General features: G+C 67.2%; 54 protein-coding genes (1 of these 54 only partly in view). 32 read left to right on the top strand and 22 right to left on the bottom strand.

What is annotated here, in order from left to right:
* A protein-coding gene (locus tag ACI766_RS18525) for a LysR family transcriptional regulator (RefSeq protein WP_003082689.1) crosses the window boundary here: on the bottom strand, positions 1-125 show its 5' portion. The gene continues 787 nt to the left of window position 1, outside the view; the window shows 125 of its 912 coding nt (coding positions 1-125); its start codon is at positions 123-125; the stop codon falls past the left edge of the window.
* A gap of 107 nt (positions 126-232) precedes the next feature.
* On the opposite strand from ACI766_RS18525, the gene ACI766_RS18520 reads away from it, so the two are divergent.
* Together ACI766_RS18520 and ACI766_RS18515 are read left to right on the top strand one after the other, a co-directional pair.
* Positions 233-1,591, top strand: a complete 1,359-nt coding sequence (locus ACI766_RS18520; RefSeq protein WP_023122212.1) for an MDR family MFS transporter — start codon at positions 233-235, stop codon at positions 1,589-1,591.
* A 13-nt stretch (positions 1,592-1,604) separates the two neighbouring features.
* Positions 1,605-1,991, top strand: a complete 387-nt coding sequence (locus ACI766_RS18515; protein WP_003082694.1) for a DUF4440 domain-containing protein — start codon at positions 1,605-1,607, stop codon at positions 1,989-1,991.
* A gap of 7 nt (positions 1,992-1,998) precedes the next feature.
* On the opposite strand, the gene ACI766_RS18510 is transcribed toward ACI766_RS18515, so the two are convergent.
* On the bottom strand, positions 1,999-2,613 hold the full coding sequence (locus ACI766_RS18510) for a TetR/AcrR family transcriptional regulator (protein ID WP_003082696.1): 615 nt from the start codon (positions 2,611-2,613) through the stop codon (positions 1,999-2,001).
* A 157-nt stretch (positions 2,614-2,770) separates the two neighbouring features.
* Here ACI766_RS18510 and ACI766_RS18505 point away from each other — a divergent pair, with 157 nt between their 5' ends.
* From ACI766_RS18505 to ACI766_RS18450, 12 genes are all read left to right on the top strand, one after another.
* Complete coding sequence (locus tag ACI766_RS18505; RefSeq protein ID WP_015648437.1) at positions 2,771-4,312, top strand: MFS transporter; 1,542 nt, start codon at positions 2,771-2,773, stop codon at positions 4,310-4,312.
* 626 nt (positions 4,313-4,938) lie between these two features.
* Positions 4,939-5,934, top strand: a complete 996-nt coding sequence (gene cyoA, locus ACI766_RS18500) for a ubiquinol oxidase subunit II (protein WP_003082702.1) — start codon at positions 4,939-4,941, stop codon at positions 5,932-5,934.
* Positions 5,935-5,940: 6 nt separating this feature from the next.
* A complete protein-coding gene (gene cyoB, locus ACI766_RS18495) occupies positions 5,941-7,917 on the top strand; it encodes a cytochrome o ubiquinol oxidase subunit I (protein ID WP_003082705.1) in 1,977 nt (658 codons plus the stop codon).
* 3 nt (positions 7,918-7,920) lie between these two features.
* The gene (cyoC, locus tag ACI766_RS18490) at positions 7,921-8,550 is read left to right on the top strand and encodes a cytochrome o ubiquinol oxidase subunit III (RefSeq protein WP_003086858.1); all 630 of its coding nucleotides are present in this window, start codon (positions 7,921-7,923) and stop codon (positions 8,548-8,550) included.
* Complete coding sequence (gene cyoD, locus ACI766_RS18485) at positions 8,550-8,885, top strand: cytochrome o ubiquinol oxidase subunit IV (protein ID WP_003109258.1); 336 nt, start codon at positions 8,550-8,552, stop codon at positions 8,883-8,885. Before cyoC ends, cyoD begins: the two co-directional genes overlap by 1 nt.
* Positions 8,886-8,895: 10 nt before the next feature.
* On the top strand, positions 8,896-9,786 hold the full coding sequence (cyoE, locus tag ACI766_RS18480) for a heme o synthase (protein WP_003082726.1): 891 nt from the start codon (positions 8,896-8,898) through the stop codon (positions 9,784-9,786).
* A 238-nt stretch (positions 9,787-10,024) separates the two neighbouring features.
* Positions 10,025-12,223, top strand: a complete 2,199-nt coding sequence (locus ACI766_RS18475; protein ID WP_087823862.1) for a TonB-dependent receptor — start codon at positions 10,025-10,027, stop codon at positions 12,221-12,223.
* 128 nt (positions 12,224-12,351) lie between these two features.
* The gene (locus tag ACI766_RS18470) at positions 12,352-12,684 is read left to right on the top strand and encodes a DUF883 family protein (RefSeq protein ID WP_003082731.1); all 333 of its coding nucleotides are present in this window, start codon (positions 12,352-12,354) and stop codon (positions 12,682-12,684) included.
* Between the two features lie 59 nt (positions 12,685-12,743).
* The gene (locus tag ACI766_RS18465) at positions 12,744-13,256 is read left to right on the top strand and encodes a prealbumin-like fold domain-containing protein (protein WP_003082734.1); all 513 of its coding nucleotides are present in this window, start codon (positions 12,744-12,746) and stop codon (positions 13,254-13,256) included.
* 265 nt (positions 13,257-13,521) lie between these two features.
* A complete protein-coding gene (locus ACI766_RS18460) occupies positions 13,522-13,929 on the top strand; it encodes a YybH family protein (RefSeq protein WP_003133421.1) in 408 nt (135 codons plus the stop codon).
* Complete coding sequence (gene ilvA, locus ACI766_RS18455) at positions 13,926-15,473, top strand: threonine ammonia-lyase, biosynthetic (RefSeq protein WP_003082739.1); 1,548 nt, start codon at positions 13,926-13,928, stop codon at positions 15,471-15,473. The genes ACI766_RS18460 and ilvA overlap by 4 nt, the downstream gene beginning before the upstream one ends.
* Before the next feature lie 91 nt (positions 15,474-15,564).
* The gene (locus tag ACI766_RS18450; protein WP_003159877.1) at positions 15,565-17,493 is read left to right on the top strand and encodes a DNA/RNA non-specific endonuclease; all 1,929 of its coding nucleotides are present in this window, start codon (positions 15,565-15,567) and stop codon (positions 17,491-17,493) included.
* Between the two features lie 3 nt (positions 17,494-17,496).
* Here the strand turns inward: ACI766_RS18450 and ACI766_RS18445 are convergent, their stop codons facing one another.
* Complete coding sequence (locus ACI766_RS18445) at positions 17,497-18,405, bottom strand: LysR family transcriptional regulator (protein ID WP_003109254.1); 909 nt, start codon at positions 18,403-18,405, stop codon at positions 17,497-17,499.
* An 84-nt stretch (positions 18,406-18,489) separates the two neighbouring features.
* On the opposite strand from ACI766_RS18445, the gene ACI766_RS18440 reads away from it, so the two are divergent.
* Positions 18,490-18,921: a GlcG/HbpS family heme-binding protein gene (locus ACI766_RS18440; RefSeq protein WP_004348825.1), complete on the top strand. Its 432-nt coding sequence runs from the start codon at positions 18,490-18,492 to the stop codon at positions 18,919-18,921.
* Between the two features lie 5 nt (positions 18,922-18,926).
* Positions 18,927-19,706 (top strand): SDR family oxidoreductase, encoded by a 780-nt coding sequence (locus ACI766_RS18435; RefSeq protein WP_003112376.1) that lies wholly within the window; start codon positions 18,927-18,929, stop codon positions 19,704-19,706.
* A 55-nt stretch (positions 19,707-19,761) separates the two neighbouring features.
* On the opposite strand, the gene ACI766_RS18430 is transcribed toward ACI766_RS18435, so the two are convergent.
* On the bottom strand, positions 19,762-21,309 hold the full coding sequence (locus ACI766_RS18430) for a TerC family protein (RefSeq protein ID WP_003082751.1): 1,548 nt from the start codon (positions 21,307-21,309) through the stop codon (positions 19,762-19,764).
* Between the two features lie 325 nt (positions 21,310-21,634).
* Between ACI766_RS18430 and ACI766_RS18425 the strand changes: the two genes are divergently transcribed.
* Positions 21,635-22,258: a class I SAM-dependent DNA methyltransferase gene (locus ACI766_RS18425; RefSeq protein WP_003449511.1), complete on the top strand. Its 624-nt coding sequence runs from the start codon at positions 21,635-21,637 to the stop codon at positions 22,256-22,258.
* A gap of 5 nt (positions 22,259-22,263) precedes the next feature.
* Here the strand turns inward: ACI766_RS18425 and ACI766_RS18420 are convergent, their stop codons facing one another.
* From ACI766_RS18420 to ACI766_RS18375, 10 genes are all read right to left on the bottom strand, one after another.
* The gene (locus ACI766_RS18420; RefSeq protein WP_003086874.1) at positions 22,264-22,470 is read right to left on the bottom strand and encodes a hypothetical protein; all 207 of its coding nucleotides are present in this window, start codon (positions 22,468-22,470) and stop codon (positions 22,264-22,266) included.
* Positions 22,471-22,664: 194 nt separating this feature from the next.
* On the bottom strand, positions 22,665-23,777 hold the full coding sequence (locus ACI766_RS18415; RefSeq protein WP_003449515.1) for an alkene reductase: 1,113 nt from the start codon (positions 23,775-23,777) through the stop codon (positions 22,665-22,667).
* Positions 23,778-24,105: 328 nt separating this feature from the next.
* Positions 24,106-25,383: a sigma-54-dependent transcriptional regulator gene (locus tag ACI766_RS18410; RefSeq protein ID WP_003082756.1), complete on the bottom strand. Its 1,278-nt coding sequence runs from the start codon at positions 25,381-25,383 to the stop codon at positions 24,106-24,108.
* Between the two features lie 44 nt (positions 25,384-25,427).
* Positions 25,428-27,329 (bottom strand): sensor histidine kinase, encoded by a 1,902-nt coding sequence (locus ACI766_RS18405; RefSeq protein WP_003115580.1) that lies wholly within the window; start codon positions 27,327-27,329, stop codon positions 25,428-25,430.
* Positions 27,330-27,424: 95 nt separating this feature from the next.
* Complete coding sequence (locus ACI766_RS18400) at positions 27,425-28,513, bottom strand: asparaginase (RefSeq protein ID WP_003104093.1); 1,089 nt, start codon at positions 28,511-28,513, stop codon at positions 27,425-27,427.
* A gap of 85 nt (positions 28,514-28,598) precedes the next feature.
* Entirely contained in the window at positions 28,599-30,272 is a 1,674-nt protein-coding gene (gene ggt / locus ACI766_RS18395; RefSeq protein ID WP_003086881.1) for a gamma-glutamyltransferase, read from the bottom strand.
* Between the two features lie 77 nt (positions 30,273-30,349).
* The gene (locus ACI766_RS18390; protein WP_003082761.1) at positions 30,350-31,084 is read right to left on the bottom strand and encodes an amino acid ABC transporter ATP-binding protein; all 735 of its coding nucleotides are present in this window, start codon (positions 31,082-31,084) and stop codon (positions 30,350-30,352) included.
* Positions 31,081-31,749 carry an amino acid ABC transporter permease gene (locus ACI766_RS18385; RefSeq protein ID WP_003082765.1) on the bottom strand — a complete coding sequence of 223 codons (669 nt, stop codon included), beginning with the start codon at positions 31,747-31,749 and terminating at the stop codon, positions 31,081-31,083. The genes ACI766_RS18390 and ACI766_RS18385 overlap by 4 nt, the downstream gene beginning before the upstream one ends.
* A complete protein-coding gene (locus tag ACI766_RS18380; protein ID WP_003082767.1) occupies positions 31,746-32,492 on the bottom strand; it encodes an amino acid ABC transporter permease in 747 nt (248 codons plus the stop codon). The genes ACI766_RS18385 and ACI766_RS18380 overlap by 4 nt, the downstream gene beginning before the upstream one ends.
* 202 nt (positions 32,493-32,694) lie before the next feature.
* Complete coding sequence (locus tag ACI766_RS18375) at positions 32,695-33,603, bottom strand: glutamate/aspartate ABC transporter substrate-binding protein (protein ID WP_003082770.1); 909 nt, start codon at positions 33,601-33,603, stop codon at positions 32,695-32,697.
* Positions 33,604-34,054: 451 nt separating this feature from the next.
* Between ACI766_RS18375 and pagP the strand changes: the two genes are divergently transcribed.
* The 3 genes from pagP (at position 34,055) to ACI766_RS18360 (ending at position 37,176) form a co-directional block, all read left to right on the top strand.
* Positions 34,055-34,513: a palmitoyltransferase PagP gene (gene pagP / locus ACI766_RS18370; RefSeq protein WP_003082771.1), complete on the top strand. Its 459-nt coding sequence runs from the start codon at positions 34,055-34,057 to the stop codon at positions 34,511-34,513.
* Between the two features lie 95 nt (positions 34,514-34,608).
* Positions 34,609-35,403 (top strand): SDR family NAD(P)-dependent oxidoreductase, encoded by a 795-nt coding sequence (locus ACI766_RS18365; protein WP_010793963.1) that lies wholly within the window; start codon positions 34,609-34,611, stop codon positions 35,401-35,403.
* Between the two features lie 183 nt (positions 35,404-35,586).
* Positions 35,587-37,176 (top strand): RimK family protein, encoded by a 1,590-nt coding sequence (locus ACI766_RS18360; RefSeq protein WP_016263738.1) that lies wholly within the window; start codon positions 35,587-35,589, stop codon positions 37,174-37,176.
* A 10-nt stretch (positions 37,177-37,186) separates the two neighbouring features.
* Here ACI766_RS18360 and ACI766_RS18355 read toward each other — a convergent pair whose 3' ends face one another.
* Both ACI766_RS18355 and ACI766_RS18350 read right to left on the bottom strand, forming a co-directional pair.
* Positions 37,187-38,752, bottom strand: a complete 1,566-nt coding sequence (locus ACI766_RS18355) for an Orn/Lys/Arg decarboxylase N-terminal domain-containing protein (protein ID WP_016561700.1) — start codon at positions 38,750-38,752, stop codon at positions 37,187-37,189.
* Positions 38,753-38,817: 65 nt separating this feature from the next.
* Positions 38,818-39,510 (bottom strand): helix-turn-helix transcriptional regulator, encoded by a 693-nt coding sequence (locus tag ACI766_RS18350; protein WP_003082787.1) that lies wholly within the window; start codon positions 39,508-39,510, stop codon positions 38,818-38,820.
* A gap of 434 nt (positions 39,511-39,944) precedes the next feature.
* On the opposite strand from ACI766_RS18350, the gene ACI766_RS18345 reads away from it, so the two are divergent.
* The 4 genes from ACI766_RS18345 to ACI766_RS18330 all read left to right on the top strand — a co-directional run bounded on the left by ACI766_RS18345 (position 39,945) and on the right by ACI766_RS18330 (position 42,981).
* Positions 39,945-40,283: a hypothetical protein gene (locus tag ACI766_RS18345; protein ID WP_010792046.1), complete on the top strand. Its 339-nt coding sequence runs from the start codon at positions 39,945-39,947 to the stop codon at positions 40,281-40,283.
* A gap of 182 nt (positions 40,284-40,465) precedes the next feature.
* The gene (locus ACI766_RS18340) at positions 40,466-40,816 is read left to right on the top strand and encodes a YciI family protein (protein ID WP_003082795.1); all 351 of its coding nucleotides are present in this window, start codon (positions 40,466-40,468) and stop codon (positions 40,814-40,816) included.
* A gap of 174 nt (positions 40,817-40,990) precedes the next feature.
* Complete coding sequence (locus tag ACI766_RS18335) at positions 40,991-41,740, top strand: DUF899 domain-containing protein (RefSeq protein ID WP_003120476.1); 750 nt, start codon at positions 40,991-40,993, stop codon at positions 41,738-41,740.
* Positions 41,741-41,757: 17 nt separating this feature from the next.
* Complete coding sequence (locus ACI766_RS18330; RefSeq protein ID WP_003082803.1) at positions 41,758-42,981, top strand: RNA polymerase sigma factor; 1,224 nt, start codon at positions 41,758-41,760, stop codon at positions 42,979-42,981.
* A 7-nt stretch (positions 42,982-42,988) separates the two neighbouring features.
* Here ACI766_RS18330 and ACI766_RS18325 read toward each other — a convergent pair whose 3' ends face one another.
* From ACI766_RS18325 to ACI766_RS18315, 3 genes are all read right to left on the bottom strand, one after another.
* Positions 42,989-44,200, bottom strand: coding sequence for an MFS transporter (locus ACI766_RS18325; protein ID WP_003082806.1), 1,212 nt, complete (start codon positions 44,198-44,200; stop codon positions 42,989-42,991).
* A gap of 169 nt (positions 44,201-44,369) precedes the next feature.
* Entirely contained in the window at positions 44,370-44,783 is a 414-nt protein-coding gene (locus ACI766_RS18320; protein WP_003082839.1) for a VOC family protein, read from the bottom strand.
* Positions 44,784-44,819: 36 nt separating this feature from the next.
* Positions 44,820-45,245, bottom strand: a complete 426-nt coding sequence (locus ACI766_RS18315) for a YciI family protein (protein ID WP_003086910.1) — start codon at positions 45,243-45,245, stop codon at positions 44,820-44,822.
* Between the two features lie 257 nt (positions 45,246-45,502).
* Here ACI766_RS18315 and ACI766_RS18310 point away from each other — a divergent pair, with 257 nt between their 5' ends.
* The 3 genes from ACI766_RS18310 (at position 45,503) to ACI766_RS18300 (ending at position 47,444) form a co-directional block, all read left to right on the top strand.
* Positions 45,503-45,772 carry a MoaD/ThiS family protein gene (locus ACI766_RS18310; RefSeq protein ID WP_003086912.1) on the top strand — a complete coding sequence of 90 codons (270 nt, stop codon included), beginning with the start codon at positions 45,503-45,505 and terminating at the stop codon, positions 45,770-45,772.
* A gap of 20 nt (positions 45,773-45,792) precedes the next feature.
* Complete coding sequence (locus ACI766_RS18305) at positions 45,793-46,899, top strand: WD40/YVTN/BNR-like repeat-containing protein (protein ID WP_003120473.1); 1,107 nt, start codon at positions 45,793-45,795, stop codon at positions 46,897-46,899.
* Positions 46,900-46,967: 68 nt separating this feature from the next.
* Positions 46,968-47,444: a YbaK/EbsC family protein gene (locus ACI766_RS18300; protein WP_003086914.1), complete on the top strand. Its 477-nt coding sequence runs from the start codon at positions 46,968-46,970 to the stop codon at positions 47,442-47,444.
* Between the two features lie 15 nt (positions 47,445-47,459).
* On the opposite strand, the gene ACI766_RS18295 is transcribed toward ACI766_RS18300, so the two are convergent.
* Both ACI766_RS18295 and ACI766_RS18290 read right to left on the bottom strand, forming a co-directional pair.
* Complete coding sequence (locus ACI766_RS18295; RefSeq protein WP_017148866.1) at positions 47,460-47,858, bottom strand: VOC family protein; 399 nt, start codon at positions 47,856-47,858, stop codon at positions 47,460-47,462.
* 37 nt (positions 47,859-47,895) lie between these two features.
* Positions 47,896-48,552 carry a helix-turn-helix domain-containing protein gene (locus tag ACI766_RS18290; protein WP_025324842.1) on the bottom strand — a complete coding sequence of 219 codons (657 nt, stop codon included), beginning with the start codon at positions 48,550-48,552 and terminating at the stop codon, positions 47,896-47,898.
* Between ACI766_RS18290 and rhtA the strand changes: the two genes are divergently transcribed.
* Positions 48,551-49,444 carry a threonine/homoserine exporter RhtA gene (gene rhtA, locus ACI766_RS18285; RefSeq protein WP_003086919.1) on the top strand — a complete coding sequence of 298 codons (894 nt, stop codon included), beginning with the start codon at positions 48,551-48,553 and terminating at the stop codon, positions 49,442-49,444. The genes ACI766_RS18290 and rhtA overlap by 2 nt on opposite strands.
* Here the strand turns inward: rhtA and pmpM are convergent.
* Complete coding sequence (gene pmpM, locus ACI766_RS18280) at positions 49,427-50,860, bottom strand: proton-coupled multidrug efflux MATE transporter PmpM (RefSeq protein ID WP_003112388.1); 1,434 nt, start codon at positions 50,858-50,860, stop codon at positions 49,427-49,429. The two genes, rhtA and pmpM, sit on opposite strands and share 18 nt — an antisense overlap.
* Before the next feature lie 410 nt (positions 50,861-51,270).
* Here pmpM and ACI766_RS18275 point away from each other — a divergent pair, with 410 nt between their 5' ends.
* From ACI766_RS18275 to ACI766_RS18260, 4 genes are all read left to right on the top strand, one after another.
* On the top strand, positions 51,271-51,594 hold the full coding sequence (locus ACI766_RS18275) for a hypothetical protein (protein ID WP_003082848.1): 324 nt from the start codon (positions 51,271-51,273) through the stop codon (positions 51,592-51,594).
* A gap of 228 nt (positions 51,595-51,822) precedes the next feature.
* Positions 51,823-52,347, top strand: coding sequence for an RNA polymerase sigma factor (locus ACI766_RS18270; protein ID WP_003086922.1), 525 nt, complete (start codon positions 51,823-51,825; stop codon positions 52,345-52,347).
* Positions 52,344-53,186 (top strand): FecR family protein, encoded by an 843-nt coding sequence (locus tag ACI766_RS18265; protein WP_003101998.1) that lies wholly within the window; start codon positions 52,344-52,346, stop codon positions 53,184-53,186. The genes ACI766_RS18270 and ACI766_RS18265 overlap by 4 nt, the downstream gene beginning before the upstream one ends.
* Before the next feature lie 77 nt (positions 53,187-53,263).
* A complete protein-coding gene (locus ACI766_RS18260) occupies positions 53,264-55,705 on the top strand; it encodes a TonB-dependent siderophore receptor (protein ID WP_412828462.1) in 2,442 nt (813 codons plus the stop codon).
* The last annotated feature ends 82 nt before the right edge of the window (positions 55,706-55,787 follow it).

Here is a 55,787-nt window from a genome sequence, read left to right as displayed (position 1 = left end):
GCCTCCAGCCGCTTGAGGTTGAAGCTGACTACCGCACGCGTCTGGCCGAGGGTGTCGGCGGCGGCGCTGAGGGAACCGCAGTCGACCACGGCGCGAAAGGTTTCGAAGCGGTCGAGGCTGACCATGGAAGGCGACCCTATTGTCAAATTCGATTTGACAGTCTATGCGCGATTAGCCTCTCCAGATAGCGCGAGCGCCTCGCTATGCTCCCCGGCAAACCTCCGGAGCGCCCATGAATCAACCGTCCCGCCTGGCCACTTTGTACCTGCTGGGGTTCGCCCTGGACCTGGTGAACATCTTCATCGCCAGCGTCGCCTACCCGGACATCGGGCGTTCCCTTGGCGCTTCGGTGGCGACCCTGGCGTGGATCGGCAACACCTACCTGCTCGGCTTGACCCTGGTGATTCCGTTGAGCGTCTGGCTCGCTTCGCGCCTGGGAGAACGGCGACTGATGCTGCTGGCACTGGCCGGTTTCGCCAGTGCTTCGCTGGGTTGCGGCCTGGCTGGATCGGCGGCGACGTTGATCGTCTGGCGCCTGTGCCAGGGGTTGGCCGGCGGGTTACTGATCCCCCTCGGCCAGGCCATGGCCTATCGGAATGTCCCGGCGTCGGCACGGGCCGGCCTGACCGCACGGGTGATGCTGGTGGCGCTGATCGTTCCCGCCGTGGCGCCTGCCCTCGGCGGCTGGCTGGTGGACAGCCTGTCCTGGCGTGGGATCTTCTTCGCCAGCGTGGCGCCGGCGCTGCTGGTGCTGGCCCTGGCGATGCGCTGGCTGCCCAGGCACAAGCATGCGGCGCAGCGCCTGGACCTGCGCGGCCTGCTGCTCGGCTCGGCGGCGCTGGCCACGCTGCTGGTGGCGCTCGCCTGGCTGGGATCGCCCGGCGGCGGCGGGCGTGGCCTGCTCCTGGCGCTGCTGGCCTGCGTGCTGGGCTGCTGCTACTGGCGTGACGGGCGCGCTCGTACCGACGCGCTGCTCGACCTTGGCTTGCTGGAGGCGCCATTGCTGCGTACGGCGATGCTGGTCTATCTCTGCGTGCCGGGAGCCTTCATGGGCGCCAACCTGGTCGCCATGCTCTATCTGCAAGGCCCCCTCGGCCTCAGCGCGAGCCGTGCCGGTGCGCTGATGCTGCCCTGGGCGCTGGCGGCCGGCCTGGCCATCGGCCTGACCCGGCGACGCTTCAATCGCTGGGGGCCGAAATCCTTGCTGCTGGTGGGCATGGCGATACAGGCCGGCGGCCTGCTGTGGCTGGCTCGAAGCGGGGAGGGGAGCGGCTTCTGGCAACTGGCGGGGGCCTACGCGACCATGGGATTCGGCGGCAGCCTGTGTAGCAGCGCGGCACAGGGCATGGCCTTGCTCGACGTCCCGGCGGCGCGCATGGGCCATGCCAGCGCCTTGTGGAACATCAATCGGCAACTGGCGTTCTGCCTGGGCATGGCCGTGCTCGGTGGGTTGCTCAACCTGTTGCAGGCGCGGGCCGACCCCGCGGCCTTCGTCCACTGCTTCCTGTTCGCCGCCGCTTTCACGCTATTGCCTCTGCCGTGGGTGAGGCGTATCGATTCCGCCGGGGTTCGCGCCCTGGTCCAGACCTGAAAGGAGCTACACCATGACTTGTGCCTACCGCCGGGAAATCCACCATGCCCACGTGGCGATCCGCGACTGGCTGGCCGGCGACTCACGGGCTGACGCGCTGGATGCGTTGATGGCGCGTTTCGCCGAGGACTTCTCGATGGTCACGCCGCATGGCGTGGTCCTGGACAAGACTGCTCTGGGCGAGCTGTTCCGCAGCAAGGGCGGCACCCGTCCTGGGCTGCGCATCGAGATCGACGGCGAGAGTCTGCTGGCTTCAGGCGTGGATGGCGCGACCCTGGCCTATCGGGAAATCCAGTCCGACGCGGCGGGTCGCAGCGAGCGCCTGTCCACCGTAGTCCTGCACCGTGACGACGAAGGGCGGCTGTACTGGCGCCACCTGCAGGAAACCTTCTGCGGCTGAGCCTGCCTCAGTCGCTGGCACCGAGCAGGCGCAGGAAGGCATCGGCGAGTTCGCCGGCCAGCGGCTGGGTATCCAGGCGGCCGCCGGCGATGGCGTCGTCGGCGGCGCCATGCAGCCCGGAGTAGAGCAGCAGGGCGTTCAGCCGTGGGTTGCGCAGCGGCCAGGCGCCGGCCGCCGCGCCGTTCTCCAGTAGCTCCGCCAATTGCTCCAGCACGCGGTCGCGCTCCTGGTTGCCGCGCTGGTGGTGATGGTGCTCGCTGTAGACCACATCGTGCAGCCGGTAGCCCTCCAGGTAGCCCGCCAGGCCGCTCTCGGTCCAGGCGCGCAGGCGGCCGGGATGGTCGTTCGCCGGACAGGCCTCGACGGCATTCGCGATGCGCTGCTGGAAAGCCTGGGTGAAGCGCTCGCGCAGGGCCAGGAGGATGTCGGTCTTGGCTTGGAAGTAGTGATAGAAGGTACCCTTGGCGACCCCCGCGGCAGCGACGATGTCGCTGATGGTGGTGGCGTCCACACCCTTGTCTAGGAACAGTTGCTGCGCCGCCGCCATCAGTTCCTCGAGACGAACCTCCGCAGGCTTGGTGCGCGGTTGGCGGGCAGGCTGTTCGGCGTGGCGATCGGGCATGGAGCGCGGATCCGGTGGTTGGGTTGGCCGCAGTGTAAAAGAGCGTGGAGGGGAAGACGAGGCATGACAGGAAGATGAGAATGTTTCGCGATATTTATTGACTGACCGTCGGTCAATGGATTATTCCTGGGCCAGCGCCCTCTCATCGGAGTACTCCATGAACCCTTCGCGTCGTGTCGCCCTGGTCGCCGCCATTTACCTGGGAACCTTCATCGCCTCGCTCGACATCAGCATCGTCAACCTCGCCCTGCCGACGCTGCAGTACGCCCTGGATACCGACCTGGCCGGCCTGCAGTGGGTGGTCGACGCCTATGCGCTGTGCCTGAGCGCCTTCATGCTGTCTTCCGGACCGCTGAGCGACCGCTACGGTCGCAAGCTGACCTGGCTGCTCGGGGTCGGCCTGTTCAGCTTCGGTTCGCTGCTCTGCGCGCTGGCCACCTCGCTGCCGCTGCTGCTGTTCGGACGCGCGGTCCAGGGCATCGCCGGGGCGCTGTTGATACCCGGCGCGCTGTCGATCCTTACCCAGGCTTTCCACGATCCCGGCCAGCGCGCCCAGGTGATCGGCGGCTGGACCTCCTTCAGCGCGCTGTCGCTGATCCTCGGCCCGCTGCTCGGCGGCCTGCTGGTGGAGCACGCCGGCTGGCAGAGCATCTTCCTGATCAACCTGCCGCTCGGCCTGCTGGCGCTCGCCCTGGGCCTGTGGGGCATCGAGGAAACCGCGCACCCCGAGCACGCCGCCTTCGATCCCCTGGGGCAGTTGCTCAGCGTGGTCTGGCTGGGAGCGTTGACCTACGCCCTGATCGCCGCGGGAGAGGGCGGCTGGTTGTCTCCCACGGCCTGGCCGGCGCTGCTCCTGGCCGGGGTCGGCCTGCTTGGCTTCCTCTTCGTCGAGCGGCGGACCGCCCGACCGCTGCTGCCCCTGGGGTTGTTCCGCCAGGCCGGGTTCGCCGTCTGCAACCTGGCCTCGTTCGTCCTCGGTTTTTCCGGCTACGCCAGCCTGTTCTTCCTCTCCCTGTTCTTCCAGCAGGTGCAGGGTGCCTCGGCGCAGCAGGCCGGCTTCTACCTGGCGCCGCAGTTCCTCGCCATGGGCGCACTGTCCATGCTGTTCGGCCGGTTGCAGCGGCACGTACCGCTGCGACGCCTGCTGGTGCTGGGCTACCTGGTGATCGGCCTGGCCATGCTGGCGCTGGCCGCTTGCGGTACGGGAACCGCGTATCCCTGGGTCGGCCTGTTGCTGGTGGCGCTCGGCCTGGGCATGGGCCTGGCCGTTCCCGGCACCGGTCTGGCGGTCATGGCGAGCGTGGCCCGCGAGCGTTCCGGGATGGCCTCGGCGACCATGAATACCCTGCGCCAGGCCGGCATGGCCGTCGGCATCGCGTTGCTGGGAGCGCTGCTGAGCGGGCGGGCGATCGTCGTCCTGGGCGATCGGCTGGAGGGGCTGGGGATTGCCGATGCGCAACGGCTCGCCACCCAGGCGGTCACGTCCCATCGCTTGCCTGGTTCCCTGGCGGGGCTCGACGCCGAGCTGCCGGCCGCGCTGGCCGAGGGCTTCCGTCTGGCTATGCTGGTGGCCGGAGCCAGCGCCCTGCTGGCCGCCGCGCTGCTCTGGCGCCTGCGCGTTAGCGCCGGCCCGGCGGCGGATACAGTTGGCGCATCTGGACGAACGGCAGGGGTACAGTTGCAGGCCGATAGACGCTGACTCTCGGGTCACGATGCTGGTGCGGGGGCGATTTCCTTGCGTTATGCTGCTCGAAGCGAAGAATATTCGCGTATTCCAACTGTTGTGCTAGGGTATGGCCTGCGACAACCTGTCGCAGGCAGGTAAAAGCCCTACTTTATCTATGTTTGAGAAAGTCTATTGCAAGATGTGTCATAGGCTCCTCAGCTGAAATGAATTGTAATAACTGACGCTCAGTTTCGGTCCAACGAGCGTCGCGCGAGTCTCTGCTCCGCATCGCGATAAATGGGTTCCTGCCTTGCCTGTTGCACAACAAATAGCCGACCGATAACTGCGACCTGATCACCCGGCGGGAAGGGCAATCCTTCTCGCCCAGGCATGCACGTGCCTTGGCCGCCCTTGGCCTCTTCCGGCACAGCTTCGAAAACGCTGTTCATCAAGGAACGACTCAGCGCGTGGAACGAGTCCGCCACCGGAATCGGGAAAGGTATCCGCTTGCCTTCTCCCGTGGCCGGGCAATGGCCGTTCCGTACCCCGGCGGCGACTGCATGTCTGGAACTGGCTGAAGCCAGCGGTCTCCGCCACAAGCCTTGCAAGGAGACATCCATGAGCGACCACTCGCTCCTTCCATCGATTAAGGCCGGAAGATGACCAAAGCAAACCCGTTTGCCGCATTGAAATGGCTTTCCCTGGCGCCCGCGCTGCTGCTCGGCGGCTGCGACATGACCCTGTTCAACCCGAAAGGGCAGGTGGGCATGGACGAGCGCACCCTGATCATTACCGCGACCCTGCTGATGCTGATCGTGGTCATCCCGGTGATCGTGATGACCCTGGCGTTCGCCTGGAAGTACCGCGCCTCGAATACCCAGGCCGAGTACAAGCCGGACTGGCACCACTCCAACCGCATCGAGGCGGTGGTCTGGCTGGTGCCCTGCGTGATCATCGCGATCCTCGGCTGGATCACCTGGGAAAGCACCCACAAGCTCGACCCGTACCGTCCGCTGGACTCCGAGGTCAAGCCGGTCACCATCCAGGCCGTTTCGCTGGACTGGAAGTGGTTGTTCATCTACCCGGAGCAGGGTATCGCCACGGTCAACGAGATCGCCTTCCCGAAAGACACCCCGGTGAATTTCCAGATCACCTCGGATTCGGTGATGAACTCGTTCTTCATCCCGCAGCTGGGCAGCCAGATCTACTCGATGGCCGGGATGATGACCAAGCTGCACCTGATCGCCAACGAAGAAGGCGTATTCGACGGTATCTCCGCGAACTACAGCGGCGGCGGTTTCTCCGGCATGCGCTTCAAGGCCATCGCCACCTCCGAGCAGGGCTTCCAGGACTGGGTCGCCAAGGTCAAGGCGGCACCGGCCAGCCTGTCGATCGGCACCTATCCGGAACTGGTCAAGCCGAGCGAGAACGTTCCGCCGACCTACTTCTCTTCGGTCAGCCCGGAACTGTTCGGCCACATCCTCACCAAGTACGAGCACCACGGCGACGCCAAGGGTGCCGCGCACGGCGAGCACGCCGGGGCTGAGCACGAAGCCGCCATGACCGGTCACGACATGCAGGACATGGACATGCAAGCCATGCAGGGCATGAAAGACATGAAGGACATGCACATGCAACCGAGTACCCAGGAGTAAGCGCAGATGTTCGGGAAACTGACACTCTCGGCCGTGCCTTACCACGAGCCCATCGTCATGGTCACACTGGCCGTCGTCGCCCTGCTGGGCCTCGGCGTGGTCGGTGCGATCACCTACTACCGCAAGTGGACCTACCTGTGGACCGAGTGGCTGACCTCGGTCGACCACAAGAAGATCGGCGTGATGTACATCGTCGTCGCCCTGGTCATGCTGGTCCGCGGCTTCGCCGACGCGATCATGATGCGCGGCCAGTTGGCCCTGGCCGAAGGCGCCAACCACGGCTACCTGCCGCCGGAGCACTACGACCAGATCTTCACCGCGCATGGCGTGATCATGATCATCTTCATGGCCATGCCGTTCATGACCGGCCTGATGAACCTGGCCGTGCCGCTGCAGATCGGCGCGCGCGACGTGGCGTTCCCCTTCCTCAACTCGCTGAGCTTCTGGCTGCTCGTGGTCAGCGCCATGCTGGTCAACGTGTCGCTGGGCCTGGGCGAATTCGCCCGTACCGGCTGGGTGGCCTATCCGCCGCTGTCGGAGCTGGCCTATAGCCCCGGGGTAGGGGTGGACTACTACATCTGGGCGCTACAGATATCCGGGATGGGCACGTTGCTCACGGGGATCAACTTCCTGGTCACCGTGTTCAAGATGCGTGCCCCGGGCATGAAGCTGATGCAGATGCCGATCTTCACCTGGACCTGCACCTTCGCCAACATCCTGATCGTCGCCTCGTTCCCGATCCTCACTGCTGCGCTGGGCCTGCTGTCGCTCGACCGCTACCTGGACATGCACTTCTTCACCAACGAGCTCGGCGGCAACGCCATGATGTACATCAACCTCTTCTGGGCCTGGGGCCATCCCGAGGTGTACATCCTGATCCTGCCGGCCTTCGGTATCTTCTCCGAGGTCACCGCGACCTTCGCCGGCAAGCGCATGTTCGGCTACAAGTCGATGGTCTGGGCCAGCGCCGCGATCACCTTCCTCGGCTTCACCGTGTGGCTGCACCACTTCTTCACCATGGGTTCGGGCGGTGACGTCAACGGCTTCTTCGGCGTGGCCACCATGCTGATCTCGATCCCCACCGGGGTGAAGCTGTTCAACTGGCTGTTCACCATCTACAAGGGCCGCCTGCGCTTCAGCACGCCGATCCTGTGGACCCTGGGCTTCATGGTGACCTTCACCATCGGCGGCATGACCGGCGTCCTGCTGGCCATCCCGGGCGCGGACTTCCTGCTGCACAACAGCCTGTTCCTGATCGCCCACTTCCACAACACCATCATCGGCGGCGCGGTATTCGGCTACCTGGCCGGCTTCGCCTTCTGGTTCCCGAAAGCGTTCGGCTTCACCCTCGACGAGAAGTGGGGCAAGCGTTCCTTCTGGTGCTGGCTGGTGGGCTTCTACATGGCCTTCATGCCGCTCTACATCCTCGGCTTCATGGGCATGACCCGTCGCCTGAACCACTACGACAACCCGCTGTGGAAGCCCTACCTGGTGGTCGCGTTCTTCGGCGCCGTGCTGATCTTCTGCGGCATCGCCTGCCAACTGATCCAGCTGTTCGTCTCGGTCCGCAACCGCAAGCAACTGGCCGACGTCAATGGCGACCCGTGGGAAGGCCGCACCCTGGAATGGGCCACTTCCTCGCCGCCGCCGTTCTACAACTTCGCCGAGCTGCCGAAGGTACAGGACGTGGATGCCTTCCACGACATGAAGAAGGCCGGCACCGCCTACCGCAAGCTGCCGGCCTACCAGCCGATCCACATGCCGAAGAACACCGCCGCGGGCTTCTCCATCGCCGTGTTCGCCTTCGTCTTCGGCTTCGCCGCCATCTGGCATATCTGGTGGCTCATGGCGGTCGGCTTCGTCGGCATGATCGGCTCCTTCATCGTGCGCAGCTACAACCAGGACGTCGACTACTACGTCCAGCCCGAAGAGATCGAGAAGATCGAAAGCGCCCGTTTCCAGCAACTCGCCAAGCAGGTCTGAACCATGTCGACGGCAGTATTGAACAAGCATCTGGCCGACGCCCACGAAGTGGGCCACGACCACGATCATGCACACGATAGCGGCGGCAACACCGTATTCGGTTTCTGGCTCTACCTGATGACCGACTGCGTGCTGTTCGCCAGCGTCTTCGCCACCTACGCGGTGCTGGTTCACCACACCGCCGGCGGCCCCAGCGGCAAGGACATCTTCGAGCTGCCCTACGTGCTGGTGGAAACCGCCATCCTGCTGGTTTCCAGCTGCACCTACGGCCTGGCCATGCTCTCTGCGCACAAGGGCGCCAAGGGCCAGGCGATCGCCTGGCTCGGGGTCACCTTCCTGCTCGGCGCCGCGTTCATCGGGATGGAGATCAACGAGTTCCACCACCTGATCGCCGAAGGTTTCGGCCCGAGCCGAAGCGCCTTCCTGTCGTCCTTCTTCACCCTGGTCGGCATGCACGGCCTGCACGTCAGCGCCGGTCTGCTGTGGATGCTGGTGCTGATGGCGCAGATCTGGACCCGCGGCCTCACCGCGCAGAACAACACCCGGATGATGTGCCTGAGCCTGTTCTGGCACTTCCTCGACATCGTCTGGATCTGCGTCTTCACCGTCGTCTACCTGATGGGGGCCCTGTAATGAGCAGCGCTGCACACGACAACCACGGCGCCGGCCACGGCAGCCTGGGTTCCTACGCGATCGGCTTCGTGCTCTCGGTGATCCTCACCGCGATCCCGTTCTACATGGTCATGGACGGCGGCTTCTCGCGCCACGCGACCATCCTCACCATGGTCGTCCTCGGCCTGGTGCAGGTGGTGGTGCACCTGATCTGCTTCCTGCACATGAACATGTCGTCGGAAGGGCGCTGGAACGTGATGGCGTTCATCTTCACGGTGATCGTCATCCTGCTGGTGGTCGGTCTCTCGCTGTGGATCATCTTCAGCGCCGACATGCTGATGATGCCGATGCCCTGAGGGCCATGACGTGAAGCTGAAACGCTATCTCCTGGTGGCCAAGCCGGGAATCATCTTCGGCAACCTGATCGCGGTGGCGGGGGGATACTTCCTCGCCGCCCGCGGCAGCGTCGAGCCGATGCTGTTGCTGGCCACGGTCATCGGCCTGTCGCTGGTGGTCGCCAGTGGGTGCGTGCTGAACAACTGCATCGACCGCGACATCGACCGGCACATGGAGCGGACCCGCGGGCGAGTCACCGTGACCGGGCAGATCTCGCTGAAGGCTGCCCTGGCCCACGGCCTGGTCCTCGGGGTCGCCGGCTTCGGCCTGCTGTGGTGGCGGACCAACCCGCTGACCACCGCGCTGGCCGGCTTCGGCTACTTCGTCTACGTCGGCCTGTACAGCCTGTGGTTCAAGCGTCGTTCGCAGTACGGCACGCTGGTCGGCAGCCTCTCCGGGGCGATGCCGCCGGTGGTCGGCTACTGCGCGGTGAGCGGCCAGTTCGACGCCGGCGCCGCCTCGCTGCTGGCGATCTTCTGCCTGTGGCAGATGCCGCACTCCTATGCCATCGCCATCTTCCGCCTGAAGGACTACGAGGCGGCTGGCATCCCGGTACTGCCGGTGGCGCGCGGCATCGCGGTGACCAAGATCCACATCGTGCTCTACATCCTCGCCTTCATGGCGGCGACCCTCGCCTTGTGCCTGGGCGGCTACGCCGGCTACGGCTACCTGCTGGTGGCGGTGGCGGTGAGCCTGTGGTGGCTGGCCATCGCCCTGACCGGCTACTGGACCGCCGACGACCGGGTCTGGGCGCGCAAGCTGTTCGCCTTCTCCATCGTCGCCATCACCGCGCTGAGCGTGATGATGTCCATCGACTTCCAGGTGGCGCCCGCCACCCATCTGGTCGCCTCGCTGTTCTGAGGCGACACGCTTTAGGGAAAGCCCCGCCGGTCGATTGGCGGGGCTTTTTTTTGTCTGCGCGATGGCAGGGATGCGGACGCCGCCTGGCAGAAGGGCCGCGCGGCGAGCCCTCTGTTCCGGGACTCTGCCGTTGGTTATCAGATTTTTCCGGGAGCTTTTTCGGAGCTGTCCGGCTTGTGAAAAAAACCCTCCATCAATCAAATGCCAATGATTCTCAATAACCAAGATGGAGTACTTCATGGATCGTCGCAACGAGCCGTCCCCCTTGCCCACCAAACGCCCGCTGGCGCCGCTGATGCTGTTGATGGCCGCCTGCTCCTCGCCGGCCCTGGCCGAGGACGCGGCGCGCAAGGACGATCCCCTGGAACTGGGAGCCGACACGGTCACCGGCGAGCAGGCGTCGTCCAGGGTCGAACGCTCGGCCTCGGCCAAGTACGCCGTGCCGCTGCTGGATACCCCGCAGACCGTCACGGTGGTGCCGCAAAAGGTGATCCAGGAGCAGAACGCCCTGAGCCTGCGCCAGGTGCTGTCCAACGTCTCCGGCATCACCTTCAACGCCGGCGAGGGCGGCGGCGGTTCCGGCGACAGCATCAACATCCGCGGCTTCAGCGCCAACGCCAACATGCAGGTGGACGGGCTGCGCGACAGCGCCCAGACCAGCCGCAGCGACCTGTTCAACCTGGAGGCGGTGGAAGTGATCAAGGGACCGAACTCGGTGTTCGGCGGCGCCGGCACCAGCGGCGGCAGCATCAACATGGTCAGCAAGCAGCCCAAGGCCGAAGCCTTCACCCACCTGGGCGCCGGGCTGGGCACGGACCGCTACCGGCGCCTGACCCTGGACACCAACCAGCCGCTGGAAGGGCTTGGCGAATCGACCGCCTTCCGCCTCAACCTCATGGCCCACCACAACGACGTCGCCGGGCGCGAACAGATCGACAAGCAGCGCTGGGGCATCGCGCCATCCCTGACCTTCGGCCTGGACACCCCGACCCGCCTGACCCTGAGCTACTTCCACCAGCGCGACGAGAACCTTCCCGACTATGGCGTGCCGGCGCTGAACGGGCGCAAGCTGGACGGCGTCAGCCGCCACGATTATTTCGGCTGGCGCAACCTGGACGAGGAACGGATCGACAACGACGTCGCCACCCTCAAGCTCGAACACGATTTCAGCGACGACTTCCAGTTGCAGAACCTCATCCGCTATTCCCACCTGCATCGGGACACGGTGATCTCCGCCTCCCACGTCAACCAGAAGGGCCTGCCGCCGGGTCGCTACCTGCCGGCGGGACCGCAAGCCTACGGGCGCGATTCGAAGACGCGGATGTGGATCAACCAGACCAACCTCACCGGCCGCTTCGATACCTTCGGCCTGGCGCATACGCTGATCGGCGGCTTCGAGCTGTCCCGCGAGACCTACGACCGCACCACCTACTCCTACAACCTGGGCAAGTTCTACCCGGCCAACGGCTTCGACCTGCACAACCCGCCGGGCTACTGGAACGGCCCCACCGACAAGCGCGACAGCGCGCGCAACCGGACCGAACTGGAGGTCAAGGCGCTGTACGCCTTCGACACCATCGCCCTGGACGAGCGCTGGGACCTCAGCCTGGGCCTGCGCTACGACTGGATCGACGGCACCTCGCGGAGCACGCCCTCAGGCAAGCCGACGGTGCGCGCCGACAGTTCCGACGGCAAGCTGAGCACACGGGCGGGGCTGGTATTCAAGCCGCTGGAGAACGGGCGGGTGTACTTCTCCTACGGCACCTCCTTCAACCCCTCGGCGGAACACCTGGTCACTACCGGCTCGGGCGTGACCGAGGCGACCGGAGGCCTGGCGCCGGAGAAGAACAGTACCTACGAGCTGGGCACCAAGTGGGAGTTCCTCGGACGGCGCCTGGAGCTGGACGCGGCGCTGTTCCAGGTGAAGAAGGAGGACGCTCGCGAACGCCTGGCCGACGGCAGCTACGTGCTTGCCGGCGAACAGCGCGTGCGTGGCCTGGAGCTGAGCGCCAGCGGCAAGCTGAACGAGCACTGGGACCTCTTCGCCACCTACACCTACCTCGACAGCGAAACCCTGAAATCCAGCAACCCGCAGCGTGAGGGACAGGCCCTGGGCAATACCCCGCCGCGCTCGTTGAGCCTCTGGAGCACCTACGAACTGCCCGAGGGCGTGACCCTGGGCTATGGCGCACGCTACGTCAGCCAGCGCAACGTCACCTCGGTGGACAACGGCAAGCTGGATGCCTACTGGGTGCACAACATGATGCTCGGCTACCAGGCGACGCGCGACCTGAAACTGCAACTCAACCTCGACAACCTGTTCGACAAGGCCTACGTCGAGCGGGTGCGCCAGGTGTACGGCAACCAGTCGCGCTCCTCGGCCATCGAGTATGGCGACGGTCGCACGGCGATTCTTTCGGCGATCTACGCGTTCTGACGGCAGGCAGGCCATGGAAGCCGGCGCCCACTGCCTGGGCGCCGGTTCTTCCCGGCGATTTCCTCTGAACTTTTTCACTGCGGCGCCTATCAACTCCTTTGCAAGTCATTTTTCAGGGAGCCTCTTCGATGGCACGCAAGAACGCAGTGAAAGACAACCTCGAGCAGATCCAGCACCAGAGCTACAGCGAGCTGCAGGAACTGCTCTCCGAAGCCAACAGCATGCTCGCCGACAGCGCCGCTTTCGCCGGCGACAAGGCCGACAGCGCCCGTGCGCGGATCGGCGCGCTGCTGGAGAAGGCCAACGATGCCCTCGGCAAGGGCGGTAGCGCCGTGGCCGAACGCAGCCGCCACGCGGTGGATGCGACGGAAAGCTATATCGGCGCCAATCCCTGGCAGACCGTGGCCATCACCACCGCGGTGGGCCTGCTCGCCGGCTTCCTGCTCGGGCGTCGCTCCTGAGCACGCGGTCGGTGCCGCACAACGGACTCGTTACCTTCGCTTGAAAAAAGGAATTGCCCATGCTTTCGATCAAGAAGAACCTCGGCCTCCTGGCCATGACCGTGGCCCTGGCGGCCTGCGCCTCCAATCCCAACGACCTGCCGGATTTCCCGGAGCATGAATACGCGGCGACCCAGCAGGTGGGCGAGGGCGTGATCAACGGCGACCTGTACCTGACCAGTGCGTCGGGTGCGATCCAGAAGGGGACCAACACCAAGGTCACCCTGGAGCCTGCGACCAGCTACATGAAGGCCTACTACGCGAAGTTCGGCAACCTCGATGCCGCCAAGCGCGATCCCGACGTGCAACCGCCGGTGCTCGACCCGCGACGCGCCACCTACGTGCGCGAGGCGACCACCGACCAGAACGGTCGCTTCGACTTCGACCACATCCCCAACGGCACCTACTACATTTCCAGCGAGCTGACCTGGAGCGCCCAGAGCGATGGCAAGACCATCACCGAGGGCGGCACCGTCACCAAGCTGGTCACCGTGAGCGGCTCGCAGCCGCAGAAGGTGCTGCTGACCCGCTGACCTCCGGCGGTGTTCGGCCAAAACGGCAAGCCCCTGCCATCGCGGCAGGGGCTTTTTCCTGCCGGCGCGGCCGGACCGCTTGACAGCCAACGGGCCTGCGCCGTAGTTTCGATACCCATGACCTTCGCGACCCTGCTTACCCGCCGCAGCATTATTACCGCCATTCCAGCTATGGCGGGTTAGCCAGCGTCCACTCCGAACCCGCCCTCGAGGCGGGTTCTTCGTTCTGTCTCCTGGGCCAAAACCACCGAACCGGGAGAACAGCATGCAGCACCAGACCCTCCAGAACCTCGTTGGCCGGGCCGACGCCCTGATCAATGCCGGGCAGTTCGATGCCCTGATGGATTTCTACTGCGACGACGCCACCCTGGTGGTCAAGCCGGGCCTCAACGCCTGCGGCAAGGCGCAGATCCGCCAGGCGTTCGACGCCATCGCCCGGCACTTCGAGCACAGCCTGCGAGTGCGCCAGCACGACCTGCGGGTGATCGAGGCGGGAGATACTGCGCTGGTCATGGCCGAGGCGCTGATCGAGTCGAAGGCCGGACGCCTGCAACGTCGGGCCACGTACGTGTTCCGCCAGGAGGCCGATGGCCAGTGGCGCTGCGCGGTGGACAACTCCTACGGCACCGACCTGCTGGCCTCGGTGGCGGCGAGCGCGGAGGCCAGCCGATGAGCGCCTCGACCCTCAGCGCAAGCAAACCCCTGCTGGCCGGCTACGTGGAAAGCATCCTGGCCGCGCCGGTGTACGACGTCGCCGTGGAAACCCCCTTGCAGGTCGCGCCGCAGTTGTCCCAGCGCCTGGGCAACCGGGTGCTGCTCAAGCGCGAGGACCTGCAGCCGGTGTTCTCCTTCAAGATCCGCGGCGCCTACACCCGTGTCGCGCGCCTGAGCGACGAGCAGAAGGCCCGCGGGGTGATCACCGCCTCCGCCGGCAACCATGCCCAGGGCCTGGCCCTGGCGGCGCAGCGCCTGGGCGTGCGGGCGGTGATCGTGATGCCGCGCACCACTCCCGAACTCAAGGTCAAGGGCGTGCTGGCGCGCGGCGGCGAGGCGTTGCTGCACGGCGACGCCTTCCCCGATGCGCTGGCCCATGCCCTGCAACTGGCCGAGCGCGAAGGCATGACCTTCGTCCCACCCTACGACGATCCGGACGTGATCGCCGGACAGGGCACGGTGGCGATGGAGATCCTCCGCCAGCATAGCGGCCGCCTCGACGCGATCTTCGTGCCGGTCGGCGGCGGCAGCCTGATCGCCGGGATCGCCGCCTACGTCAAGCACCTGCGTCCGGATATTCGCGTGATCGGCGTCGAGCCGGAGGATTCCAACTGCCTGCAGGCGGCGCTGGCCGCCGGCGAACGGGTGGTGCTGGGCCAGGTCGGGCTGTTCGCCGACGGGGTGGCGGTGGCGCAGATCGGCGCTTGCAACTTCGAGGTCTGCAAGGACCATGTCGACGAGGTGATCACCGTCGGCAGCGACGAAATCTGCGCGGCGATCAAGGACATCTACGACGACACCCGTTCGATCACCGAGCCGGCCGGCGCCCTGGCCGTAGCGGGGATCAAGAAGTACGTGGCCCGCGAACGCACCGAGGGGCAGACCCTGGTGGCCATCGACTCCGGTGCCAACATCAACTTCGACCGCCTGCGCCACGTTGCCGAGCGCGCCGAACTGGGCGAACAGCGCGAAGCGATCATCGCCGTCACCGTGGCCGAGCGGCCGGGCAGCTTCAAGGCCTTCTGCGCGGCGCTGGGCCGGCGCCAGATCACCGAGTTCAACTACCGCTACCACAGCGACCGCCAGGCCCACCTGTTCGTCGGCGTGCAGACCCATCCGCTCACCGACAGCCGCGCCGACCTGCTCGCCGGCCTGCGCGAGCAGGGCTTCCCGGTACTCGACCTGACCGACAACGAGATGGCCAAGCTGCACATCCGCCACATGGTCGGCGGCCACGGTACCGAGGTGCGCCGCGAGCGGCTGTTCCGCTTCGAGTTTCCCGAACGCCCCGGGGCCTTGCTGAACTTCCTCGACAAGCTCGGCTCGCGCTGGAACATCAGCCTGTTCCACTACCGCAACCACGGCGCCGCCGACGGTCGGGTGCTGGCCGGATTGCAGGTGCCGGACGAGGAGCGCGGCGAGCTGGAGGCGGCGTTGCAAGCCATCGGCTATCCGTACTGGGAGGAAACCCACAACCCGGCCTACCGGCTGTTCGCCGGTTGAGCTGCGCGGCGGTGCGCCAGCGGGACATGGCCCTGTCATGTCCCTCGGCTAGACTCCTGCCAGGGATATCCGCCCAGCGAGGGACATGGCCATGCGCAAGCGCAACCCCCGGCGGGCCACGCCGGAAGAACTGCGGGTCTGCTCGGTACTGAAGGAAAAGGGCACCCGCGAGGAACTCGCCCACCTCGCCGCCCGCGGTGAGTGGAGCAACGTGCCGGCGTACAACGCCAGCCGCGAGCAGATCGCCGACCACCTGGGCAAGAGCGTGTCGCCGGAATCCGACGCCTCGTTCTTCGACTCGCGGCGCTTCAGCGAGGCGATCGTCCTGCTCAAGAGCCGGCCGGTGCTGCTGGTGAAGAACGGTATCTTCGACGAAGCGCCGCTGGCCGGCCTGGAGCAGCGCCTGAAGAAGCATCGCGCCGCGCTGGCCACGCCGATCCGCTCGGTCGGTCGGCTGGAATTGATCGACCACGACAGCATGGACTGGTGCGGTACCGGCTGGCGCATCGAGGACGACCTGATCGTCACCAACCGGCATGTCGCCAGCCTGTTCGCCGAACGCCAGGGCAGCCTGTTCCGCTTCCGTCTCAACCAGGCCGGCAAGCAGGTGCGCACCCGCGTGGACTTCCGCGAGGAATACCGCCAGCCGGAAAGCGACGAGCATGTGATCGCGCGGGTCCTGTGGATTGCCCCGGACGTCTCCGAGGCGCCGGACATGGCGATCCTCCAGGTAGTGAAGGGCGACCTGCTGCCGCCGCCGCTGGTCCTCGCGCGCCAGGATGCCGAGCCGCGCCAGGCGGTGGCGGTGGTCGGCTATCCGGCGCGCGACAGCCGCAACGACGCCGGGGCGATGGAAGATATCTTCGGCAACATCTACGACGTCAAGCGCTTCGCTCCCGGCGAAGTCGTGGGATTGCCCCATGACGCCTGGTACCTGACCCACGACTGCTCGACCCTGGGCGGCAATTCCGGCTCGGCGGTGCTTTCGATCGACGGCGGCGAGGTGGTCGGCCTGCACTTCGGCGGCCAGTTCCGCAAGACCAACTATGCGGTGAAGGCCAGCGTGATCCGCAGCCTGCTGGCGCGTCGCGCCTGGGTGCCGGTGGCCGGGGCGGAGCTGAAGCGCGGCGTGCCGCGCTTCCAGGAAAAGCAGCGCAGTGTCGCCGACCTGGCCGAGCGCAAGGGTTTCGACGAGGCCTTCCTCGGGCCGAAGGCGGCCTTGCCCAAGCCGGGCAAGAGCCACCAGGTGCTGCCGGTGGGCAAGGGCATGCGCCTGGACTACCTGCATTTCTCGGTGGTGATGAGCGCCAGCCGGCGCTTGCCGATCCTCACCGCGGTGAATATCGACGGCGCGCTCAAGCGTTCGCTCAAGCGCAAGGATTCCTGGGGCTTCGACCCGCGCATCGAGGCGGCCGCGCAGGTCGGACACAAGGACTTCTACGGCCCGGCTTCGTTCGACAAGGGCCACATGGTGCGTCGCGAGGATCCCGGCTGGGGCGACAGCGATGCCGTCGCCCGGCAGGCTGAGGACGACACCTTCGTCTACACCAACGCGGTGCCCCAGGTGGCGCAGCTCAACCAGCGCAGCTGGCTGTCGCTGGAGGACTACGTGCTGCAGAACGCCAGGAGCGAGGGCTTCCGCATCTCGGTGTTCACCGGTCCGGTGTTCCGCGACGACGATCCGCTCTACCAGGGCGTGCAGGTGCCGCTGGAGTTCTGGAAGGTGGTGGCGATGATCGACGCCGACAGCGGCGAACTGGGAGTGTCCGCCTACCTGCTGGGGCAGGAAGGGATGATGCCCAGCGAAGGCTTCCGCTACGGTGCGTTCAAGACCTACCAGGTGCCGTTGGCGAAGGTCGAGGCCAGCGCCGACCTGCGTTTCTCCAGCGCCCTGCGCAAGGCCGACGTGCTCGCCGGCACGCCGCTGGAGGAGGCGCTGGAAAGCGGTCGCTTCATCGAGATCGACGGACCGGACGACCTCCTGCTGAGCCGGCCGGGGCCGGCCGGCAAGGGCCGCTGAGGTTCAGGCCGGCTGCCGCCACTCGCGTAGCAGTTCGATGAAGGCGCGCAGCTTGGCCGGTACGTGGCGGCGGTTCAGGTAATACAGCCACATCGGCGGCAGCGGCAGGCAACTGCCAGGCAGCACTTCCACCAGGCGCCCGGCGGCGAGGTCCGCGGCGACCCGCTCGCGGATGAATGCCTGGGCGATCCCTGCGCCGGCGCGGGCCGCCTCGATGATTGCCTCGGTGTCGGTGCTGACGAAGCGTGCCGGCAGGTCCACTTCCAGTTCCCGCCCGTCTTCCCGCAAGCGCCACTTGTGCAGGCGGCCGCTGCGCGGGAAACGGAAGCGCACGGCGGCATGCCCATCGAGGTCGGCGACGCTGGCCGGCGTACCGTGCTCTGCGAGGTAGGCCGGAGTGGCCACCAGCAGGCACGCCAGCGGCGCTGTCAGTTGCACCCCGACCATGCCCGGCTGCAGGGCGTCGGCCAGGCGGATGCCGGCATCCAGTCGTTCCCTGACGATATCCACCAACTGGTCCTCGTAGCGGATCTCCAGTTGTACCTTCGGGTAGCGTCGCACGAACTCGTTGAGCATCGGTGCGATCACCAGGTTCTTCGCCAGGTGCAGGGCGCTGATGCGCAGCTGCCCGGAGGGTTCCGCGAGGCTTTCGCCGAGCGCTTCGCGGGCGCGCACCAGGTCGCGGTAGGGCTGTTCGGTCTGTTCGTGGTAGCGCTGCCCGGCCTCGCTCAGGCTGACCCCGCGGGTGGTGCGGTGGAACAGCTTGAGACGCAGCTCGGCTTCCAGTTGGTTGATCGCCTGGCTCACCGCTGCCGGCGTCACCCCGAGCAGGGCGGCGGCGCGGGTGAAGCTGCCGGTGTCGGCGACCTGCCTGAAGACGTGCAGGCCGGCGAGGGGATCGCGTCGATTCATTGTTAGAAAAACTTGAAAGTCTACGTAGGAGAAGGCCGGTTCTGTTAAAGCTTCGACCTTTCTAGACTGGCCCGCAAGCACTCGATGAGGACGCCGGCCATGTCTACCCACCTGTCTCTGCAACATGCCCAACGCTGCATCGCGGCGGCCATTGCCGAAGCGCAGCGGCAGCGCCTGGCGGTCTGCGTCGCGGTGGTTGACGCCCACGCCAACCTGCTGGCGTTCGTACGGATGGACGACAGCGTTCCCGGCGCCATCGACCTGGCCCAGCGCAAGGCGCGCAGCGCCGCGCTGTTCCGCCTGCCCAGCGGCGAGCTGGGCCGACTCGCCGGGCCGGGCCAGCCGTTGTGGAGCATCGAGCAGAGCAACGGCGGGCTGGCCTGCTTCGCCGGCGGCATGCCGCTGGGCGATGCCGGCGTTTCCTGCCTGGGTGGCGTCGGCGTCTCCGGCGCCAGCGCGGCCCAGGACCAATCCATCGCCGAGGCCGCCGTGGCCATGGCAACAATCCAGAGGTAATCGAGATGAAACAGAAGCGAATCCTGGTGACCGGGGCCGGCAGCGGCTTCGGTCGGGAAGTGGCGTTGCGCCTGGCCGCCCGCGGCCATCGGACGATCGCCGGCGTGCGCGGCGCCGGGCAGGCCGCCGACCTGCGCGAAGAGGCCGGGCGGCGTGGCGTCCCGCTGCGGGTGGAAACCCTCGACATCACCGTCGCCGCCGATCGCGAACGCGCCTGGGAATGGGATATCGACGTGCTGCTGAACAACGCCGGCAGCGCCGAGGCCGGGGCAAGCGCGGAGATCCCGCTGGAACTGGTGCGCGCGCTGTTCGAGACCAACGTGTTCGCCAACCTGGAACTGACCCAGGGTTTCGTCCGGCGCATGGTCGAGCAGAAGCGTGGCGGCAAGGTGCTCTTCGTGTCGTCCATCGCCGGCCTGATCACCGGACCCTATACCGGCCCCTACTGCGCCTCCAAGCATGCCCTGGAGGCCTTCGCCGAGGCCCTGCATGCCGAACTGAAGCCGTTCGGCATCCAGGTTGGCACCATCAATCCCGGCCCGTACCAGACCGGCTTCAACGATCGCATGATGGAAACCTGGAAACGCTGGTACGACCCGCAGCGCCACTTCACCGACCACAGCGGCGTGCGCTTTCCCTTCGAGCAGTACGATCCGGAGGAAATGATCGCGCGGATGGTCGAGCTGGCCGAGGCTGACGAAGGCCCGTTCCGCACCCTGTTGCCGCAAGCTTTCGTCGAGGTGGTGAAGGACGAGCAGGCGCAGGCCTGGCAGCGCCGCCTGTAGCGGTCTGCCGCTGCGCCGGGGAGGACGGCGGCCGGATCGGCGGCCGCCGCTTCGCTCAGCCCCTGCGCAGCAGGACCCGGGTCACCCGGCGTTCTTCCACTTCCACCACCCGCAGTTCCCAGTCCTGCCACTGCAGGCGGTCGCCGATCACCGGCAGGCGGTCGAGCAGGCTCATCACCAGCCCGGCGAGGGTCTGGTAGTCCTCCGTGGCGCGCGCGTCGAACCCCACGCGTCGACGCACCTGGCTGAGGTTCATGGCACCGCTGACCAGATAGCCGTCGTTCTCCTCGACCACGTCCGGACCGTCGATCTCACTGGCGTCGGGCAGCTCGCCGGCGATGGATTCGAGAATGTCGGTCAGGGTCAGCAGGCCGATGAACTCGCCGAACTCGTTGACCACGAAGGCCACGTGGGTCGAGGCCTCGCGCATCTGCTCCAGGGCGTTGAGGATCGAGCAGTCCTGCAACAGGTTGAGCGGCTGGCGGGCCAGGCTTTCCAGGTCCGGCTGGGCGCCGGCGAGCAGCTCCTTGAGCAGTTCCTTCTTGTGCACGTAGCCCAGCGGCTCCTCGACGCGCCCGTCGCGCACCAGCGGCAGGCGCGAGTAGGACGATTCGAGCAGCGCCGCGCGGATCGCCTCGCGGCCGCTGTCGAGGTCGATGCAGTCGACCTCGGCGCGTACCGTCATCAGGCTGCGGATGGGCTTCTCGGCCAATTGCAGCACGCCGCTGATCATCACCCGCTCGCGGCGGTCGAAGACCACCTGGTCGTCGCCCTCCTCGAACAGGTCGGCGACTTCCTCGCCGACCTCGTCGGCCTCCAGGCGCTGGCCGCCGAGCAGGCGCAGCACCGCATGGGCGGTACGCGCGCGCAGCGGGCGGTGGCCCTGCAGGCTCTTCTTGCGGCGCTTGCGGGCGACCTGGTTGAACACCTCGATGAGGATCGAGAAGCCGATGGCCGCGTACAGGTAGCCTTTCGGGATATGGAAGCCCAGGCCCTCGGCGGTCAGGCTGAAGCCGATCATCATCAGGAAGCCCAGGCACAGCATGATCACCGTCGGGTGACGATTGACGAAGCGGGTCAGCGGCTTGCTGGCGACGATCATCAGGCCGATGGAGACGATCACCGCGATCATCATCACTTCCAGGTGCTCGACCATGCCCACCGCGGTGATCACCGCGTCGAGCGAGAACACCGCGTCGAGCACCACGATCTGCGCGACGATCGGCCAGAACAGCGCGTAGGTCTTGTTGCCGGCGTGCTGGGCGACATGGCCTTCGAGGCGTTCGTGCAGCTCCATGGTGGCCTTGAACAGCAGGAACACGCCACCGAACAGCATGATCAGGTCGCGGCCGGAGAAGCTCTTGCCGAATACCTCGAACAGCGGCTCGGTGAGGGTCACCATCCACGAGATGCTCGCCAGCAGGCCCAGGCGCATCAGCAGCGCCAGCGACAGGCCGAGGACCCTGGCGCGGTCGCGCAGGTGCGGCGGCAGCTTGTCGGCGAGGATCGCGATGAACACCAGGTTGTCGATGCCGAGGACGATCTCCAGCACGATCAGGGTCGCCAGGCCGAGCCAGGCAGTCGGGTCAGCTATCCATTCCATGTGCGCTTACCTCCCGGTCCGGCTGGCCGTCGCGCTGGCGCGACGCTGCACGGCGCGGCTGCGGCAGCCGGCGGTGACGGAGGGGGACGAGGCGAGGGATTCGGCGTCGAGGGGCGGACGCAGGTGGCGAAGGCGAAGCGGGGAGGGTTGTCCGGAAGGACGACTGGGGGGCTCCGAAAGGGTGGTCATGATGGCCATTGAGAGTCAAAGGGAAGTCGATCCTACTGTGTCGCGGGCCCTCGCCACAGCGGGAAACTATTACAAAACCTTAGGCGAAACCCGTGCCGGCGCTAGACTGGGCGGAACCCCGCCACTGCGAGCAGACATGAGCACCGAGGATTTCGACGCGATCACCGCCACCACCCTGGCCGACTACCAGCGCAACGCCGAAGGCTTCCGCGAGGGCACCCGCGGCCATGACGTGAGCCAGAACGTCGAGGCGCTGCTGCGCCATATCGACGGGTCGCCGCCGTACCGGATCCTCGATTTCGGCTGCGGTCCCGGGCGCGACCTGGCCACCTTCCGCCGCCTCGGCCACCAGCCGGTGGGACTCGAAGGCACGCCGCGCTTCGTCGAGATGGCCAGGGCCGACAGCGGTTGCGAGGTATGGCAACAGAATTTCCTGGCGCTGCGACTGCCGGCCGGGCACTTCGACGGCATCTTCGCCAACGCCAGCCTGTTCCATGTGCCCGGCAGCGCCTTGCCGCGGGTGCTCGGCGAACTCTTCGAAGCGCTGCGGCCGGGCGGCGTGCTGTTCAGCTCCAACCCGCGCGGCGACAACCGCGAGGGCTGGAATGGCCAACGCTACGGTGCCTACCACGATTACCCGGCCTGGAAACGCCTACTGGAGGAAGCCGGTTTCGTCGAGCTGGAGCACTACTACCGGCCGCCGGGCCTGCCGCGCGAGCAGCAGCCCTGGCTGGCGAGCGTCTGGCGGCGCCCCGTCTGAAGGCGCTACAGGGTCTGCCGGTGCGGCGTGCCGAGCACGCTGCGGTACTGGTCGAGGCGCTTCGGCGAGAGGTCGCTGCGTTCCAGGCTGTCGAGGGCGTAGGACTTGATTTCGGCGTCGCTGTAGGGGCGTTCGACGCTGCGCGGCGGGTTGGCGCAACCGGCCAGGACGACCAGGCTGGCGGCCAGGGAGACGATCAGGGACTTGCTCATGGCGGATTCCTCGAAATGTTCCTCGATGCTATCGGTGGTCCCCCCTGTCCAGGAAATCAGGCCTATTAATAATGAATATCTGGCGAATTGAGTCTAGGTCCCGCCAGCCGTGGGTTCTAGTCGACCAAAGGCGAGGTTGTGGCGGCATGTTTCGCCAACCGGCCGCGCGCTCGCGGTCCGGTCGGCTAGGGGGTTCAACCGGCCGCCTGCGGCAGGCTCGGGTAGTCGGTGTAGCCGGCGGCGCCGCCACCGAAGTAGGTCGAGCGGTCGCCGTCGGCCAGCGCCAGGTCGTGCTCCAGGCGGTAGGGCAGGTCGGGGTTGGCGATGAACGGCCGGCCGAAGCCGATCAGGTCGGCCCAGCCCCTGGCCAGGGCTTCCTCGGCGCGCGCCTTGGTGTACATGCCGGAGTAGATCAGGCTGCCACGGTAGACGATGCGCAACGCTTCCTTGAACGCCGCCGGCATGGCCGGGGCGTCTTCCCAGTCGGCCTCGGCGATGTGGATGTAGGCCACGCGGATCTCGTCCAGTAGCCGCGCCGCGGCCAGGTAGGTGGCTTGCGGGGTGTCGTCGACCGCGCCCTGCAGGGTGGTCAGCGGCGCCAGGCGCACGCCGATGCGCTCCCTGCCGACCACCGCGGTGACCGCCTCGGCGACTTCGCGGAGGAAGCGCAGGCGGTTCTCCAGCGAGCCGCCGTATTGGTCGTTGCGCGCATTGGCCTGGGAGTCGATGAACTGGTTGATCAGGTAGCCGTTGGCGCCGTGCAGTTCGACCCCGTCGAAGCCGGCGTCGAGGGCGTTGCGTGCGGCCTGGGCATAGTCGGCGACGATCTCCCGGATTTCCTCCACGGCCAGTGCGCGCGGCGCCGAGTGCTGGACCATCTCGCCGCCGCCGGCCTGCGCTCCGCGGCCCTGGGGATCGACGAAGACCTTCACGCCTTCGGCCACCAGCGCCGAGGAGGACACCGGGGCGGCGTTGCCCGGTTGCAGCGAGGTGTGCGAGACCCTGCCGACGTGCCAGAGCTGGGCGAAGATGCGCCCGCCGGCGGCGTGCACCGCGTCGGTGACCTGGCGCCAGCCGGCGACCTGCTCGGCGCTGTGGATGCCCGGTGTCCAGGCGTAGCCCTGGCCCTGCCGGCTGATCTGGGTGCCTTCGGAAACAATCAGGCCGGCGCCGGCGCGCTGGCTGTAGTACTCGGCCATCAGCGCGGTGGCGACTTCGCCACTGGCGGCGCGGGAACGGGTCATCGGCGGCATGACGATGCGATTGGGGAGGGTCAGGTGGCCAAGGGCATAGGGGCTGAACAGCATGATGGCGATCTCGCTCGTGAGGCCGGCCGCGGCGCGGCGTACTGGAAGAAGGTGGGCGCATTATTGGCGGAACGATTCGTGCGAAAAACCGCTGCCGGGGAAAATGACACTTGAGTTCAATTCATGAATGCCCGGATAGCGCGTTCCCCACACCGGCGGGTAGGGCGCACCGAGGGAGGAGGAATGGCCTATGACGCGCTGCGTCAGGCGGGTAGGGCGAATAACGCCCCCGGCGTTATCCGCCGAGCGGAATCGCAGGCGGGTGAGAAATGTCGGATGAAGCATCGCGCCCTGCGCCAGGCGGGCAGGGCGAAGAGGGCGCTCCGGCCTATTGCAGGCCGTACTTCTTCACCTTGTCGAACAGTGTGGTCTTGGCCATGCCCAGGTCCTGGCTGGCCTGGGTCAGGTTGCCGTGGTGGCGGGCCAGGGCGTCGCCGAGCAGGGCCTTCTCGAATGCCTCCACCGCTTCGGCGAAGCGCGGGCCGCCGGTCTGTACGGCCTGGCCGCCCTTGTTGAACACCGGCAGGCCGAGGGCGAAGCGTTCGGCGACGTTGCGCAGTTCGCGTACGTTGCCCGGCCAGTCGTGGGCCATCAGGCTGGCCACGGTGGCACGGTCGAGTTCCGGCGCGGGGCGGTCGAAGCGCAGCGAGGACTGCTGGAGGAAGTGTTCGAAGAGCAGCAGGATGTCCTCGCGGCGGTCGCGCAGCGCCGGCAGTTCCAGGCTCACCACGTTGAGCCGGTAGTAGAGGTCGCTGCGGAACTGGCCGCTCTTGCCCATGGCGGCGAGGTCTGCCTTGGTCGCCGCGATCACCCGGCAGTCCACCGGGATCGACTGGTTCGAGCCGAGGCGTTCCAGGGTGTGTTCCTGCAACACCCGCAGCAGCTTGATCTGCAGGTTGACCGGCATGCTCTCGATCTCGTCGAGGAACAGCGTGCCGCCGTTGGCATGCTCGATCTTGCCGATCCGCCGCTTGTTGGCACCGGTGAAGGCGTGCGCCTCGTGGCCGAATATCTCGCTGTCGAACAGGTTCTCCGGCAGGCCGCCGCAGTTCAGCGCGACGAAGGCATGCTGGTGGCGCCGGCTATAGTCGTGGAGGCAACGCGCCACCAGCTCCTTGCCGGTGCCGGTCTCGCCGAGGATCAGCACGTTGGCCGAGGTGTCGCCGACGTTGGCGATCAGCTCGCGCAACGCCTGGATCGCCGGCGAGCGGCCGATGATCCGTTGCGCCAGGTCCTGGCGGCCGGCCAACTGGCGACGCAGCGCGCTGACCTCGCGGGCCAGCCCGCGCTGCTCCAGGGCGCGGCGGGCGACCTCGACCAGGCGTTCCGGAGAGAAGGGCTTCTCCATGAAGTCGTAGGCGCCGGCGTGCATCGCCTGTACCGCCATGGAGATGTCGCCGTGACCGGTGATCAGCACCACCGGCAGGCTCGGGTCGAGGGCCTTGAGACGCTCCAGCAGGGTCAGGCCGTCGATGCCGGGCAGGCGGATGTCGCTGACGACGATGCCGGCGAAGTCGCGGTCGACCCGTTGCAGCGCCTCCTCGGCGCTGCCGACGCCGATGCAGGGGATGTCCTCCAGCTCCAGCGCCTGCTGGCAGCCGAGCAAGACATGCGGATCGTCTTCGACGATCAGGACGGAAAGCGGCTCGTTCATCGGGCGGGACTCGCAGTCGGGGAATCGGGAACCAGGGACAGGCTCAGCTCGAAGGCGGTTCCGCCGCTTTCGGGGTGCTGCACGCTGAGGCTGCCGCCGGCGGCGGTGGCCAGGCTGGCCGAGAGGGTCAGGCCGAGGCCCAGGCCATGTTCGCCGGGCTTGGTGGTGAAGAAGGGTTCGAACAGGTGGACGCGCGCCGCCGGCGGGATACCGGGGCCGTTGTCGCGCACGCGCAGGACGTAGCGCTCCTCCTCGCGCCGGCCTTCCAGCCAGAGCTGGCGGTCGGCCTGCCCGCTCATGGCGTCGAGGGCGTTGGCCAGCAGGTTGACCAGGATCTGTTCCAGGCGGGTCTGGTCGATGCCCAGGCGCACGTCGTCGAAATGCCGGTGCAGGGTCGGCGGGTCCTGCTCCAGGCGCCCGTGCAGGATCAGCAGCGCCGCGTCCACCGCCTTGGCCAGGCTGGCCTGGCCGGCGTCGTCGCTGCGCCGGGCGAAGGCACGCAGGCTGGCGGTGATGCGGCCCATGCGGTCGACCAGTTCGTTGATGGTGGCGAGGTTGGTGCTGGCGGTCTCCAGCTTGCCGCGCTGGAGGAAGCGCACGGTGTTGCCGGACAGCGTACGCAGCGCCGCCAGCGGTTGGTTGAGTTCGTGGGCGATGCTGGTGGACATCTGCCCGATCACCGCCAGCTTGCCGGCCTGGACCAGTTCGTCCTGGGCCTTGCGCAGGGTGTCCTCGGCCTGCTGGCGCTCGTGGATCTCGGCGGTCAGGCGTGCGTTGCTGGCCTGCAGGTCGGCGGTACGTTCGGCGATCTTCACTTCCAGCTCGCCGTTGGCCCGTTGCAGCGCCTCGCGCGCGGCGAGGCGGGTGGCGAGTACCTTGCGCCGCTCGTTCCAGGCGATCAGCAGGAATGCCAGGAGGGCGAAACCGATGGCGGCCAGCATGCCGTTGCGTACCGCGTCGCGGCGCAGGTCTTCCAGCGGGCTGAGCAGGGTCAGGTTCCACGGTGTGTCGTTCAGCGCGCGGGTCTGCGCCAGGTAGGTGACCGCTTCGCCGCGCGGATGCTGCTCATCGGCGGGGAAGCTGAGCTTCTCCACACCGGCGGCCAGCGGCTCGCGCTGCAGCGGTTGCCACTCGTTCAGCGCCCACCAGTAGTACTGCATGCTGCGCGCCAGGCGCTCCTTGTCGTCGGCGCTCAGGGAGCGCACCGCCTTCAGGCGCAGGGCGGGGTTGCTGGAGAGGATGATGATGCCGTTCTCGTCGCTGACGAAGGCTTCCAGGCGCGCCTTCTCCCAGCGTTCCTCGAGGGCGTCCATCTTCACCTTGACCACCGCCACGCCGATGATCCGGCCGCCGTGGACCAGGCCGTGGGCCAGGTAGTAGCCCGGCTCGCCGCGGGTGCTGCCGATGCCGTAGAAGCGGCCCGGCTTGCCCTTCATCGCGTCCTGCCAGTAGGCGCGGAACGACAGGTCCTCGCCGAGGTAGCTGTCCGGGTCGCTCCAGTTGCTGGTGGCCAGGACCCGGCCGTTGGTGTCCAGCAGGTACACCGCGCGGCTGCCGGCGCGGCGGTTGAGGCCTTCGAGGTAGGCGTTGACCTGGTTGCGCCGGTATGGCGTCGGGTCGGTGAGCAGGTGACTGACGCTGCGCTCCAGCTCCAGCAGGCTGGGCAGGTAGGTGTACTTGCTGATCTCGCTCTCGACCGTCCGTGCATGCAGCTCCAGCTGGCGTTCGCCATTCTCGGCGAGGGCACGGATGCCGGCGCTCTCGCTGATCCGGTAGCCGCCGTAGCCGAAGCCGAGCATCAGCAGGAGCAGGGGAATGGGGAGCAGCAACTGGCGGACGAGGCGGGGCTTCACGGTCAGTGACGGAGGTACGCTGCAGGGCGGGTCGGGGGATTCCATCACAGTCGTCGCGGCTAGGCCAGCCCGCCGCCACGATGGGCGGCGGAGCGGGCGGTTTTCCGGCACGGCCGGCAGGCGGCGCCGGAAGGGTTCACTCAGTATTCCCAGAAGATCCGTTGCAGCTCCTTGCTGTCCTGGGTCTTGGTCATCGCGACCGCGGCCAGGATGCGCGCCTTCTGCGGGTTCAGGTCGTGGGCGACGATCCAGTCGTTCTTGTCGTCCGGCTGCTCGGCGTTGCGCAGGACGAAGCCGCCGGCATTGACGTGCGAGGAGCGGATGATCTGCACGCCCTGCTTGCGCAGTTCCTGCAGGGTCGGCACCACGCGCGCGGGCACCGAGCCGTTGCCGGTGCCGGCATGGATGATCGCCTTGGCGCCGGCCTGGGCCAGGGCCTTGTAGGCGGTGTCGCTGACGTTGCCGTAGCTGTAGGCGATTTCCACCGGAGCCAGCGCGGAGATCTGCTTGATGTCGAACTCGGAGTTCACCGTGTGCCGCTTCACCGGTGCGCGGAACCAGTAGCTCTTGCCCTCGACCACCATGCCCAGCGGGCCCCACGGGCTCTTGAACGCTTCGGTCTTGATGTTGACCATCTTGCTCGCGTCGCGGCCGGAGAGGATCTCGTCGTTCATGGTGATCAGCACGCCCTTGCCGCGTGCCGACTTGTCGCCGGCCACCGCCACGGCGTTGTACAGGTTGAGCATGCCGTCGGCGGACATCGCGGTGCCCGGGCGCATCGAGCCGACCACCACGATAGGCTTCTCGGTGTGCTCGACCAGGGTCAGGAAGTAGGCGGTCTCTTCCAGGGTGTCGGTACCGTGGGTGATCACGATGCCGTCGACGTCGTCGCTATCGGCCAGCTTGGCGACGGTCTTGCCCAGTTCCAGCAGGTTCTCGTTGGTGAAGCTTTCCGAGGCGATCTGGAACACCTGTTCGCCGCGGACGTTGGCGATGTCCTTGAGCTGCGGCACGCTGGCCAGCAACTGGTCGACCGGCACCTTGGCGGCGGTGTAGGTGGCGCTGTTGGCGGCGCTGGCGCCGGCGCCGGCGATGGTGCCGCCGGTGGCCAGGATGACCACGTTGGACAGTTTCTGTTGCGGTGCGACTTCCTTGGCCTGGGCGGCCTGCGGCAGCAGGAGCATCAGGGCCATAACACCGGGGGCGAACGCGTGGAGCAATGGCTTCATGGCGATATCTCGTGTCGGTAGGTTGGTAGGGTTATCGTCGTTGCACGCAATCAGGCGCGGGCGGCGTCGGCCGCCCGCCGTCCTGTCAGGGTTTCACCACCAGGCCGACGCCGCGGCCACGGGGATCGGAGGCGGTCTCCAGGGCCTTGCCGTCGACGCGGATGGCCTGGATATCGCCCATGTTCCAGCCCTGGTCCTCCAGGGTGTAGCCCATCGCCTTCAGCTCCTCGGCGACCTTGCCGGCGAGCGGCGCGTAGGCGTCGTAGTAGATCGTGTCCTTGGGCAGCAACTGGTGGTGCACGCGCTGCGCGGCCACGGCCTTCTCCAGCGGCAGGTGGAAGTCGTAGATGTTGTTCAGCACCTGGAAGATCGAGGTGAAGATCCGCGAGCCGCCGGGAGTGCCGACCACCAGGCTGACCTTGCCGTCGCGGGTGACGATGCTCGGGCTCATCGAGGAGAGCATGCGCTTGCCCGGCTCGATGGCGTTGGCGTCGCTGCCGACCACGCCGAAGGCGTTGGCCACGCCCGGTTTGGCGCTGAAGTCGTCCATCTCGTCGTTGAGCAGGAAGCCGGCGCCCTTGACCACCACGCCGCTGCCGAAGTCCCAGTTGAGGGTGTAGGTGTTGCTCACCGCGTTGCCGTCGGCGTCGACGATGGAGAAGTGCGTGGTCTGGTGCGGCTCCAGGCCGGGACGGACCTTCTCGGTCGGCGAGATCGCCGTCGGATTGACCTCGGCGGCACGCTGCTTCAGGTATGCCGGATCGGTCAGGCGCGCCACCGGGACCTTGGAGAAGTCCGGGTCGCCGAGGTAGTCGGCGCGGTCGGCGAACACGCGTTTCTCGATCTCCGCCAGCAGGTGGATGTAGCGCGCGGAGTTCAGCTCGACGCCCTTGAAGTCGGCGGCACGGTTTTCCTTGATGCCCAGCAACTGGGCCAGGGCGATCCCGCCGGAGCTTGGCAGCGGCGCGGTATAGAGCGTGTTGCCCTGCCAGTCGACGCGCATCGGTTCGCGCCACCTGACCTTGTAGTCGGCGAGGTCCTGGTGGGTGATCAGTCCCTTGTCCTGCTGCATCTGTGCCACCAGCAGGTCGGCGGTATGGCCTTTGTAGAACTCGTCCGGTCCCTTGTCGGCGATACGCTCCAGGGTCTTCGCCAGGTCCGGCTGGAGGAACGCCTCGCCGGCCTTCATGTGGCCGAAGTAGTCGCCGAAGTTGGTCTTGCCGTTGAACAGGGCGACGGCGTCCTGGCGGTACTGGAACTGCTTGTCGGCGACCTTGAAGCCCTTTTGCGCGTAGCCGATGGCCGGGGTCAGCAGCTCGCTCCAGGGCAGCTTGCCGAACCGCTTGTGGGCTTCCCAGAGGCCCATCACGGTGCCCGGCACGCCGGCGGCCTTGGCGCCGACCAGGCTGAGGTTCTCGATCACCTCGCCCTTGTCGTCCAGGTACATGGTCTTGCTCGCGGCCTTCGGCGCCACCTCGCGGTAGTCGAGGAAGTACGGCTTGCCGTCCATGTACAGGGTCATGAAGCCGCCGCCGCCGATGTTGCCGGCCTCGGGGTAGGTGACCGCCAGGGTGAAGGCGGTGGCCACCGCGGCGTCCACCGCGTTGCCGCCGGCCTTGAGGATCTGCGCGGCGACCTTGGCGCCGTACTCGTCGGGCGCGGCGACGGCGCCGCCGTCGAGCGTGGCGGCGAAGGCCGAGGAGGATGCGGCGGCAATGGCGACGCCGAGGGACAGGGTTCTGAAGAGCACAGGTTGCATGGGCTTTCCCTATTTATTGTTATCGCAGGCGAGGGTGGAGCAGGCCCCCGCCGGGCGGGCCGGCGAGGGCGGGTACATCAGTGCGGGAGGATCTTGGCGAGGAACTGCTGGGCACGTTCGGAGCGGGCGCTGACGTCGCCGAAGAACTCCTCCTTCTCGCAGTCTTCCACGATCTGCCCGCGGTCCATGAAGATCACCCGGTTGGCGACCTTGCGCGCGAAGCCCATCTCGTGGGTCACGCACATCATGGTCATGCCTTCGTGGGCCAGCTGGACCATCACGTCGAGCACTTCGTTGACCATTTCCGGGTCGAGCGCCGAGGTCGGCTCGTCGAACAGCATCACCACCGGGTCCATCGCCAGCGCGCGGGCGATCGCCACGCGCTGCTGCTGGCCGCCGGAGAGCTGGCCGGGGTGCTTGTGCGCGTGCTCCTTGAGACCGACGCGCTCGAGCAGGGCCAGGCCCTTCTTGGTGGCTTCTTCCTTGCTGCGGCCGAGTACCTTGATCTGCGCGATGGTCAGGTTCTCGGTGATGCTCAGGTGGGGAAACAGCTCGAAATGCTGGAACACCATGCCGACCCGCGAGCGCAGCTTGGGCAGGTTGGTCTTCGGATCGGCGATGGAGGTGCCGTCGACGACGATGTCGCCCTTCTGGAAGGGTTCCAGTGCGTTGACGCACTTGATCAGGGTCGACTTGCCCGAGCCCGACGGCCCGCAGACCACCACCACTTCGCCTTTCGCAACCTCGGTGGAGCAGTCGGTCAGGACCTGGAAGTCGCCATACCACTTGCTGACATTCTTGATGGAAATCATACGGTTAACCTTTTCTGCAGACGTTTGACGGCGAACGAGGCGGTGAAGCTTACGACGAAGTAGACCAGGCCGGCGAAAATCAGGAACTCGTTGGCCTGGCCGATGATGTCGCCGCGCGAACGGGCCGAATTGAGGAAGTCCATCAGGCCGACGGTATAGACCAGCGAGGTGTCCTGGAACAGGATGATGCTCTGTTGCAGCAGCAGCGGGGTCATCTTGCGGAACGCCTGCGGCAGGATCACCAGGCGCATGGTCTGCCCGTAGGTCATGCCCAGTGCCTGGGCGGCGCCCATCTGGCCTTTCGGGATGGCCTGGATGCCGGCGCGGACGATCTCGCAGTAGTAGGCCGCCTCGAACATCATGAAGGCCACCAGGCAGGAGGTGAACGCCCCCACCGGGGTGTCCTCGCCGGTGATCCAGCGCAGGATGAAGGGCACCGCGAAGTAGAACCAGGTGATCACCAGCAGCAGCGGGATCGAGCGGAAGTAGTTGACGTAGAAGCCGGCGATGTTCGACAGCAACTTGCTGTGCGACAGCCGCATCAGCGCCAGCACGGTACCCAGCGCGACGCCGCCGAGGACGCCGAGGACCATCAGCTTGAGGGTCATCAGCATGCCTTCCCAGAGGCTCGGCAGGGCGGGAACGATTCCACTGAAGTCCATCATTTACCTCCTACGGAGATCAGGCCCGGTACGGCGACCTTTCTCTCCACCAGGCGCATGATCAGCATCAGGCTCATGTTCAGCGTGAAGTAGATCAGCGTGGCCAGGGTGAAGGCCTCGAACAGGTTGGCGGAGAACTCGGCAGTCTGCTTGGTCTGCGCCAGCAGCTCCATCAGGCCGATCAGCGACGCCACCGAGGAGTTCTTGAAGATGTTGAGGAACTCCGAGGTCAGCGGCGGGATGATGATCCGGAAGGCCTGCGGCAGCAGCACGTGGCGGTAGATCTGCGGCAGGCGGAAGCCCATCGCGCGGGCCGCCGAGGTCTGCCCGTAGGGCAGCGCCTGGATGCCGGTGCGCACCTGCTCGCAGACCCGCGCGGCGGTGAACAGGCCGAGGCAGACGACCACGCTGAGGTAGGCCGAGGTGGTCGGGTTGAGGTCCTGCTTGAACCAGGTCTGCAGGCCCTCGGGCAGCAGGTCGGGTACCAGGAAGTACCAGATGAACAGCTGCACCAGCAGCGGCACGTTGCGGAAGATTTCCACGTAGGCGGTGGCGATCCCCGATACCAGGCGGTTCGGCACGGTGCGCATGACGCCGAGCAGCGAGCCCAGCGCCAGGGCGATGATCCAGCCGACCAGGGCGATGGCGATGGTCCAGCCCAGACCGGCGATGTACCAGTCGAGGTAGGTTTCGCTGCCGATCCCGGTGGACTTGAAGAACACGCCCCAGTCCCAGTTGTAATTCATGTTGGGGTTTCCCCTCGGTTCAATCGGTTGCAGACACTGGCGGGGAAGGCAGGCGCCGGCGCGGCCGTGCGGGCCGGCGGCGCTGCTCTTCCGGGGGAGACGGCTGGGGAGGGGCAGGCCCCTCCCGCGTCCCCGAGGCCCCGCTGCGAGGCGGGGGCGACGCGCGAAGCGCTGGCGCTCCGGGAGGAACGCCAGGCGCTCGTTACATCTGCTCGGCGGCCTTGTCGGTCGGGCTGGCGATCAGCTTCTTCAGCTCTTCGCTCATGGGGAAGTTGAGGTTCAGGCCCTTCGGCGGGATCGGCTGGGTGAACCACTTGTCGTAGATCTTGTTGACCTCGCCGGAGGCGTAGGTATCGGTGATGGCCTTGTCGACCACTTTCTTGAACGCCGCGTCGCCCTTGCGCACCATGCAGCCGTAGATCTCGAAGGACTGCGGGGTGCCGCCGACGACCCAGTCGTCCGGCTTCTTGGCCTTGGCCATTTCGCCGTAGAGCAGCGCGTCGTCCATCATGAAGGCCACCGCGCGGCCGGACTCGAGCATCATGAAGGACTCGCCGTGGTCCTTGGCGGAGATGATGTTCATGCCCATCTTCTTGTCCGCGTTCATGGCCTTGAGCAGGCGCTCGGAGGTGGTGCCGGCGGTGGTCACCACGTTCTTGCCCTTGAGGTCGTCGAAGTCCTTGATGTTGGCGGTCTTCTTCGACAGCAGGCGGGTGCCGACCTCGAAGATGCCGACGGAGAAGTCGACCTGCTTCTGGCGCTCTTCGTTGTTGGTGGTGGAGCCGCACTCGATGTCCACGGTGCCGTTCTGCACCAGCGGGATGCGGGTCTGCGAGGTGACCAGGTTATAGCGGACCTTCAGCTCGGGGAGGTTGAGTTCCTTCTTCACCGCCTCGACCACTTTCAGTTGCAGGTCGTGGGAGTAGCCGATCGGCTTGCCCGGCTCGGTGCCGAGGTAGGAGAAGGGAATCGAAGCGTCACGGTGACCGAGGGTGATGGTGCCGGTTTCCTTGATCTTCTTCAGCGTGCCGGTGAGCTCGTCAGCGACGACCGGAGCGGACAACAGAGCGGCCACGATGGCGGTGCTCAGCAGACTGGGAGCGATACGCATGAATTTCTTCCTCGACTTGTTTTGATTTTTATTGAGCCGCGAGCGCCTGGCCTCTCCGGGACAGGGTGTTTCGCGGTTTTCCCCGGCGGGGGAAGCCACGAGAGTATCGTGCTTGCCGAACAGTGTAGTGGCAGGATGCATGCCAGCTTATGAAATCCGGCTTTTTTTAGCCTAACTAATTGAAAGTAAAAGAAATTAAATTTGGATGAAAATGCCCCGAAATGGCCTTTCGTCCGCTCTTCCGAATATTTTCGGGGCATGGCGTTCGGTTTTCCGAACGTTTCGCCGAGGTCCGTTCTTGAGCCATTCCGGGTTTTTCTGACGGTTCGTTCAGAAATTGTTCAGGCTTCGTTCAGGCCCGATTCAGGCCGGGTTCAGCAGAATTCACGCTGCGAGGCGCAAGCCGTCACGTCTTGCCTTCCTTACCTGGCGACGGCCGCCTGGAGTCCCCATGCGCTATCTCATCCTGAGCCTGCTGGCCGTGCTCGCCGCACCTGCCTGGGCTGCCGACGACGGCGACTTCTGGTACCTGCAGACCAGCGTCTACACCCGGCATTTCAACCCGGATCCGGAACACAACAATCACCAGGACCTGCTCGGCCTCGAATACAACCGCGCCGATGGCGTGCTGGCCGGCGGCGCGACCTTCCGCAACTCGTTCAGCCAGCGCTCCAACTACGCCTACCTGGGCAAGCGCTTCGACAGTGACAGCTACCCGGTCTACCTGAAGCTCACCGGCGGCCTGTTGCAGGGCTATCGCGGCGAATACCGCGACAAGATCCCGCTGAACCGCTTCGGCGTCGCGCCGGCGATCATCCCCTCGGTGGGCGTTCGCTTCGGCCCGCTGGGCAGCGAGCTGGTGCTGCTGGGCAATTCGGCGGCGATGATCAACCTCGGCCTGCGTCTCTGAGGCCAGGAACGGGCACGGAACGCTGGCTGGTCTAGGCTGTCGTCTGTTCCCCGAGCCGCGTTCCTGAGCGGTTCGTCACTCGACAGGAGACTCCCATGCAGATCGATCTGAGCGACAAACTGGCAATCGTCAGCGGTTCCACCGCCGGCATCGGCTTCGCCATCGCCAGCGGCCTCGCCGCCGCCGGCGCCACCGTGGTGGTCAACGGACGCAGCCAGGCGGCGGTGGACCGTGCGATCACGGCGATCCGGAACGGCCAGCCGGATGCCAGGGTACGCGGCGTCGCCGGCGACCTGGGCACGGCGGAAGGCTGCGCGGCTTTCGTTGCGGCCGAGCCGAAGGCGGACATCCTGGTCAACAACCTGGGCATCTTCGAGCTGAAGGACTTCTTCGACATCGAGGACGCCGAGTGGAGCCGCTTCTTCGAGGTCAACGTGATGTCCGGGGTGCGCCTGGCCCGCGCCTACGTCCCGGGAATGGTCGAGCGCGGTTGGGGGCGAGTGGTGTTCCTGTCTTCGGAATCGGCGTTGAACATCCCGGCGGACATGATCCACTACGGCTTCAGCAAGACCGCCAACCTCTCGGTGTCGCGCGGCCTGGCCAAGCGCCTGGCCGGCACCGGGGTGACGGTGAATGCGGTGCTGCCCGGACCGACCCTCACCGAAGGCGTCGCCGAGATGCTTCGCGAGGATGCGCAGAAGGCCGGGCAGAGCATAGAAGAGGCCGGCACCGCCTTTGTCCGGCAGCACCGTTCCAGTTCGATCATCCAGCGCCTGGCGACGCCCGAGGAAGTCGCCAACCTGGTGGTCTACACCTGCTCGACCCAGGCCTCGGCGACCACCGGCGCGGCCCTGCGGGTCGACGGCGGGGTGCTCGACAGCCTGGCCTGACGAGCGCGCAACGCCAGCGTAAAAATGCTCCTCGGCACTCGCGGCGCGGTACCCGGCGGCCCTGGCCGGTTGCCGCGCCGGCGTCTGGCGGCGGCGCTCGTAAAGCTTGCGTAACGAGGCGCGACAGGAGGCGCCGGCAGGTCTAGAACGGCAGGTACCGTCATTCAGAGGATACCGCCACTCATGTCAGCTGCCTCGTTAGCCACCCTCGACGGGTCGCTCCGCATGACCCCCGTCGAGCAACCCCGACCGCCGGCTCTCGCCGACCTCGGCAGCCGCCTGATGATCGTCGTCGAGCGACGCGAGGACTGGGCCTCCTACCTGCCCAGCGAGGAAGTACTCACCGCCCAGGAATACCTCGAGCAATCGGCGCACGACCACGGCGGCCGCCGCGTGCAGGTGATCAACCTGTGCCGCGGCTACAAGTACCTCGGCCTCGGCTACTACTGTTCGCTGCTGGCCGAGGCCCGTGGCCACCGGGTGATCCCGTCGCTGCGCTGCATCAGCGAACTGGCTCGCAAGTCGGTGTACGGGCTGGCCCTGGGTGGCCTCGACAAGGCCCTGGACAAGGCGCTGTGCCGTACGCCCTATGGCGCCACCGACGGCTTCACCCTGACCCTGTATTTCGGCCATACCGAGTTCGAGCCGCTGGCCGACCTCGCGCGCCAGTTGTTCGAAGCCTTTCCCTGTCCGATCCTGCTGGTGGAGTTCCGTCGCCAGCAGGGCTGGCATATCGAGGGCGTGCGCCCTGGCGTGCTGAACCGCTTGCGCAGCGACCAGGAGGATGTCTTCGCCGATGCCCTCGACGGTTTCAGCCGGCGCGCCTGGCGCATGCCGCGTTCGCGGCGGGTGGCACGCTACGACATGGCGATCCTCCACGATCCCGACGAAGCGCTGCCGCCGTCCAACCCGCAGGCGCTGGCCAACTTCGTACGGGTCGGCGCCAGCCTCGGCATCGACGTCGAACTGATCGGACGCAAGGACTACGCGCGCCTGGCCGAGTTCGACGCCCTGCTGATCCGCGAGACCACCCGGGTCGACCACCATACCTATCGCTTCGCCGAGAAGGCCGAGCGCGAAGGCCTGGTGGTGATGGACGATCCGGCATCGATCCTGCGCTGCACCAACAAGGTCTACCTGGCCGACCTGCTTGGTTGCCGGCAACTGGGCATGCCGCTCACCGAGATCCTCTACAAGGAACGCCCGCAGGACTGGCAGCGGGTGGCCCGGCGCCTGGGCTTCCCGCTGGTGCTGAAGATTCCCGATGGCTGCTTCTCCCGTGGCGTGGTCAAGGTCAACGACGACAGCGAACTGCTGGCGGCGGCGAGCGAGCTGTTCGAGCGCTCGGTCCTGTTGCTGGCCCAGGAGTTCTTCTACACCGAGTACGACTGGCGCATCGGCGTGCTCGACCGCCAACCGCTGTACGCCTGCCAGTACTTCATGTCGCGCGGCCACTGGCAGATCTACAACCACAAGGCCGACGGCCAGGACGTCAACGGCGAGTGCCGCGCCGTGCCGCTGGAGCAGGTGCCGCCGGCGGTGCTGGAGCTGGCCCTGGAGGCCGCCGGGCTGATCGGCGACGGCCTCTACGGGGTGGACCTGAAGCAGGCCGGCGACAAGGTGCTGGTCATCGAGGTCAACGACAACCCGAATATCGATGCCGGCGTCGAGGACGGCCAGCTCGGCGACGAACTCTACCGGCGCATCCTCCAGGCCTTCGTCCAGCGCCTGGAACTCAAGCACCGTGGCCAGTTGAGCAAGGCGCTACGCTGAACGGCGCGCCTCAGTCCGGCCGGCGCGTGGCCAGGCGCAGGCCGGAGCCGCGGGCGAGGGCGGCCGGCCTGACGCAACGGACCCGGTAGCGGCCGCGCTCATCGATCTCGATGCCCTGCAACTCGGGAGCGAAACCGGGAAAGTGCTCGCCGAAGGCCTGCAAGGCCAGCAGGTAGTCGATCAGCGCCGGCGATTCATCGGCCACCCGTTCGCCGGGCAACAGCAGCGGCGCGGCCGCCGGATGGACGCCGACCAGGCTGGCGACCACACGGCCGCCGAGCCTGTCGATCGCCACCGCTTCGGTTTCGTCCCTGACCAGGTGCCCATAGACCGTGGCCGGCGCCAGCGCGGCGTGGCCGGCAGCCCTGGCGGCGGCGTCGGCGAGGGCGGTCAGGTGCAGCCGCAGGCTGGCTTCGTGGATCATCGCGCAGAGTTCGCGCAGGCCGATGTAGCGGTACAGCGGCGAGCTGTCGAGCAACTCCGGCAACACCTGCTTCAGCGGCGCATTGTCGTCGTGCCGGCGTTTGAATTCGCACAGCCTGTCCACCAGCGGCTGCGCGTGTTCCGCCCTGGCGCCCTGGGGAAACAGCAGCAGGAAGCGATAGTCGCCGGTGCGCAACGGGGCGATGCCGTGCCGGCGCAGGTAGCGGCAGACCACCGCGGCGGGTACTCCGAAGCTGGCCGGGCGACCGCGCGAATCGAGGCCGGGGGCGCTCAGGGCGACGCGCAGCGGGTCCAGCAGAGGACTGCTGTCGAGTGTCTCGGCGAGCCCGTGCCAGCGCTTCGCCGGCGTCTCCCGGCCGGCCTCGATGCCAGGCCCCGGGTTGCCCCGCAGTATCTCGAAGAACCACGTATCGCCATCCTCCCTGGCGAGCCGCGCGGCGGCTTCCCAGAGCGCCCGGCGAAAGGCCTCGGCGATGTCGCCGGCGTGCGCCGCCGGGGCTCCTGCGGACGTCTTGCGGTAGGCCGTGGAGAGGTCGTTCAGCGGCGTCGCCAGGTGCTCCGCGGTGCTCTCCGAGCCGATCCGCCACTGCTTGGCCGGCGCCAGATCGAGGCGTGCGCGGCCGTTGTAGCGGGCGCTCACCGGCGTGCGCGGGACCGGCGGGGCATAGTCGCGCAGCCGCCTGGGGCCCGCCGGGGCGCGCCATTCACGCAGGTCGCTGTCGATGCGCTCGGCGATGAAGCGTGCGGGGCCGGCGGCCAGGTTGAAGCATCCCTGGACCTCGTCCAGTAGCTGGCTGGACAACTGCTCGATGCGCAGTTGACGAAACAACAGGAACAGCGGGATGGACGGCGCGACCTGGCGGAGTTCATCGAGCGCCGCTAATTGTGCGGCTTCGTTCTCGCCTGTCGGCTCCGCGACGAGCAGGAGGATGCCGGCGGGGTGCGCGGCGTTGCCGAGAAAATCCAGGGCGACCTTGCGGCTTGGCGCCTGGAAGAGTCGATAGCCGCGTATTTCCAGTTGTCGACAAAGCTCGGAAAGACGATTCGCATCATTGGCCGCGTTTATGTTGGAAGTGACGAGTATTGAATGACGCGAAGGATTGTTTCGAGACATGCTGTTGTCCTTGTCCATTCGAACCGCTCGGTTTCGCCGGCAAAAGCGTCGCCCGGCACGCCGAAGGCTCTCGCGAGGCGCGACTAGTGATTGATGATGTACTTGGCGCTGGCGAAGGTCGGCGGGATATAGAAGTTCCACTTCTTTTGCCGGGCGAGTGCCTTGAAGGCGCCGATGCAACTGCAACCGACCTTCTGGAAGATGTTGCTCTTGTGGAACTTGACGGTACTCAGGGAGCGGCTGATCTGTTCGGCTATTTCTTTTTCCGAGAGGCCGGAAAGCAGCAGGTAGATCACGTCCCATTCGCGCGAGGTGAACAACTCCGAGGGGGGCGTGAAGGTGAAGGTACCGATGCCGTCGGTGGCGATGAAGCCGCGCGGGGCGACCGAGGTCAGGGTCTTGGCATGGGCGATCACCCCGGTGCGGTTGCCGCGCCGGTCATACAGCGGCATGCGCTCGAAGTACAGGCAGCAGGGCGCCGGATGGTCGTCCGGCCTGAGTAGCGCCAGGGCCTCGATGCGCTTGCCGGTCTGGATGACCAGCTTGTCGTGCTCTTCGATGCTGGCACTGAAGGGGGACAGCAGGGAGTTCTTCTGGCCGAACCGCGGGGTGATCAGTTCGGTATAGCGACGATTGACATAGACGAAGTTGAGACAGTTGTCTTTCACACTCCAGGCCTCTTCGCTCTGCTCCCAGGAAATGATCAGTTCGATGGGAATGTGCACCGACATGTGGTGAGTCATGTCCAGCAGCTTTTCGATATCCAATAGCGTCATTGGCTACTCCACTCATTTACATGTGGGCGGGTCTTTGAATGGAAGAAAGATGGCGAGGCGAGTGCGTGCCGGGATGTTCGTTGGGTCCTGCGGAAGTTTCTCTGGCAAGTGCTATCTTCTTTTCGGTGGCGTTCGACTCCTGCGTCTGCGAAGTGTTACCCGAGCAACTACGCCGGGGCGCAATTCGATTTCAGGTTATATCCGCGACCTCATGCCCAGGCTGTACTTTTGATCGAGTTTTTTTGCGCTGTTCTAATAGGGGGCGGGCGCGTTGTTCGAAAAGTCGATTGACAGCTGACGGAGGTGGCCAGGGTCCTATCGAACAATTCCAGGAATTCCCTTTTTCCAATGCGCGATGCCACCGGTCCGTACTTCGCTCGCCGGGGCCGTTGCGCGGCTATGGTGGAAGTCCCGAGGCCTATCGAGGCTTTGTCATGTCGCGTGTGCTTTTCCTGCTCCTGGCCATGGTGCTCGCCGGCCTGGGCCAACCGACCCTCGCCGCGCCCCTGCCGGACGAGCTGCCGGCAGCCTTGCCCGCCGCGCCGCCGGTCGCGCCGTCGCCCATGGGCAGCGCGCCACAGCCGCAACCGGAGGCCGCCGAGCCGGACCTGCCGGGCAGCGACGCGGCCAGCGCCGACGGGGAGGCGACGACCAAGGACGGCTTGAAGATCGGCAACGGCAGTCTCCGCCTGCGCCAGGACGATCCCGGGCCGACCCGGGAAAGCCCGCTGCGCGATCCCCGCCTGAATCCCTACGCACCGCGCCAGCCCTGACCGACGGCCCGCGCCCGGTGGCCGGGCGGGTCTAGGCTTGTGCTGCGGTCGGCAGCGTTCCACGGCGAGCGCCGACCGTTCGTCCGCGCCGCGGGCTTTTTTCCCCGCCGCTGTCGAAAGGCGCCCTCGCCGGGCGACTACCGAACGAACGGATCGTCGATCCGCACCAGGAGCCCACCGCCATGAAATACCTCTGCCTGATCTATTTCGACGAAGCGAAGCTGGCCGCCGTGCCGGCCGAGGAGCTTGCCGCCATCGTCGACGAGTGCATGACCTACTCCGACCAGTTGGGCAAGGCCGGCCACTACATCGCCTCGCACGCCCTGCAGTCGGTGCAGACCGCCACCACCCTGCGCCACCAGGGCGGGCGGCTGGCGATGACCGACGGGCCGTTCGCCGAGACCAAGGAGCAACTCGGCGGCTTCTACCTGATCGAGGCGCGCGACCTCAACCAGGCCCTGCAGATCGCCGCGAAGATTCCGCCGGGACGGCTCGGCTGCGTCGAGGTGCGACCGGTCAAGGAATGGGAGTGAGGGCGCCCGGCGCCGGAGGTGAAGTATGTGCCCCCTGTGCATCGCATCCCTGTCCCTGGTGTGCGCCGGCGGCGCTTCGCTGGCCGGCTTCGCCCTGGCGACCGGGCGCCGGCGCCGCTGGCGGAACGACCCCGGGCAGGCTGGAAAACCGAGAATTTCCGTGGAGAATCGGCAATGAATCCTTCTTTGCAGGACCACCCGGTGAGCAGCCGGGAACAATGGCTGGACGCCCGTCGCCGTCTGCTGGCGCGGGAAAAGCAACTCACCCGCCTGCGCGACCAGGTCGCCGCCGAACGACGCGAACTGCCCTGGGTCAGGGTGGACAAGGACTACCGCTTCCAGGGCGAGCGCGGTGAGCGTTCGCTGGCCGAGTTGTTCGGCGGCAATAGCCAGCTAATCGTCTACCACTTCATGTTCGCGCCGGGCTGGAGCGAAGGCTGCGTCGGCTGTTCGTTCCTCGCCGACCACATCGACGGCGCCAACCGGCACCTGGCGCACCACGACGTCAGCCTGGTGGCGGTATCGCGCGCGCCCCTGGAAGAGTTCCAGGCGTTCCGCCGGCGCATGGGCTGGCGTTTCGACTGGTACTCCTCGTACGGCAGCGATTTCAACAGTGACTTCGGGGTGTCCTTCGACAAGGCGCAACTGGCCGCCGGCAGCGTCGACTACAACTACCAGCCGACCCCCGACGCCGGCGAGGAAATGCCGGGTGCCAGCGTGTTCCTGCGCAATCCGGCGGGCGAGGTGTTCCACACCTATTCGGCCTATGCGCGCGGCCTCGACATCCTGCTCACCACCTACACCTTCCTCGACCTGACGCCCAAGGGGCGCAACGAGGACGCGATCATGGACTGGCTGCGTCACCACGACCGCTACGACGAGGCGCCGAAAAGCGCCTGCTGCCATGCGCAGGCCAGCCATTGAGGGAGCACGGCGAGCCGTTGCGCAGCCGCATCGAGGCGCTGTACCGCGAGGAGTCGCGGCGCGTGCTGGCGACCCTTATCCGCCTGCTCGGCGATTTCGAGCTGGCCGAGGAGGCCTTGCACGACGCCTTCATCGCCGCCGTCGAGCAGTGGCCGCGCGACGGTATCCCGCGCAACCCGCGCGCCTGGCTGGTTTCCGCTGGGCGCTTCAAGGCCATCGACAACCTGCGCCGGCGAGCGCGCTTCGACGCCTCGCAGCGACTGCTCGCCGAGCAACTGGAAGAGCAGGCCGAGGCGCCGGCGGAGGAGGGCGATGCGGTGGAAGACGACCGGCTACGCCTGATCTTCACCTGCTGCCACCCGGCGCTGACCCCCGAGGCACAGGTGGCGCTGACCCTGCGCGAGGTCTGCGACCTGCGCACCGAGGAGATCGCCCGCGCCTTCCTCGCCGCGCCCAGCGCCATCGCCCAACGCATCGTGCGGGCCAAGAACAAGATCCGCGAGGCCCGGATTCCCTACCAGGTACCGACCCTGGAGGAACTCCCCGAGCGGCTGGGCAACGTCCTGCAAGTGATCTACCTGGTGTTCAACGAGGGCTACTCGGCCTCCACCGGCGCCAGCCTGACCCGCGCCGATCTCAGCGGCGAGGCGATCCGCGTCGGCCGCCTGCTGGTCGAGCTGCTGCCCGACCCCGAGGCCCTCGGCCTGCTCGCCCTGATGTTGCTGCACGACTCGCGGCGCCAGGCGCGGATCTCGGCCAGCGGCGAACTGGTGCGGCTCGACGAGCAGGACCGCGCTCTGTGGGATCGTGGACTGATCGTCGAGGGGCTCGGCCTGGTCGAGCGGGCCCTGGCCAGCCGCCGCGTCGGGCCCTACACCCTGCAGGCGGCGATCGTTGCGGTGCATGCCCAGGCGCCGCGCGCCGAGGACACCGACTGGGCACGGATCGTCGCCCTCTACGACGCGCTGCTGTACCTGGCGCCGTCGCCGGTGGTCGAACTCAACCGCGCCGTGGCCTTGGCCATGCGCGATGGCGTCGAGGTCGGGCTGGCCGTGGTCGATGCGTTGCTGGCGCGAGGTGAACTGGCCGATTACCACCTGGCGCACTCGGCGCGTGCCGACTTCTGCCGCCGTCTCGGTCGCCGCCGCGAGGCCCGCGAGGCCTACCGCGCGGCGCTGGCCCTGGCGCGCCAGGAGCCGGAGCGGCGCTTCATCGAGCAGCGCCTGCGCGAACTCGATTGAAGCCGGCTCAGGCGCCGTTGGCGCAGGCCGTACGCGCTTCGCCGCCAACGCCACGGGTGAACCACCAGAACGCCAGGGCCGCCAGGCTGATCGCCGCGCCGAGCAGGCTCACCGCGTCCCAGCCGGCCCAGGCGTACATGGCGGTGCCGGCGCTGGCGCCGAGGCCGCTGCCGGCGGCGTAGAACAGCATGTAGCAACCCACCAGGCGGCTGTGGGCGCGCGGGTCGATGGCGAAGACCAGGCTCTGGTTGAGCACATGGATCGCCTGGCCGGCGAGATCGAGCAGCAGCACGCCGAGAATCAGCGCCGCCAGCGAATGCGCGCCGAGGGCGAGCGGCAGCCAGGACAGCAGCAACAGCAGCAGGGCGCCGCCGCTGAGCGCCTGGGCGTGGCCGCGATCGGCCAGGCTGCCGGCCCGCGCCGCGCCCAGCGCGCCGAGCGCGCCGACCAGGCCGAAGGCGCCGATGGCGCTGTGCGACAGCGAATGCGGCGGCGCGCCGAGCAGCAATACCAGGCTGCTCCAGAACACCCCGAAGGCGGCGAACATCAACAGCCCGAGCAGGCCGCGCACCTGCAGCACGCGCTGGCTCGCCAGCAGGTCGAACATCGAGCCGAGCAGTTGCCGGTAGGTCAGCCCCAGTTCGTTGCTCGGCGCCGCCGGCAGTACCCGCCAGAGCAGCAGGCCGAGCCCGCCCATGCTCGCTGCCGAGACCAGGTAGACGCTGCGCCAGCCGCCGAGGTCGGCGAGCAGCCCGGCCAGGCTGCGCGCCAGCAGCAGGCCGATCACCACGCCGCCCTGCGCCGCGCCGACCACCCGCCCGCGCTCGCCAGGCGCCGCCAGCGCCGCGGCGTAGGCCAGCAGTCCCTGGGTCATGGCGGTGCCGAGCAGGCCCAGTCCGAGCAGCCCCAGCGCCAGGCCGAGGGTATCGCCGGCGAAGCCCACCAGCAGCAGCGACAGCACCAGCAGCAGGAGCTGGACGAACATCAGCCGGCGCCGCTCCAGCAGGTCGCCCAGCGGCACCACCAGCAGCAGCGCCAGGGCGCAACCGGCCTGGGTCGCGCCGAACAGCAGGCCGACCCCGGCCTGGCCGATGGCGAACTCGGCACCGAGGACGTCCAGCAGCGGCTGGGCGTAATAGACGTTGGCCACGCTGAGACCGCAGGCGACGGCGAACAGCAGCACCAGCGCGGAGGGGAGGGAGGATGGCGAGGATGGCATGCGAAGCGCTCCGTAAGGTTTCAATATGAAACTAAAGCGGAGGCTAGGAATTTTGGTTTTAAAATGCAACCTAAATTATCGCAGCAGTGCGTCTATCGATCGCGACTCGCGCACAGTGGAACGCGGGCCCGCCGCCGATTCACCTGGCGGCGGGCCCGCGTAGCGGACGCTACCGGTCCTGCTCGCAGTTGACCATCCAGGCCACGCCGAAGCGGTCGGTGAACATGCCGAAGCTCGCCGCCCAGAAGGTCGGGCCCAGCGGCATCTGGACCGAGCCGCCCTCGGCGAGGGCGTTGAACAGGCGCTCGGCCTCGGCCTTGCTGTCGACGTTGAGGCTGATGGAACAGCCCTTGATGCCTTCGTAGGGATAGGCCGGGTGATTGTCCGAGGCCATCAGGGCGAAGCTGCCGACCACCAGCCGTGCGTGCATGATCTTGTCCTTCCAGTCGGCCGGGATGTCGCCGCACTCGGGGCTGTCGCCGAACGGCAGCATGGCCTCCAGGGTGCCGCCCAGGTGCTGGTGGTAGCAGCTGAAGGCCTCCCGGCAATTACCGTTGAAGATCAGGTAGGGGACGATTTGCATGGCGCTTTCCTCGTTCTTGGCGGAGTGCGGGGCGGTTCAGTTGCGTTTTTCCAGCTCGGCGCGCAGGCGCTCCTCGCGCTCGCGCAGTTCCGGGGTGAACTCCTCGCCGAAGTCCTCGGCCTCGAAGACCTGGCGGATCTCGATCTCGGATTCGCCGTCGAATGGGTTCGGGCATCGCTTGACCCACTCGATGGCCTCTTCCAGGGAGGCCACCTGGAACATCCAGAAACCGGCGATCAGCTCGCGGGTCTCGGCGAAGGGGCCGTCGATCACCGTCCGCGCGTTGCCGGAGAAACGCACCCGGGCGCCCTTGGCGCTGGGCTGTAGCCCTTCGCCGGCGAGCATCACCCCGGCCTTGACCAGTTCCTCGTTATAGCGGCCCATCGCCGCGAGCAGTTCCTCGCTGGGCATCTCGCCGGCTTCGGAAGCCTGGGTGGCCTTGACGATCACCATGAATCTCATCTGCGTTCTCCTTGTTGTTCTGCGCAATGACGGCCCGTTCTGGCCCGCCTCCCGAACTGGTCGAACGGCAGGCCGGCGGATCGACAGGCGACGGCGGTTTTTTCGCTGGCCGGGGCAGTATAGGAGGCCCGCGCCGAGCGGCCGGGGTGGCCGACGAGCGTCGCTGCGGAGTGTGCCGACCGCTGGGCGGGCCGCGCCAGCCGTGGCCTGCAGGGCTTCTACACTGTTCCGGCAGAGCCATTTCCGCGAGCCTCGGCATGCCCCGTATCGTCTTCGCCCCGGCCATCCAGCGGCACGTCGCCATGCCCGCGCTGGACGTCGGCGCCGCCACCGTCGCCGCCGCCTTGCAGGCGGCCTTCGCCCGCGAGCCGCGCTTGCGCGGCTACCTGCTCGACGACCAGGGCAGTCTGCGCCGGCATGTGGCGCTGTTCGTCGATGGCGTGCAGGTCCGCGATCGCCGGGGATTGGGCGATCCGCTCCAAGACGATAGCGAGATCTACGTGGTGCAGGCGCTGAGCGGCGGTTGACCAACAGAGGAGGACATCCGGTGAGCGAGCGACTCTATGTCGGCACCCGCAAGGGCCTGTTCGAGCTGCGGCGCAACGCGGCGGGCCAGTGGCTGCCGATGGCCAGCCACTTCCTCGGCGAGCCGCTGAGCATGCTCCTCGCCGACCCGCGCGACGGCGCGCTCTACGCGGCGCTGAATCTCGGCCATTTCGGCGTCAAGCTGTGGCGTCGCGACGCCGGCGCGACGGACTGGATGGAATGCGCGGTGCCGGTCTATCCGCCGCAGCCGCCAGCGGCCGAACCGCTGGAAGGCCAGGCGGCGGAGCCACCCTGGTCGCTACAGCAGTTGTGGATCCTCGAGCCAGGCGGCGCCGACCGGCCCGGCACGCTGTGGGCCGGAACCATCCCCGGCGGCCTGTTCCGTTCCGACGACCGTGGCGCCAGCTGGCGCCTCAACCGCGAACTCTGGGAACGACCCGAACGCGCCCAGTGGTTCGGCGGCGGCTACGACCATCCCGGCATCCATTCCATCTGCGTCGACCCACGCGATAGTCGCCACCTCACCGTCGCGGTGTCTTGCGGCGGCGTCTGGCAGAGCCACGACGACGGCCGCAGCTGGACCTGCACCACCAGAGGCATGCGCGCCGACTACATGCCGCCGGAGCAGAGCGAGGAGGCGGCGATCCAGGACCCGCACCGCCTGGTGCAGTGCCAGGCGCGCCCGGAGTTCCTCTGGGTGCAGCACCACAACGGCATCTTCCGTTCCCGCGACGGCGGCTTGCATTGGCAGGGCGTGGTCGCCGAGCCGTCCAGCTTCGGCTTCGCCGTCGCCGTGCATCCGCGGCAGCCGGACACGGCCTGGTTCGTCCCGGCGACCAAGGACGAATGCCGCATTCCCAGGGACGCCCGTTTCGTGGTCACCCGCACCCGCGACGGTGGCCACAGCTTCGAGACCCTCGAGCGCGGCCTGCCCGATGGCCCGGCCTACGACCTGGTCTACCGCCACGGCCTGGACATCGACCCCAGCGGCGAGCGCCTGGCCATGGGCTCGACCACCGGCGGCCTGTGGCTCAGCGAGAACGGCGGGGAGGACTGGCAGCAGCTCTCCGCCAACCTGCCGCCGATCTACTGCGTGCGCTTCGCCTGAGCGCGCGGCGCTGGACAGCCTCGGCGTGCTTGCATAAGTTCGTGGGTTTTCGCCAAGGAGCCCACCCCATGAGCCTCGAATCCGTCCGGCGGTTCTTCGCCGAGAAAGCCCCGGACCTGCGCATCATCGAGCTGGAAACCAGCACCGCCACCGTCGCCCTGGCCGCCGAGGCCCATGGCGTGGAGCCGGGGCGGATCGCCAAGACCCTGTCGCTGCGGGTCGGCGAGCGCACCGTACTGGTAGTGGCGCGCGGCGACGCGCGGCTGGACAACCGCAAGATCAAGGCCGCCTTCGGCGGCAAGGCGAAGATGCTCGGCGCCGAGGACGTGGTCGAGCTGACCGGGCACCCGGTCGGCGGAGTCTGCCCGTTCGGCCTGGCGACGCCGCTGGCGGTGTACTGCGACGTCTCGCTGCAAGCCTTCGACGAAGTGCTTCCGGCCGCCGGGGCGGTGCACAGCGCGGTCCGCATCGCCCCGCAACGGATGGCCGAGCTGGTGGATGCGCAGTGGGTCGATGTGTGCCAGGAAGTCCTCCAGGAAGCCTGACGGCAACTGCCGGGCTCAGGCCAGATTGAGCTGCCAGGACACCCCGAAGCGGTCGGCCAGCCAGGCGAAACGCTGGCTGAAGCCGTAGTCGCCGAGCGGCATCAGGGCCTTGCCGCCGTCGCTCAGGGCCTCGGCCAGGCGCTCGATCTGCGCGTTGCTCTCGCAGTCGACGAAGAAGGAGAACGCCGGGGTGAAATCGAAGGCGTGCCGCACATGGCTGTCGATGCAATGCACGCTCTGGTCGCCGAGGCGGAACAGCGCCTTCAGCACCGAGCCCTCCGGGCCCGGCCCCTCGGCGCCGTAGCGTTGGATCTGGAGGATCTCGGCGTCGTCGAACAGTGACAGGTAGAAGTTCATGGCCGCCTCGGCCTGGCCCCCCTGGAACATCAGGAAGGGTCGTACGCGTGCGCTCATCGCGGTCTCCTCTGGAAGGCTGGCTCGAGGCTAGAGCCTAGCTCACCACGTTGCGGGTGAAACGCACCACCTCGTCGCCGTCGCCGTCGTTGACGTAGGCGTACGGCTGGTCGCTGGCGAAGGCATGGAAGTCGCCGGCCTCGATGCGCCGTTCGCCGTCGGCCAGTTCCAGGCGCAGGCGACCTTCGATGACCAGAACCATCTCCCGCCAGCCGGCGGCGTCGGGTTCCGATACGTAGCGCTCGCCCGGTCCCAGCGACCAGGCCCAGAGTTCCACCTCGCGCCGCGCCGGTGCGCTGGCGAGGAGGGTGGCGCGGCTCTCGGGGTGGTGGCCGACCCAGGCCACCGCATTGATCCGCGAGCGGTCGGTGGCCGGTGCCTGGACCAGGTCGGGGAACAGCACGCCGAGGGCGGCGGCGATACGGTCGAGGGTCGACAGGCTGACATTGACGTCGCCGCTCTCGATGCCCACCAGCATCCGCCGGCTGACACTGGCCGCGCGGGCCAGCGCTTCCTGGCTGAGGCCGGCTTGCAGGCGCAGGCGGCGGACGTTGCCGGAGACATGTTCGAGGACGCTGGGGCGTTCGGTAGGGTTGGGCAATATATTGCTCACTGTCGCGGTTTTGCGCATTATAGTGCACATCCCGTTTCCCGCAGTCCATCGGGCTGCTTCCCACTGCCGGACCTCTTCCATGACCTCCACCTCCCGCGGCCTCGCCGGAACGCTGTTGCCGGTCGGCCTGCTATTGATCGCCATGGCCTCGATCCAGAGCGGCGCCTCCCTGGCGAAAAGCATGTTCCCCCTGGTCGGCGCCCAGGGCACCACGGCCCTAAGGCTGTTCTTCGCCGCGCTGATCCTGCTGCTGCTCCTGCGTCCCTGGCGCAAGCGCCTGAGCCTGCAATCGCTGCGCTCGGTGGTGGTCTACGGCATCGCCCTGGGCGGCATGAACCTGCTGTTCTATCTCTCGGTGCGCACCGTGCCGCTGGGCATCGCGGTGGCCCTGGAGTTCACCGGGCCGCTGCTGGTGGCGATCCTCTCCTCGCGGCGCCTGCTGGACTTCCTCTGGATCGGCCTGGCGGTGTTCGGCATCTGGCTGTTGCTGCCGCTGGGCAACAGCGCCGAGCCGCTCGACCTGGTCGGCGCCGCCTATGCCCTCGGTGCCGGCGTGTGCTGGGCGCTGTACATCCTCTTCGGCCAGCGCGCCGGCGCCGACCATGGCGCCCAGGGCGCCGCGCTGGGGGTGCTGGTGGCGGCGATCCTGGTTGTGCCGATCGGCGTCGCCCACGCCGGCGCCGACCTCCTCGACCCGGCGCTGATCCCGTTGGCGCTGGGCGTCGCGGTGCTCTCCACGGCCTTGCCCTACACCCTGGAAATGGTCGCGCTGACCCGCCTGCCGGCGCGCACCTTCGGCACCCTGATGAGCATCGAGCCGGCCTTCGGCGCGCTCTCCGGGCTGCTGTTCCTCGGCGAGCGGCTGAGCCCGACCCAATGGCTGGCCATCGGCGCGATCATCCTCGCCTCGGTCGGCACTACCCTCAGCGTCAAGTCGCGTGGCGCCGCCCCGGCGCTACCGGCCAAGGACTGAGGCGGCCTCCGCGTCCTCCCGCTGCAGGCGCTCGTGCTGGCGGATGAAGCGCCGCGCGCTGCGCGCCAGGCGGATGCAGAGCATGATCGCCGCGCCGGTCAGGCCCACCACCAGGCCTTGCCACAGACCGCGCGGTCCGGTGGGTTCCTGGAACCAGTCGGTGAGGCCGAGGCTGTAGCCCACCGGCAGGCCGATGCCCCAGTAGGCGAACAGGGTCATGATCATCGTCACCCGGGTGTCCTGGTAGCCGCGCAGGGCCCCGGCGGCGGTGACCTGCAGGGCGTCGGAGAACTGGAACAGCGCGGAGAACACGATCAGCGAGGCGGCGATGGCGATCACCGCCGGGTCCGGCGAATACATCGCGGCGATCTGCTCGCGCAGCAACAACATCAGGCTCGCCGAGACGCAGGCGTAGCCCAGCGCCGCGGCCATCCCCACGCCGGCGGCGAAGCGCGCGTCGCGCGGCAGGCCGGCGCCGAGGTTGTGGCCGACCCGCACGGTCACCGCCATCCCCAGCGAATAGGGAATCATGAACACCAGCGCGCTGAAGTTCAGGGCGATCTGGTGGCCGGCCACCACGTTCTCGTCGAGCCCGCCGATCAGCAGGGCGATCACCGAGAAGATGCTCGACTCGGCGAACACCGCGATGCCGATCGGCAGGCCGACCGCCACCAGCGGGCCGATGGTCGCGCGATCCGGCCACTCCCAGCGCGAGAACAACTGGCTGGCGCGGTAGATCGAGGCCTTGTTCACCCAGAACAGCATGCCGAGGAACATGAACCACATCACCGAGCCGGTGGCCCAGCCGCAGCCGGGGCCACCCATCTTCGGCATGCCGAAGTGGCCGTAGATCAGCGCGTAGTTGATCGGGATGTTCAGCAGCAGCCCGCCGATCCCCAGCACCATGCTCGGCCGGGTCCGTCCCAGGCCGTTGGTGTAGCAGCGCAGTACGTGGTACAGCGCCGCCGCCGGGAAGCCCAGGGCGATGCCCTTGAGGTACAGCAGGCTCGGCCCGATCAGTTCCGGGCGCACTTTCATCAAGCCGAGGATCGGCTCCGACAACCACCACAGCACCGCCCCCGACAGCGGTCCGATCAGCAGCGCCAGCCACAGCGCCTGGCGCACCAGCGGCCCGGTGCCGGGCTGGTCGCCGGCGCCATGGCGCTGGGCGACCTTGGCCGTGGTGGCGAGCAGGGTGCCGGTCATCAGCAGGAACATCGGGATCCAGATCGAGTTGCCCAGCGCCACCGCTGCCAGGTCGTGCGGACTGGCGCGCCCGGCCATCACCGCATCGACGAAGCCCATGGCGGTGGTCGCCAGTTGCGCGATCATGATCGGCGCGGCGAGGGTCAGCAGTTCCTTGAGTTCGGCGCGGATGCGCAAGCCACGGGAAAGGGGCAGGGCGGGGCTGTTCACGGCAGTCCTTGTCTGGGCAGGGGAACCGCGTAGTTTACGGGTTGACGGGGTGGTCAGGAAGGGTCAGCAGGGTCGTGCCGGTTGCCCAGCCCCCCACCGCGCTACGCGCAGACAAACGACCCCGCGCTGCCCGCTTGAGGCCCGACCCCGTAGGGCGAATAACCGCCTGGCGGTTATCCGCCGGATACCCGTGACAGCGGCGGATGACATGCCCTGGAAACGCCGGACATCTCCCCCAGACTTTTCCGCAGCCTCTCTCAGACGCCCAGGAATTGGATAAAAAACCAGTAGGAGGAAGATGGAGGGGTCGCCAAGTCTGTTTTCTTGGGGGCAGAAAAGACGCGAGCCGCAGGTGCAGGAACACCTACGACCCGCTAACCAGAGACCAGCTTAACGATAGGAGCTGACCCATGGCTAAGGCCGATGATACGTCGAATCCCGCAATAACCGCACAGTCCCCTTCCACCTTCATCCCCCTGCGACGCACCTCGCAATGCAACCAGCACCCCGGTTGCGCCACCCTCTACCTGGACAGCAGCGCAGCCAGCGAAGACCTGTTCGACACCGCCCGCCGCCGGCTGGAGTCGGCGATCGGAACGCTGAGCGTCCTCGACCTGCTCGACGAAACCGAAGAGCCCGGTGAAAGCATCTGCCGCATCACCGGTTCCCTGCTGTCGTTGCTCAGCGACGCCCTGTCACTGTTCGAGGCGGAATACGCACGCAGACACCGATAACCGACGGAGGCGGTGCCCCCCGGCAAGGCCGGGGGGTTGAGTAGCGGGGCGAAAAGGGGATCCCTCTCCGCCCTGGCTCGGCAGTTGCGCGGTCGGGCGAAAGCCACCTGCCCGCTACGCACGCCAACCCAGGCAATCCCTGACGATGACCGGTCTTTCATCTGCGACTGTTTCTCATTTACACTCGACCCCCATTCTTCGGAGCCAGGCTCCTTTCCTGGGTGCATCGTGCCGTTCGATCCCGCCAAGCCGACGCTGTTGTCCACACTGGTTCGTCACTACGAGGAACTGGTCGACCATGTTCGCCGGCGCTTCGGCGACCGGGGCATGGCGCGCGAAGTGGTGCACGACGTGTGCGTGCAGTTGCTCGAACGCGACGAGAAGGAGGACGTGCACACGCCCCTGGCCCTGCTGCGGAAAATCTCCCACGACGCCGCCGTGAGCCGCTATCGTAGCGACCGTCGTCGAACCGCCTGGGTGGAAGCCGTCGCCGAGCTTCCGGAAGTCGCCTGCATGGCGGCGACGCCCATGGGTCGCCATGAGGCCGAGCGCGAGTTCCAGGCACTGGTCGACGCCATCGCCACGCTTCCTCCTCGCTGCCAGGCCGTTTTCGTCATGCACAAGATCCACGAAGTTCCCCAGGCGCAAGTCGCCGACCGCCTCGGCATCTCCGTCAAGACCGTGGAAAAGCACCTGCGCCTCGGACTGGCGGCCTGCCGGGAACGGCTCGGCCGCGGCGAGGCACGGCCATGACCCAGCCCTCGAAACGGAATGGGCAGGTTCCGCTGGACGACGCCCTGGAGCGCCATCGCGACGCGCTGAAGGACCTGTTCCCGCTGCCGCCCTCCCGGCCGAAATCGCGCAAGGCAAGCAAGGCGGCCGGCGTCGCGCTATTGCTGGCGCTGGCCATCGGCGCCCTGGCCTGGCTGGACCCGGCCTACAAGCGCGAGCGCTTCGCCACCGCCATCGGTGAGCGGCGCGACGTGACCCTGGCTGACGGCAGCCAGCTCCTGCTCGACAGCGGCAGCCAGATCGAGGTCAGTTGGCACCCGCTCAGCCGTCGGGTCGCGTTGCGCGCGGGGCAGGTGCTTTTCGAGGTATCCCCGGCGCGCTATCGGCCCTTCGTGGTGTCCGCGGGTTCGACCGACATCCGCGTGCTCGGCACCCGGTTCAACGTGCGCCGCCTGGACGACGATGTCCGCGTGACCCTGGAGCGTGGCCGGGTGGAGGTCGGCACCTCGGCTACGGCGCAAGCGCCAGTCGTGCTCCTGCCGGGCCAGCAGGTCGATGCCATTGGTGGGCAACTGATGCCGCTGGCCAAGGTCGATGCCGCCACGGCGATGGCCTGGAAAGACGACCGCCTGGTCTTCGAGCGCACGCCCCTGGGCGAAGCCGTCGCGCTGCTGCGCCATTATCGCAAGGCGCCCATTCTCCTGGACGACCCCAGCCTGGCCTCCCTCCGGCTGACCGGCGTCTTCGCCGCGCACAACGCCGACCGGCTGCTCGACCTGCTGCCGAGCATCCTTCCCGTGGCCGTGTCGCGGCAGGAGGACGGCAGCGTCGAGATCCAACGCAAATCGACGCGAAAATAATTCTCGGACGCAGGTAGGGTTTCCCGCGCGCCGTGGCGGCTATCCAGGAAAAGCCAACCTGCATAGGAAATCGAGACGTGCATTTTTCCCTCCGCAGTCGCCACCTGCGTCCTTCATTGCTCGCCAGCAGCCTGCTCCTGGCGGTGTCGGCCCAGGGCCAGGAAAAGCTCGACGTGGATCTGCCCGCCGCGCCGCTCGGCCAGGCGATCAACGCCCTCGCGCAACAATCCTCGGTACAGATCCTTTTCGCCGGCGATCTCGGCGCCGGCCGCCAGGCGCCCGCGCTGAAGGGGCGTTTCACCCCCGAAGAGGCATTGCGCCAGTTGCTCAGGGATAGCGGCCTGAAGGCGCAGGCCAGGGACGAACATACCTTCATCGTCGTTCCGGCCAGCGAAGCCGCCGTGCCCGCTACGCAAGCCCGCAGCGAACCGCTGGACATGGAGCAGATGGAAATCACCGCCTCGCGCACCAGCAGCGACCTGGTCTCCGCCACGCGCCAGTCCACCGTCATCGAGCATGCCCAACTGGAGGAGCTGCGCCAGGGCTCCGACAGCCTGGCCACCGTGCTGGCCAAGGCGGTGCCGGGGATGTCCGATTCCAGCCGCACCATCACCGAATACGGCCAGACCCTGCGCGGGCGCAGCATGCTGGTGATGGTCGACGGCGTGCCGCTGAACACCAACCGCGACTCCTCGCGCAACCTGGCCAACATCGACCCGGCGCTGATCGAGCGGATCGAGGTCATCCGTGGCAGCAGCGCCATCTACGGCAGCGGCGCCACCGGCGGGATCATCTCCATCACCACCCGTCCGGCCGGCGGCGAGAACCGCGCGGAAACCCGCCTCAGCGCCACCTCGTCGCTGACCCGGCTGGGCAGCGATGGCCTCGGCGGCCAGTTCCAGCAATACTTCGCCGGCTCCCTGGGGGCGCTCGACTATTCGTTCGACTTCGGCACCCGTCACGTCGGCGCTTCCTACGACGCCCATGGCGACCGCATCGCCCCGGAACCCAGCCAGGGCGACCTGTTCGACTCGAACGTCTACAACATCGGCGGCAAGCTCGGCCTGCGCATCGACGAGAACCAGCGCGTGCAGCTCGCCCTCAGCCACTACGACGCCCGCCAGGACACCGACTACGCCACCGACCCGAGGGTCGCCAGGCTGCCGCCGGGCTCGGTCCCGGCCAACGCGATCAAGGGCCTGGAGCTGGACGAGCAGAACCGCATCCGCAACACCCTGGCGAACCTCGAGTACGAGAACCTCGACATCCTCGGCAGCCGGCTCTCCGCGCAGCTCTACTACCGCGACTATTTCACCCGCTTCACTCCGTTCGACGCCCGCGCCGTCTCCACCCGCGGCGGCAATGTCGACCAGATCATGCAGAACAGCGAAGTGTTCGGCAGCCGCCTGACCCTGCGCACGCCGCTGGGCGAAAGCGGCAATACCGAACTGGTCTGGGGCGGCGACTACAACCAGGAACGCAGCGACATGCCGCTCGACGTGTTCGACCCGGCGGCCTACGACGCCAGCGGCGGGCTGGTCTTCGACAAGATCGGCAAGCTCACCTACATGCCGCCGCTACGCACCCGCAGCGCCGGCGCGTTCGCCCAGTTGCAGCATCGCTTCGACGAACACTGGTCGATCGACGGCGGCCTGCGCTACGAATACTCCACCGCCGAATTCGACGACTTCGTCCCGCTCTCCGAGTCCAAGGCCGCCTCGCCGGTGACCGTCAAGGGCGGCGACCTCGACTACGACGCGGTGCTGTCGAACCTCGGCATCGTCTATTCGCCGGTGGCTGGCCAGGAAATCTATGCCTCCTTCAGCCAGGGCTTCCAGTTGCCCGACGTCGGCATCCAGCTGCGCAACGCCCGCCGTGGCTTCGATATCGGCTCCTCGAACCTCGAACCGGTGAAGACCAACAACTACGAACTCGGCTGGCGCGGCGCCATCGGCGGCAACACCCTGGGCAGCCTGGCGCTGTTCTACACCACCTCCAAGCTGGGCGACGTGCAGAGCTTCAACAACGGCCTGATCCTCACCCGCACCAAGGAGCGCATCTACGGCGTCGAGGCCAGCGCCGACTGGCTCAGCGACGACGAAGTCTGGGGCGCGGGCGGCAGCGCCACCTGGATGCGCGGACGCGAGAAGCCGGACGGCAAGGACTGGCAGGACATGACCGGCTACCGCGTGCCGCCGCTGAAGCTGACCGCCTACCTGCAATACAAGCCGGATGCCGACTGGAACAACCGCCTGCAGGCCACCTTCTTCGACTCCAAGGACTACCGTCTCGACGGCGTGGAAAGCTTCGGCCGGCGCCAGGTCAGCACCTACACCACGGTCGACCTGGTCAGCCAGTACCGCATCACCCCCGACGACCAGTTGAGCCTGGGCATCCAGAACCTGTTCAACCGCGACTACTACCCGCTCTACAGCCAGTTGCTGCGCAACAACAACAACAACAGCCACCTGCCGGCGCCGGGCACGGTGCTGACGGCGAGCTATACGCACAACTGGTGAGGGGAGGGCGGAGCCACCGGGCCTGGGCCCGGTGGGTGTCTGGGCCGCGGCGTCGAGGGCTGCACGCCTTCGGAGAGAGGAC

Source organism: Pseudomonas sp. DL (genome assembly GCF_047199225.1).
GTDB classification, from domain to species: domain Bacteria; phylum Pseudomonadota; class Gammaproteobacteria; order Pseudomonadales; family Pseudomonadaceae; genus Pseudomonas; species Pseudomonas aeruginosa.
Note: the sequence above shows the minus strand (reverse complement) of the source record. Positions and strands in the feature narration are given on the sequence as shown.

Excerpts from the sequence above, each read along its gene's own strand:
- ACI766_RS18300 (WP_003086914.1), top strand. The coding sequence starts at position 46,968 with ATGAGCCTCGAATCCGTCCGGCGGTTCTTCGCCGAGAAAGCCCCGGAC.
- ACI766_RS18450 (WP_003159877.1), top strand. The coding sequence starts at position 15,565 with ATGCGCAAGCGCAACCCCCGGCGGGCCACGCCGGAAGAACTGCGGGTC.
- ACI766_RS18355 (WP_016561700.1), bottom strand. The coding sequence starts at position 38,752 with ATGGACAAGGACAACAGCATGTCTCGAAACAATCCTTCGCGTCATTCA.
- ACI766_RS18335 (WP_003120476.1), top strand. The coding sequence starts at position 40,991 with ATGAATCCTTCTTTGCAGGACCACCCGGTGAGCAGCCGGGAACAATGG.
- ACI766_RS18290 (WP_025324842.1), bottom strand. The coding sequence starts at position 48,552 with ATGGAAGAGGTCCGGCAGTGGGAAGCAGCCCGATGGACTGCGGGAAAC.
- ACI766_RS18400 (WP_003104093.1), bottom strand. The coding sequence starts at position 28,513 with ATGAAGCCATTGCTCCACGCGTTCGCCCCCGGTGTTATGGCCCTGATG.
- ACI766_RS18325 (WP_003082806.1), bottom strand. The coding sequence starts at position 44,200 with ATGCCATCCTCGCCATCCTCCCTCCCCTCCGCGCTGGTGCTGCTGTTC.
- rhtA (WP_003086919.1), top strand. The coding sequence starts at position 48,551 with ATGACCTCCACCTCCCGCGGCCTCGCCGGAACGCTGTTGCCGGTCGGC.
- ACI766_RS18405 (WP_003115580.1), bottom strand. The coding sequence starts at position 27,329 with ATGGAATCCCCCGACCCGCCCTGCAGCGTACCTCCGTCACTGACCGTG.
- ACI766_RS18340 (WP_003082795.1), top strand. The coding sequence starts at position 40,466 with ATGAAATACCTCTGCCTGATCTATTTCGACGAAGCGAAGCTGGCCGCC.
- ACI766_RS18360 (WP_016263738.1), top strand. The coding sequence starts at position 35,587 with ATGTCAGCTGCCTCGTTAGCCACCCTCGACGGGTCGCTCCGCATGACC.
- ACI766_RS18365 (WP_010793963.1), top strand. The coding sequence starts at position 34,609 with ATGCAGATCGATCTGAGCGACAAACTGGCAATCGTCAGCGGTTCCACC.
- ACI766_RS18350 (WP_003082787.1), bottom strand. The coding sequence starts at position 39,510 with ATGACGCTATTGGATATCGAAAAGCTGCTGGACATGACTCACCACATG.
- ACI766_RS18435 (WP_003112376.1), top strand. The coding sequence starts at position 18,927 with ATGAAACAGAAGCGAATCCTGGTGACCGGGGCCGGCAGCGGCTTCGGT.
- cyoD (WP_003109258.1), top strand. The coding sequence starts at position 8,550 with ATGAGCAGCGCTGCACACGACAACCACGGCGCCGGCCACGGCAGCCTG.
- ACI766_RS18295 (WP_017148866.1), bottom strand. The coding sequence starts at position 47,858 with ATGAGCGCACGCGTACGACCCTTCCTGATGTTCCAGGGGGGCCAGGCC.
- ACI766_RS18425 (WP_003449511.1), top strand. The coding sequence starts at position 21,635 with ATGAGCACCGAGGATTTCGACGCGATCACCGCCACCACCCTGGCCGAC.
- ACI766_RS18275 (WP_003082848.1), top strand. The coding sequence starts at position 51,271 with ATGGCTAAGGCCGATGATACGTCGAATCCCGCAATAACCGCACAGTCC.
- ACI766_RS18520 (WP_023122212.1), top strand. The coding sequence starts at position 233 with ATGAATCAACCGTCCCGCCTGGCCACTTTGTACCTGCTGGGGTTCGCC.
- ACI766_RS18475 (WP_087823862.1), top strand. The coding sequence starts at position 10,025 with ATGGATCGTCGCAACGAGCCGTCCCCCTTGCCCACCAAACGCCCGCTG.
- ACI766_RS18510 (WP_003082696.1), bottom strand. The coding sequence starts at position 2,613 with ATGCCCGATCGCCACGCCGAACAGCCTGCCCGCCAACCGCGCACCAAG.
- ACI766_RS18460 (WP_003133421.1), top strand. The coding sequence starts at position 13,522 with ATGCAGCACCAGACCCTCCAGAACCTCGTTGGCCGGGCCGACGCCCTG.
- ACI766_RS18315 (WP_003086910.1), bottom strand. The coding sequence starts at position 45,245 with ATGAGATTCATGGTGATCGTCAAGGCCACCCAGGCTTCCGAAGCCGGC.
- ACI766_RS18420 (WP_003086874.1), bottom strand. The coding sequence starts at position 22,470 with ATGAGCAAGTCCCTGATCGTCTCCCTGGCCGCCAGCCTGGTCGTCCTG.
- cyoB (WP_003082705.1), top strand. The coding sequence starts at position 5,941 with ATGTTCGGGAAACTGACACTCTCGGCCGTGCCTTACCACGAGCCCATC.
- ACI766_RS18385 (WP_003082765.1), bottom strand. The coding sequence starts at position 31,749 with ATGATGGACTTCAGTGGAATCGTTCCCGCCCTGCCGAGCCTCTGGGAA.
- ACI766_RS18375 (WP_003082770.1), bottom strand. The coding sequence starts at position 33,603 with ATGCGTATCGCTCCCAGTCTGCTGAGCACCGCCATCGTGGCCGCTCTG.
- ACI766_RS18430 (WP_003082751.1), bottom strand. The coding sequence starts at position 21,309 with ATGGAATGGATAGCTGACCCGACTGCCTGGCTCGGCCTGGCGACCCTG.
- pagP (WP_003082771.1), top strand. The coding sequence starts at position 34,055 with ATGCGCTATCTCATCCTGAGCCTGCTGGCCGTGCTCGCCGCACCTGCC.
- ACI766_RS18445 (WP_003109254.1), bottom strand. The coding sequence starts at position 18,405 with ATGAATCGACGCGATCCCCTCGCCGGCCTGCACGTCTTCAGGCAGGTC.
- ACI766_RS18310 (WP_003086912.1), top strand. The coding sequence starts at position 45,503 with ATGCCCCGTATCGTCTTCGCCCCGGCCATCCAGCGGCACGTCGCCATG.
- cyoA (WP_003082702.1), top strand. The coding sequence starts at position 4,939 with ATGACCAAAGCAAACCCGTTTGCCGCATTGAAATGGCTTTCCCTGGCG.
- ACI766_RS18515 (WP_003082694.1), top strand. The coding sequence starts at position 1,605 with ATGACTTGTGCCTACCGCCGGGAAATCCACCATGCCCACGTGGCGATC.
- ACI766_RS18380 (WP_003082767.1), bottom strand. The coding sequence starts at position 32,492 with ATGAATTACAACTGGGACTGGGGCGTGTTCTTCAAGTCCACCGGGATC.
- ACI766_RS18465 (WP_003082734.1), top strand. The coding sequence starts at position 12,744 with ATGCTTTCGATCAAGAAGAACCTCGGCCTCCTGGCCATGACCGTGGCC.
- ACI766_RS18505 (WP_015648437.1), top strand. The coding sequence starts at position 2,771 with ATGAACCCTTCGCGTCGTGTCGCCCTGGTCGCCGCCATTTACCTGGGA.
- cyoC (WP_003086858.1), top strand. The coding sequence starts at position 7,921 with ATGTCGACGGCAGTATTGAACAAGCATCTGGCCGACGCCCACGAAGTG.
- ACI766_RS18470 (WP_003082731.1), top strand. The coding sequence starts at position 12,352 with ATGGCACGCAAGAACGCAGTGAAAGACAACCTCGAGCAGATCCAGCAC.
- ACI766_RS18345 (WP_010792046.1), top strand. The coding sequence starts at position 39,945 with ATGTCGCGTGTGCTTTTCCTGCTCCTGGCCATGGTGCTCGCCGGCCTG.
- ACI766_RS18390 (WP_003082761.1), bottom strand. The coding sequence starts at position 31,084 with ATGATTTCCATCAAGAATGTCAGCAAGTGGTATGGCGACTTCCAGGTC.
- ACI766_RS18320 (WP_003082839.1), bottom strand. The coding sequence starts at position 44,783 with ATGCAAATCGTCCCCTACCTGATCTTCAACGGTAATTGCCGGGAGGCC.
- ggt (WP_003086881.1), bottom strand. The coding sequence starts at position 30,272 with ATGCAACCTGTGCTCTTCAGAACCCTGTCCCTCGGCGTCGCCATTGCC.
- ACI766_RS18415 (WP_003449515.1), bottom strand. The coding sequence starts at position 23,777 with ATGCTGTTCAGCCCCTATGCCCTTGGCCACCTGACCCTCCCCAATCGC.
- ACI766_RS18265 (WP_003101998.1), top strand. The coding sequence starts at position 52,344 with ATGACCCAGCCCTCGAAACGGAATGGGCAGGTTCCGCTGGACGACGCC.
- ilvA (WP_003082739.1), top strand. The coding sequence starts at position 13,926 with ATGAGCGCCTCGACCCTCAGCGCAAGCAAACCCCTGCTGGCCGGCTAC.
- ACI766_RS18440 (WP_004348825.1), top strand. The coding sequence starts at position 18,490 with ATGAGGACGCCGGCCATGTCTACCCACCTGTCTCTGCAACATGCCCAA.